Consider the following 43,697-nt stretch of genomic DNA (forward strand, 5'->3'; position numbering starts at 1 on the left):
TCCGCGGTCCGTGAGGGGAACCCTGAGGGAATCTGATTCCCGCAGGGTTCCCCTCACGGACTTTGGGCAGGGGAGGTGGGGCTCGCTCATTCCGCGCCTCCTGCCACGACCACGGCGCCCACCGGTTCCGACAGTGCCGCATTCGGATGCCAGCACGCCACCCGATGTTCCGGCGCGAGCACGGTCAGTTCCGGGTCCTCCTCGCGGCAGCGGTCGGTCGCCACCGGGCACCGGCTCGCGAACGCGCAGCCGGCCGGCATCTGGTCCGGTTCCGGCGGCCGGCCGGGGATCACCGCGAGCGGCGCGTCCGGGTCCGTCTCCAGGTCGAGCGTCGTGGCCAGCAGCGCCCGCGTGTACGGGTGCCGCGGCGTGATGTCCGGACCGGCCGAGGGCAGGTCCTCCACGATCCGTCCGGCGTACATGACCAGAATCCGTTCGCACGTCTGGGAAACCACTGCGATGTCGTGGCTGATCAGGATGATCGCGGTGTCCCGTTCGGCGCGCGTTTGGGCCAGCAGCCGCAACAACTGCCGTTGCACGGTCACGTCCAGCGCGGTCGTCGGTTCGTCCGCGATGATCAGCCGAGGGTCGCCCATCAGGCCCATGCCGATCATCGCGCGCTGCCGCATGCCGCCGGAAAACTCGTGCGGATACTGCTTCGCCCGCCGCTGCGCCGCCGGGATGCGTACCGCGCGCAGCCGGTCAACCGCCCGCGCGAACGCCTTCGCCCGGGAAAGACCGTGGTGCTGTTCGGAAACCTCGGCGAGCTGACGGCCGATCCGCCGGGTCGGGTTGAACGACGTCATCGGGTCCTGGAACACCATCGCCAGCGACGTCCCGAGCAGCGTCCGCAATTCGCGTTCCGGCGTGGTGAGCACCGGGGTCCCGGCGAAGTCCAGCCGGTCCGCGGTCACCGATCCGGGCGCTTCGATCAGCCGCGACACCGCGAGCCCGGTCAAGCTCTTGCCCGAACCGGATTCGCCGACGACCCCGATCGCCTCGCCCGCCCGCACGGTGAAGCTCACCCCGCGCACCGGCACCGTCCAGCCGGTCGGCCGGGGGAACGCGACTTCCAGATTCTCGACCACCAGCACGGCGTCGTCCGCAGCCGCCGGGTCCACTTTGGACTCTCGGCGCATCCGCGGAGCCAGCCGCGGCAACCGCGTCCGGACGCCGATCACCCCGGCGACGGTCTCGCCGAACAGGTTGAACGCGAGCCCCGCGAGGACCACCGCGACACCGGGCGCGAGCGCCGCGGCCGGGTTGACGTAAATGCCGTTGAGTCCTTCGTTGAGCAACCGTCCCCAGTCGTAATCCGGGGCCTGCACCCCGATCCCGAGGAAGGACAGCCCGGAAAACGCCAGCAGCGAACCACCGGCTCCGATGGTGGCGTTGACCGCCAGCGGTTCGCCGATGTTCGGCAGGATGTGCCGGAACAGCAACCGGAACCGGCCCACCCCGGCCACGCGCGCGGCGGACACGAAGTCCCGTCCGGCCACCGAAGCTGACAGGGTCTGGGTCAGCCGGGCGAACTGCGGGGTCAGCGCGAACCCGATCGCCATCACCGCGCCTTGCGTGCCCACCCCGAAAATCACCGCGAAGAACAACACCAGCAGCAGACCGGGGAACGCGACCGCGATGTTCACCGCCGCGGTCAGCAGCCTGCCGAGCGGACGCGGCAGCACCGCGGGCAGCATGCCGAGCACCAGGCCGGTCGCGACGCCGAGTGCCGCGGCGATCAGCGCCAGCACGACCGAAAGCCGGGTCGCCACGAGCACGCGGTAGAAAATGTCCCGGCCCAGTTCGTCGGTGCCTGCCCAATGCTCGCCCGACGGGCCCTGGCTGATCGCGTTCGTGTCGACCGTCGAAGCCGCGTCCTGCCACAGGATCGGGCCCAGCACCGCGACCGCGACCACCAGCACGAGCAGGACGGCGGCGAACGCGCCCAGCGGGGTGCGCGCGGCGGCCAACCACTGTTGTCCGCGCCGTTTCGCCATCTCAGTTCTCCCGGATCGTCGAACGCGGATCGAGGACCGCCAGCAGCAGGTCCACGATGAGGTTCACCAGCAGCACGCCGATGCCGTAGACGAGCACGATCCCCTGCACCAGCGGATAGTCCTTCTGCAGAATGGATTGCGAGATCGTCGAACCGAGGCCCGGCCAGGCGAACACGTTCTCCACCAGCACGGTGCCCGCGACGAGGCTGGTGAGCATCAGCCCGCCGAGCGTCAGGGTCGCGGTCAGCGCGTTCGGCAGCGCGTGCCGCAGGTAGACCAGCCGGGCGGGCAGCCGTTTCGCCCGCGCGGTGCGGACGAAATCGTTGCCGAGCACGGAAAGCGTCTCCACCCGGACGATCCGGGACAGCGTCGAGGCCGGGCCGAGCGCCAGCGCGATGATCGGCAGCACCAGCGAACCCGCGCCGTCGTGTCCGGCCACCGGGAACCAGCCGAGCTGCACCGCGAAGAACGCCACCAGCGCCACCGCGACCAGGAATTCCGGGATCGCGGCGAACAGCACGCTGGTCGAGGTGAACGCCAGCTCGGCCCCGCGCCGGCGGCCGCCGCGGGTCAGCACGGCGAACGTCAGGCCGAGCGGGATCGCGAGCCCGATGACCACCACGAACGCGGGCAACGCCAGCTGCAGCGTCGCGGGCAGCCGGTCGGAGATCACGTCGGAGACCGGCTGCCCGCTCAGCATCGACGTGCCGAAGTCGCCGCGGAACAGCCCGCCGAAATAGTCGAGATACTGCTGCCACAGCGGATGGTCCAGCCCGAGAGCGGCGCGCCGGGCGTTGACCAGCTCGATCGGCGCGGTCAGGCCGAGTGCCGAGCGCACGGGATCGCCCGGGATCAGCTGGATCATCAGGAACGCCATGGTCACCAGCACCCACAGCGACACCACGAACCGCCCGAGGCGGCGGGCGCCGAAGGTCAGCCAGGGGCTGACCTTCGGGCCCGCGACGGCGATCGCGCCGGTCATCAGGCGTACATCCGGATGGTGGTCGGCTTGAGGTAGCCGCTGACGATCTCGAACTTCGCGTTGCTGCCGAAGGTCGGGACCACCGAATTCGCGAACTGCACCGCGTCCTGCTTCTCGAACAACGCCGATTCCGCGGCCATCCAGTCCGCGCAGCCCGCTTCCCCGGCTTGCGCGGACGCCTTGGCGACCAGCGAGTCGTACTGGGGGTTCTTGATGTGCGCGAAGTTGGTGCCCTGCGGCGGCTCCCCGCCGGACATGAACGGCACCAGCTGGCTGGGCAGGGTCAGGCCGAGCGGGGCCATCGAGATGTCCCATTCGCCGGTGGCGAACAGCGCCTGGCTGAGACCGGGGCTGTCGACGCCCTTGAGCGTGACGTCGACGCCGATGGCCTTCCAGCCCTGCTGCATCAGCTCCGCGCCAGGTGCCATCGTCGGACCGGCCTGCGTGCCGTAGATCGCGGTCAGTGCGAGCCGCTTCCCGTTCTTCACGCGGATGCCGTCCGGTCCCGGTTTCCAGCCCGCCTGTTCGAGCGCCGCCTTGGCCGCGGCGACGTCGACCCCGGGGATCTTCCCGGTGACCGAATCGCCCTCGCACGGCCGGGGTTCGATGGTGACCATGCCCTTGACCGGCGCGCTGCCGTCCCTGGTCAGCACCTTCGCGACCTGCGGGAGGTCGAGCGCCTGCACCAGCGCGCGGCGCATCGCCTGGTCAGCGCCGAACCGGCCGGGTGCCTGGTTGAAGAACAGCTCGCCGTACGGGGAGACGAGGTCGGAGTGGTACAGCCGCTGCGCGCGCAGCCGCTGCTGGTCCTGCCCGGTGATCGCGGCGGCGTTGACCTCGCCGGACAGCAGCAGGTTCGACGACGTCGTCATGTTCGGGATGACCCGGACGTTGACCTTGTCCGGCAGGCCCTTCTGCTTCGGGTCGAACTGGCCCCGGGTGTAGTCCTTGCGCCGGGTCAGCGTGTAGTGGTCGTTCGGGACGATCTCGGACACGGTGAACATCCCGGTGCCGTTCTCGCCCTTGGCCAGTGTTTTCCGGTCGGCCAGCCCCTTCGCGCAGACGATCGGCAGCCCGGCCAGGTTGCGGAGCAGGAACGCGTCCGGCGCCCCGCTGGTGATCTTGACCGTGCCCGCCGCGTTGTCGCCGACCGCTTTCGTGCCGGGCTGCACCGTGACGCCGGCGAGCGGGGATTTGTTCGCGGGATCGCCGACGAAGTTGATGTTCGCCGCCACGTCGTTCGCGGTCAGCGGGCTTCCGTCGGAACAGGTGATGCCCTTGCGCAGGGTGAAGGACGCGGTGGTCGTGGTGGCGTCCCACTTCTCCGCGAGCGCGGCCTCCGGCTGGCCCTTCGAATCGAGATCGATCAGTGCGTCGTAGAGGAACTGGTCGAGATTGCGGGCGACGGACAGCACGGTGATCGCCGGGTCGAGCGTTCCCGGGTCGGTCGGGATGGCCCAGGTGAAAGTCTTGCCGTCGACCAGTTTCTGATTCGCGGTCCGGTCCGTCCCGGATTGCGCTGATCCCCCGCACGCGCTCACGGTCAAGGCCACCACGCCCGCCATCGCGGCGGTGAGCCGGGCAGTTTTCATGGGATTTCTCCTACGGGGTCGCGCTCTGGAGGTGGTCGAGCGCCAGCCGGGCGGCGGCGCCGATGGACGCGTCGACCGCCGGGAGGCGGTCTTCGAGAGAGTGCGCGCGAGTGAACACCGCGACCGCGAACCGGCGGCCGTCCCCCAAGGTCACCACGCCTGCTTCGTTGCGAATTCCGGGCAGCGTCCCGGTTTTCGCCGCGATCGCCACCCCGGACGGGAAGCCGGACGACAGCCGGTGCGGCCAGATCTGCTGCGCCATGATCGTGCGGACCCGTTGGCAGGCCTCGGGTTCGCCCGCCCGGTCGGTCCAGATCGCGTCCAGCAGCGCGGTGATCTCGCGCGGCGTCGACGACGTGGTGCGCTCCGGATCCCGGACCGACAGCTTGTCCAGCTGCTCCGGCGTGGCTCCGCCAAGCAGCGCTTCGAGATCGGATTCCGGGGTGCCGCCGAGATCGGAGACAACGGACGCGAACAGGTCCTCGCAGCAGCCGATCAGCCGGGTGCGGGCCAGGCCGAGATCGGCCAGCACCCGGTCTATCGCTTCCTGGCCGAGCCGGTGGCAGAGCACGTCGGTCGCGGCGTTGTCGCTCATCGTCAGCATGAAGTGCGCGAGGTCGCGCCAGCTCATCTCGACGTCGTCGGCGCAGCCCGCGGTGCCGATGCCGCCGATCCGGTACCGCGCGGTCACCTTGGTCCGTTCGGTGTCGTCCAGGCGTCCGGCGGCGACCTCGCGGGCGTAGGCGAGCGCCACCGGGATCTTGAACACGGACGCGAGGACCACCGGGTCGTCCCCGCCCACGGACACTTCGGGGCCCTGCCCGCCAATTTCTTTGGCGTGCAGGAACCCTTCCGCGCCAGCGTCGGCGAAGACGGCCTCGATCCGGGCGCGGATCCCGCTCACGGGGAGACCCGTCGGTCCGCGCGTCCAGTGTGGAGGAACTGCGCGCGCCCGTTCCCGTCGTCGCCGACGAAAGCGTGTGCCATGTAGACACCCGGCAGCTGCGCGGTTTTCGCGACGAATGTGTCGCCCTGGGACGGCAACAGTTCTTCCTTCCCCGAGGGCGCGCCGATCTCGGCGAAGATTCCCTTCGGGGTGCGGCTCATCCAGAGCTTGCCGTCCTCCTCGGTGACGACGGTGTCAGCGACCATCGACGAGTACTCGCCCACGTACCGCGACAGGTCGGCAGGAGCGGCGGCCGGATTCGGCTCGGGACGTGCCGGAACGGTGACGCCCGCGAGTTCGTCCAGCAGCTTCGTGAAGATCTCCTGGTAGGCGTGCATCGGCTGACCGCCGTTGGTCAGCAGCGCGACCGCCACGCCCTTCTCCGGAACCACGCGCAGGAAGGCCGACTGGCCGATGGTGCCGCCGTCGTGGCCGATCACCTTGCCGCCGTCCCAGTCGAAGAGCATCCAGCCGAGACCCCAGTGGTCGGCCATGCCGAGATGGGGCACGTCCACCTGCGGTTCGCGCATCGCGAGCAGCGATTCCGGCAGCAGCACCTGGGTGCCGTCGTCGGCCTTGCCGTCGTTCAGGTGCATCCGGACGAACGTCAGCAGGTCGCGCGGACGCATCGCGAGCGTCGAACCGGCAGGCGAGTTCGAGCGGGTGAGCGCCCAGATCGGCGCGGGCACCGGATCCTCGTCCGGCTTCGGGGTGACGTGGCCGATCGCGGCGCGGTAGCGGATCGCGTCGTACGGGCCGGACGCCGCGTGGGTCAGGCCGAGCGGAGCGAAGAGGTGGTCGCGCACGCAGTCGTCCCAGCATTTGCCGCGCAGCACCTCGATGAGGCGGCCGAGCACGCAGTAACCGGCGTTGTTGTAGGAGAACCGCTCGCCCGGCGGGAAAAGCTGCGGCACGTCCGACAGCGTCGCGACGAGCTTCTCCACGCAGTCGTCGCCGGGTCCGGTGTCGGTGAAGATGTCGCCCTCGAAGCCGGCGGTGTGACAGGTCAGCTGCCGGACGGTGATCTCCGCCGCGGCCTTGTCGTCGCCGAGGACGAACTCGGGCAGGTAGTCGCGCACCGGCCGGTCGAGGTCCAGCTTGCCCTCGTCGACCAGCTGCATGGCCAGCGTGGTCGTCCACACCTTGGTGATCGACCCGATCTGGAACACCGAGTCCACAGTGGACTCCACGCCGGTGCCCTTGTTCAGCACGCCCGCCGCGTGGTCGATCACCTCGCCGTCGGCGAGCACCGCGATCGCGGCTCCGGGGACCTGATGTTCGGCCAGCAGAGCGGCGAAATTCTCCTGGAGCCAGGTCTCGATTTCGGAAATTTTCGACATGGGAACCTTCTGTCCGGGTGAGGGTGGACCGGCGTTTCGGAAATGCTAGGTCGGTGGCGGACGTCACTTGTTCGTCCGGACCGAGGAGAGCGCGGGGAAAGTTCCTCCGCTCCGACGAATCAGGCCGCGCGCAGCGACTCCACCGCCGTCGCCGCGGCGAAACCGATGAACGCGTCGCGCTCGGGAACCCGGGAGCGGGAGTCCTCGGCGCGGGTGAACACGGCGACGGAGTACCGGCCGCCGTCCGGGTACTCGACCACGCCGACCTCGTTGCGCACGGCGGGCAGCGTGCCGGTTTTGCCGCTCGTGCGGATGCCGTCGTCCGGGAACCCGGAACGCAGGCGGTGCGGCCAGACCTGCAGTTCCATCCAGCGCCGGACGTCCGCGCACGCCTGCGGGGCGGCCGCTTCGTCGCGCCAGATCAATCCCAGCAAGCGGGTCGTTTCAGCGGCGGTGGTGCGGCAGGATTTTTCCGGTTGCAGCGCACGCAATCCGGACACCTGTTCGTAGGTGAGTTCGGCGAGCGCCCGTTCGTCGTCCTCGTAGGAGACTCCGAGGTCTTCGCCGATGGTGGCGAGCAGTTCGCCGCAGTCCTGCGGCACGACTGTCTGGGTGAATCCGAGACGCCGCAACGTGCCGTTGACCGCGTCTTTGCCGACCTCGGCGAGAATCAGGTCCGTGGCGACGTTGTCGCTGATCCCGATCATCAGAATCGCCAAATCGTGCCAGGACATCTGGACTTCGTGGCGGAAGGTGGCGAGACCGTACGGGCTCGGCGTCGGGTGCCCGGGTTTGACGGTGATGCGGGTGCCGAGATCGAGCGTGCCCTCGGCGGCCTGGCGGGCGAGTTCCAGCGCGATCGGGACCTTGAACACCGACGCGGGGACGACCGGGACGTCCTCGCCGATGCCGAGGCTGCGGGTGCCGTCGACCTCGGCGGCGTGCAGCCGGACCTCGACGCCGACCTCTTTGGCGCGGCGGACGATCGTTTCGGATGCGGTGGCCATGGCCCTCCTGTCTACTGTGGACTTGTCCGGCAGGAAGCGGTTGGCGGGAAAAGGGGAAGCGCCGTCTGCCGGGGTCTCAGTGTGGCGGAGGAGGGAGGGGCGGGGGTTGGTGCGGCGGAGGGAAGGTTGCGGGGGAATTTCCTGTCGGGGGAGGTCGTGAGTGTCTATCCCGGTTCTAACCGGGAGCAACACTCACGAGGCGGGAACCTCCGGCGGTTCGGGTCGAGAGGCGATAGTGCGCCCCAATGTGGCATTGGGTGCATGTGACGCACCGAACGCCACATTGGGTGCGTCCGACGCACCCAATGTGGCATTGGGGTGCTAACCGGGATGAACACTCACGACCCCTCCTCGGGCCGCTCCACCCTCGGCAGCAAATGCAGCTGCACCATCGCCGCGAACCGGTCCCCCGGATCGTCGAGATCGATCCCGCCGACCTCGGCTAGCCGGCGCAACCGGTACCGGAACGTGCTCGGATGCACGTACGCCGCCGCCGAAGCGGCGCTGATGTCGCCGAACGAATCGAGCCAGCACCGCAACGTGTGCACGAGCTGGGACTGATGTTTGGTGTCGTACTCCAGCAGCCGCGCGATCGGCCCGGTCGCGACGTCGCCGCGGGCCGCGGAAAGGTCGGCCAGTTCCAGCATCAACGCCTCGATGTGCGCGTCCTCGGCGGTGATCACCCGTTTCGAGCCGCCGTTGGTGAGCAGCACGCGCAACGCCCGGTCGGCGCCGTCGCGGGACGCGCGCAGCCCCGACCCGTCGAGCGCGAGCGGGCCGATGCCAATCGCCGCGGCTACCCGGCGTCCGGTGCGTTCGAGGAAAGTCGACGCGACGCGCGCCGAGCGTTCACGGCAATCGCCGTGGTTCCCGGGCATCGGGACGATGCCATACGCGACATCGCCGACCAGCGCTACCGCCGATCGGGGCTGCACGGCGCTGAGGTGCATGGCGAACGCGTCGGCGACCCGCTGGCGTTCCGCCACCAGCCGGAGGTCGTCGTCGGGTGTCTCCAGCAAGCCCATGGCGAGCACGATCGTGGGCTGCCCCAGCAACCCGAGGCGCGCGATCGCCTCCTGCGCGCCGGAGCCGCCTTCGAGCGCGGTGCTGACCAGATCGGCCCGCAGCCGGCGTTCGACGTCGGCCCCCGCGCGGAGCCGGAGCAGGTGCAGCGCAACGATTTTCGAGGCGTCGATCAGGGCCGCGGTACGTTCTTCGCTGAGCTCTTTGTCGACAGCGGCCCAAATCGACCCGAGGACCTCATCCCCGGCGCGGACCGCGAGCGCGGCCCGAGGCATGACGATTTCGCCGTCGTAGGCGTCGCCCGGATAGACGTAAACCGGGCCTTGGTCACGGTAGAGACGCTCGAAAACACCGTCCTTCTCCAGCTCGCGAGTGAACCGTTCCGGCACCTGACGACCGAGAATCGTCTCGACCCGCGAGGGATCGGCCTCCTCCTGGCGGCCGGAGAACGCGAGCACGCGCGAGTTGCGGTCCTCGATGGTGACCGGGGCGTCGAGCAGCGCGGCGATGGCGTTGGCGAGCGCGAAAAGATCGCCGGAGGGCATCCCGCCGAGCGTTTGCGGGGAGACGTCGCCGACGTCGCCCTCCGCGAGCAGCGTGCGGAGCATGGCGGCCAGCTGCGCCCAGGACGCGCCGCTGGCGAGCCCGAGCAGGGCGACCCCGGAGGAATTGGCCGCCCGCACCAGTTCCGTCGAGGCGGCGACCGGCGACCGCACGACCAGCGCGGCCGCCCCGCGATCCCGGACGGTGTGCAGGAGCTGCACGATCTCGCCGGATTCGCGCACGCCGACGCCGAGCACCACCGCTCGCGCCGGGAACTCCGCGTCGTCGTGCGGGTCGTGGATCACCACGCCGCCGAGGTGGCGTCGCGTGTCGCGGCCGACCGCGACCGGTTCGAGAAGCACGTCCCCGAGCGCTTCGAGGACGCGACCCAGACTCGTGTGCGGTTTGCTCGGCACCGGTGTCAGCACCCCCCGAAGGTAGATCCGGCCTCGCGCGGACCGGCTGGTCCGATCCGACCAAATCTACCTCCGGAATTCGTAGCGGGCTACGAACCGATCCACACCTTTGCCGTGGTCACCTCGTCCAGCAGCTCCGGAATCGGTGCCACGCCGAGGCCGGGTCCGGTCGGCACCGGCAGGTGCCCCTCGGACAGCACGAACGGTTCGGTGATGTCGGTCCGGTAGAACCGGTCGGACGCCGACGTGTCGCCGGGCAGGGTGAAGTTCGGCAGCGAGGCCAGCGCGACGTTCGCCGCCCGGCCGAGACCGGTCTCGATCATCCCGCCGCACCACACCGGGATGCCGTGCGCCGCGCACACGTCGTGCACCCGCCGCGCTTCCAGGTAACCGCCGACGCGGCCCGGTTTGATGTTCACGATCTGGACCGCACCCAGTTTGATCGCGTCCGCCGCCGCGCGCGCCGACACGATCGACTCGTCGAGGCAGATCGGCGTCTGGATCCGGCGGGCGAGTTCGGCGTGGCCGAGCACGTCCTCCTCTTCCAGCGGCTGCTCGATCAGCAGCAGGCCGAACGGGTCGAGCCGGGCCAGCTGCGGCGCGTCGCCGAGGGTGTAGGCGGTGTTCGCGTCCACCTGCAGCAGCACGTCGTCGCCGAACCGTTCGCGGACCGCGCGCACCGGCTCGACGTCCCAGCCCGGTTCGATCTTCAGCTTGATCCGCACGTAGCCCTCGTCGAGGTAGCCGCCCACGACGTCGAGCAGCTGCGGGATGGTGTCCATGATCCCGACCGAAACCCCGCACGGGACGGAATCGCGCACCGACCCCAGCTCGGCGGCGAACGACCGCTCGTTCGCGCGGAGTTCGGCGTCGAGCACCGCCATTTCCAGCGCGCCCTTGGCCATCCGGTGGCCCTTGAACTTCGCCAGCAGCGGCGTCACCTTCGCCGCGGTGAGGTCGTCCGCGGCGAGCAGCGCGGGGATCAGGTAGTGCCGCAGAACGTGTTCCGCACCGTCGTTGTACTCCGACGAGTACAGCGGCCCGGCCATCGTCACACATTCGCCCCAGCCCTCGCCGGACGGCGTGACCGCGCGCAGCAGCAAAAGCTCGCGGACGGACTGAGTGCCGAACGAAGTCCGGAACGGGGCGACGAGCGGCATCTGCACCCGGCGCAGTTCCACACCGCTGAGTTTCACTGCTCCTCCTTGGAGATCACGTAAAAGCCGGCTCGGTCGAAGCCGGTCACCCGGCCGCCGTCGGCCATCAACCCGCCGAGCGATTCGCGCAGCGCGGCCCGCCACGCGTTCGCCGCTGCGGGATCGTTGCTGCGCAAGCCTTCGATGTCGGCCGGGACCGCGACGAGCACCACCGGCGCGTCCGTCTCACCGGCGGCCGGACCGCCGTTCGCGGCCACTTCGAGGGCTACTTTCGCGCCTTGGTCAAGCAAAGCCTTCGCGTCAGTGCGAACCGGCTCGCCGAACGCGGCGGTCCGCACTGTCGGACTGGCCAGTTCCCAGGACACCATCAGCCGGTCGGTGTCGCCCGCACCGTTGATGCCGTCCGCCATCGGCCCGTAGAAATCCCGCAGATAACGCACCGGGAGCGCGCCGAGTTTGCCGAGGTTGAAATAAGCGTTGCGGCGCACCAGCGGATCGAACGTCCATTTGACCGCCGATACGTCCTGAGCCAGTGCCCAGCCGCGCTGATGCAGTTTCAGCGCGTATCCGATCCCGCGACCCGCGCCCGCCTTCGAAACCCCGGCGATGTGACTGTGCAGACTGCCTTTCCCGGGGTTGCCGAAAAAGCCGACGCACGCGCCGAGCAGTTCGCCTTCGGCAAACGCGCCGGCCACGTAATTCCCCGCCGACGACAGCGCGCGCAGCAGTTCCGTGGTCACCGGACGGGTGCCCGGCGCGGACCGCCAGATCGTCTCGAACAGCACCCCGACCGCGGTCATTTCCGCGATCTCGGTGATTTCCCGGACTTCGACCCCCGAGGCGGCGGCCGCCGCCCGCGCGGCCGCGACCGCCTCGTCGCACGTTTCCGCCGCGACGGGTCTTTCCGTGTTCATCGCAAGATTTGTCACGGGATGATCCTTTCCCGGCTTCCCTGCCGACGTCACCGTCGTGCTCGACCAGAATCGCCGTCCGGATTCGTCGGAACCGACGGACTCCCCTTGGTCAGCACGTTCTCCACCAAAGCGGCCAGCAACGCGGTACGCCGCGGCAATTCCTCGACCAGGACATGTTCGTGATCCGCGTGCGCCCCGCCGCCGACCGCGCCGAGGCCGTCGAGCGTCGGCACTCCCAGTCCCGCGGTGTAATTGCCGTCCGAAGCACCGCCGACGGCCGCCTCGGTCAATTCCGGCAAGCCCAGTTCCGCGGCCAATTCTTTTGCCAGCCCGAACAACGCGGCCGAGGAAACCGCGTCCAGCGGCGGACGGTTGATCCCGCCGTCGACTCGCAGTTGCGCGTCCGTCAGCACCGGCCGCAACGCACGGATCTCCCGGTCTACGCGAAGCTGTTCTTCCTCGTTCCACACCCGAACATCGACCTCGACCGCGGCGGCAGCAGGCACGGTGTTGACCGTGGTACCAGCGGAAAGCACCGTCGGAACTACACTCGTTCCGCGCTCGGGGTTGGCGAGCGCGGCGATCGCGAGCACTTGATGCGCGATCTCGATCCCGGCGTTGATCCCCTTCTCCGGTTCGAGTCCGGCGTGCGAGGCTCGTCCGGTCACCTCGACCCGGTAGTGGGAAACGCCTTTGCGCCGGGTCTTGATCGCGCCGCCGTCCGCCGAAGCCTCCAGCACGAACGCTGCCGCGCAGCCGCGTGCTTCTTCCTCGATCAGCCCACGGGACGACGGCGAGCCAAGCTCTTCGTCCCCGGTGACCAAAATGGACAGTCCACTTCGGTCAGCCAGCGAAGCCGCGACATGCAACGCCATCACGACGCCGGTCTTCATGTCGAAACACCCCGGCCCGCGCAAGACACCGTCCCGCACGGAGAACGGATGCGTCTCCAGCGAACCCATCGGCCAGACCGTGTCGTGGTGTCCGAGAAGCAGCACGCGTGCCGGGCCGTCGCCGAACCGCCAGCGCAGATGCGTCCGTCCCTCCAGGACGATCCGCTCCGGCTCCACGCCGAGCAATGCCTTGCCGACACCGGTCAGCACGTCGGCGCTGTGCGCGACCGCGTCGAGATCGGAAGACGGGGATTCGCAGCACACCAACGTTTCGATGTCGGCGAGCAACGCGTCCACAGCGAACTCGGTCATCGCGGTTCACCTCGCAGCGGCTGGCCGGGGAACGCGTCGGTGAGCAATTGCCCGTCGCGCACCACCGGAGTGCCCGCGACGAAGAGGTGCTGGACACCGACCGCAGGCCGGGTCGAATCGAAATACGTTGCGGTGTCAGTGATCGTGGCCGGATCGAGGACGACGATGTCCGCGTCCGCGCCGACGTTCAACCGGCCCTTGGTCCGCGCGCCGGGCGCGACCTCGTCGAGCACCCGCGCCGGGAGATAGGAGCAGCGCCGGAAGGCTTCCAGCCACGTCCAGACACCGGCCTCGCGCACCATCAGCCGCAGCGACTTGGAGAACGTCCCCGCCGTACGCGGATGCGTCGCACCGCCCGGAGGCAGCGGCCACTCGGTGGATTCGTTGGTGCCGTTTCGCCAGTACACCGGCATGGCGTCGCTCGCGACGATCGAGTCCGGGAAAGCGAGCGTCTGGTGCAGCAGGGTGCGGTCGACCGGGTCTTCCTCGTCGAGGAACTCCAGGATGCACGGCGCACCCGGCGTCTCGGCGCGGACCTGCAGCAGCCGTCCCTCGTCCGCGATCCGCTCGCCGGTCTCCAGCAGGATCACCCGCGACGGGTTGAGGCCCTTCATCTTCAGCCGCTCCGGCGAAATGAAGGCCGCGCCGACCGCGGTGCTTCCCGCGCCGTACGGATAGGCCTCCACCGTCACCCGCGACCCGGCGGAACGGCCCGACTCCAACGCGGCGAGCACGCGGTCGACGTGCCGTCCGGAGGTGCTGTTGACGTGGCAGTGGTGCATCGCCGCGCCGGTCTCGGCCGCGACGATCGCGATCTCCTCCGACCCGTCGGCCGGGGTGTCCGGATCGACCTCGACCAGCTCGCGGACGTGCGTGTACGTCGGGGCTTCAGCCTGTTTGGCCAGCTTCGCCAAGGCCAGGAACTCGGCCGGATCGCTGGCCGGCGCGTACCCGAGCAGCACGCCGACGCCGAGCGCGCCCGCCGCCAGCTCACCCTCCACAAGGGACAGCCACGCGGCGAGTTCGGTCTTCGACGAGGACCGCTGCCAGGCCGGATTGCCGAGTACGGAAAGCCCGGTGTTGATGTTCGCGTCCGGCTCGATGCCGGCGAGCACCTTCGCCCGCGCGGAACCCCACGAGGCCGAGAACCCGTAGTGCAGCGGACGGCCCGCCGCGGCGGCCTCGGCGTAGGCCCGTTCGACCGGCATCAGCCCGGCCTCCAGGTCGAGCGCCGTCGTGACGCCGTCCATCGCCTGCAGCCGCTGACCCGCGATCGTGTGCACGTGGCTGTGCAGATCGATGAACCCCGGCCCGACGACGTACCCGGCGACGTCGATCTCGACCTGGTCGTCCGCACTCGGCAACCCCGGTCCGACCGCGATCACCTCGCCGTCGGATATCAGCACGTCAGCTGTGCCGTCGAACCCCGTAGCCGGGTCGATGACGCGACCGCCACGCAGCAGTGTCCGCATGCTTGCCTCCTCGCCTCGCTGCTGGCGACCCTAGGAGGTTTCCCGGACAGTCCGTTCGTACGCGCGGACGAATCCGGGGCGGCAGATCTATCCGCGCGCACAAATCGGAATTCGGTGGGCTGGGCTGTCCCTCGGACCTAAACTCGCACCCATGGCCTGCCGGATCACCGAACTCGTCCTCGACTGCGCCGACCCGCAACGGATGGGTGATTTCTGGTGCGAGGTCCTCGGCTACGTCGAACTCGGCTGGGACGGCGAAGACCTGGAGATCGGCCCGCCCGGAGCCGGTTTCGGCGGCCCGCAGCCGACGCTGATCCTCAGCCGAAGCACCGACCCGAAACCGGCGAAACTGCCGCTGCACCTGGACGTGAACCCCACCGACCGGGACCAGGACGCGGAGCTGGAACGCCTGCTCGCGGCCGGGGCGCGGCCCGCCGACGTCGGCCAGACCGGCGAGGAGTCGTGGCACGTGCTCGCCGACCCGGAGGGGAACGTGTTCTGCCTGCTCCGCCGCCGGGTCGACCCGGTGCCCGGCTAACCGGTTCCGCGGTCCGTGAGGGGCCCCTTCACAGCCCCAGATTCCAATGCCTGGGACTTAAGGTGGTGCTGCGGGTGGGTTGGGAGCGCGTCGGCCCAGGTCGAGGAGGCCGAGCGGACTGACTGCGGACGGGCCGGTCGGGCGGGAGCGCGGTGTGCGGTCCGTGAAGGGCCCCTTGAGGGAATCAGATTCCCTCAAGGGGCCCTTCACGGACCCACAGAACCGGTCAGGAAGGCATCAACCGGGGCATTTCGGCGGGGTTGGCGTCCCGTGTGGACAGTCGGCAGGCCGAGGTCGCCCGGCTTAAGTCCCTGGCATGGGAATCAGATTCCCCTAGGGTTCCCCTCACGGACTTTGGCCAGGGGCGCTAGCGGTAGCGGAACTGCCCGGTCCGGACCAGATCGGCGGCGAACTCGAAGACGTACCCGGACGAACCACGCCGTACCCGGCCAGCCGAGGGTGCCGGGAAATGCGTCGGGAGCAGGACCGAACCGTCCGCCACCTCCAGCAGGCGGCTCCGCACCGTCGCCGCTTCCCCCGGATCGACGCAGTACCGGGTGCTCAGCTCCGGATGCCGGACCTGCACCCCGTGGTGCATCGTGTCCCCGGCGAGCAGGACGGTCCCGGCGCTGCCGCGGACCCGCACGCACACCTGTCCCGGCGTATGCCCAGCCGCGGGAACGAGTTCGGCGTGCTTGCCCACCACCGCGTCCGGTGCGGCAAAGCGGAGCTGTCCGGCCCGCTCAATCGGCAGGACGCTGTCGGCGAAGTAGCCACCAGTCCGGCGCATGGCTTCCCCACCGGCTTTACTCGACCAGTAGCGGAACTCCTCCTCGACGACGAAGTGCGGGGCGTGCGGGAAAACCGGTTCCCGCTGGAAGGTGGCGGCACCGACGTGATCGGTGTGCAGGTGCGTGAACACCACCGCGTCGACCTCCTCCGCCCGCACGCCGGTCGCGAGGAACTGCCGCATCCACCGGTCCGGCAGTCGATGGAACTCCGCCCGGCGGCGGTCCTTCCCCGCCCCGACGCACGCGTCGACCACCAGCACCTCGTCCTCGGAGCAGACGAGGAACGACTGGATGACGAAGACCAGCTTCCCCGCCGCGCGGTCGAACCACGGCTCCTGGGCGTACCAGTCGGCCAGATCCGGTTCGAGTCCAGGGAAGAACTCGCCGGGGTCGATCAGCAGCCGCTCGTCCTCGATCAGCGGAACTACCGCGACGTCACCGAGATCGAACCAGTGCGCCATCTCGCTGCCTCCTCGCCTTCGGCCGCACCCGGCTCAACCCCACCGCGCACGCGATCGCCACAAGCACAGGGACGGCGGTCATCAGGACGATCGTCTGGGCCGACAACGCCAGCGCGAGCAGCGCACCCGCGACTCCCGGCCCCACGATCGACCCGATCCGCCCGAGCGCCGCTGCCCAGCCGACGCCGGTGGTGCGAGTGTCGGCAGGATAGATCGAGACCGCGAGGGTCAGCTGGCCGATCTGCCCGGCCGTGACACCGAAACCGGCACCGGCCAGCAGCACGAACAGCAGAGTCTCGCCGACCGGCACCGTCGCGACCACGACCATGCACACCGCCCCGAAGGCGGGCATCAGGATCAGCGCACGCGCGATCCCGATCCGCGCGGCGAGCGGAATGAGCACCAGACCGCCCGCGATCCCGCCGAGAGTGAGGAACGCGAGTCCCAGCGGCGCCTTCCCCGCGGCGAAGCCGTAGCCGGTGAGAAGAGTCGGCACCCAGGAAATCAACACGTAAGCGGTAATGAAGATGAGGAACGAGAACGCCCAGATGAGCGACGTCGGCAGGCGCAGCCCCGGGCCGAACAGCCTGCTCACCTTGGCGTCCTGCTTCGCACCGCTCGCGACCGCGGGTTCTCGAGCAGGCAGCACCAGGGCCATCACCGCGGCCAGCAGCAACGGAGCCAGCCCAGCGACGTAGAAAACCCCGGCGGACCCGACGCTGTGCAGCAGTTTGCCACCGAAAAACCCGCCGAGGCTGCTCCCGGAAGCGAGACCGAGCGTCACCGCGACCGAGACCAGCTCCCGGCGGCCCTCCGCGCTGTGCTTCGTCGCGAGCGACACCCCAGCCGGCAGGACCAGCCCCAGGCCGAGCCCGGTCACCAGCCTGGTCGCGGCGAAGACCGGCATGGATTTCAGGTGCAGGATCACCGCGGTCAGCACCGTCGCACCCGCGAAGATCAGGACGCCGGTGAGCACCACCGACCGTGCCTTCATCCGGGCTCCGACGTACCCCGCGGCCAGGTATCCCGCGACGACCCCGATGTTGGTCAGCACCAACGGCAGGGTGAAGGCAGCGGGCGCGGCACCCCATTCGTGCGACAGCGTCGGGATCGTGAACGACAGTGCCGCAGTGTCGAAGCCGTCCAGGAGGACAGCGAGGAAGCAGAGAAGGACGACTGGCCAGTGGATGCCGGGCTTGCTCATGGCGTGTTCTCCAGTGCGTGAGAAGGATTCCCGATCCGGCAGCTCGTGCCGTCCCAGCCCGGCGAGCCCGAACGGGCGAATTCGGTCCACCACAAGCGCATCTGCGCCCCGAGCCGTTCGACGTCGGCCCAGTTCGTTTCGCCCAGCATCGGGCTTCCGCGCCAAGATTCCCGCGTGCCTAGCAAAAACGGCAGTTCGAGGCAGTGGATCGCCCCGTAGCCGCCGTGTTCGGGAGCCCAGTCGAACTCGTAGGAGTACGCGCCGTTCTGCTGTGCCAGCTCACGCGCCGGGCGGCCGAAAAGCGGCTCGGTCTGGTCCGCGATCGCTTGCCGGATCGCGTCGTCCTGGACTCCGATCGCGAATGCCTCGCATTCCTGCGTGGTGTATCCGATCATCAAGTCCGGCAACGGATCGGACAGTCGCACATCCAGATCGACGATGCCGAACGGCGGCCGGGTCGACGTCGGGTCCTTCGCGGCGTTCCACCGGAGAGTGCGCAACTGCGCGGCCAGCAACTGGTCCACCGAAGCGGTGACCGGGTCTCCGCCGATCGCGTCGACGAAATACCGGCCGATCTCAAGCGCTTTCGCGCGTTCCTGGATGATCCCGGGATCCGGGCAACTCTGGACGATCGCCCGCCGGATGAGCGGACGGCTGTTCGGCAGGGACACCAAGGCGACCGTCGAAAGCGCGCCCGCGGACTGTCCGAAGACGGTGACATTGCCCGGGTCGCCGCCGAACGCCGCGATGTTGTCCCGCACCCATTCCAGCGCGAGCACCTGGTCCGCCAGGCCGAGGTTTCCGTCGCTGACGCCTTCAGCGACCAGGTAGCCGAACGCACCCAGCCGGTAGTTGACCGACACCACGACCACGTCGCCGTCCGCGGCGAGCCGACCGCCGTCGTACCAGGGAAGCGTGCCGCCGCCGCTCAGGAAGCCGCCGCCGTGCAGCCACACGAGCACCGGACGCGCCCCGGTCAGCGCGGGGGTCGCGACGGCTAGGTTGAGACAGTCCTCAGACTGGGGCGGCTCGTCCCCCGGCGGCCCCATCGCGGCCTCCAAACGCGAGCCGAGCTGCGGGCAGATCGGCCCGGGCAGCACGGCATCGGAACGGGGCTCGGCCGGTCGCGGCGGCTGGAACCGCTCGGCGGTGCCGTACCGCACGCCGCGGAAACGCACCACGTCGTCGTCCCCTCGGACGCCGATGACCGGGCCGGACGGGAGCTGGGCTGTGACGGGCTGGCGTTCGGTCATCTCGGCTCTCCTTTGAGCGAGGGTCCGACGCCAGCCTGGAGACCGCCGTCGACCCGCAGTCAGGCTAAGAAAGTCCGGAATGCCTGACCAATGCTCTTTGCCGCCCGAGACATGCTTCCCCGGCTATACCTCACCGCGCAATGCGGCTCCCTGCCTCGGCCGGTTCCGCACGCACCACCCGATACGCGGGCCCGGCTTGCTTGCCGCCGCCGGAGAAGATATCCGCCAACTTCCCGATCAGCATTCCCAGCAGGGGAAGCCAGATGGGACACAGCATCAATACCAGCAACGGCCCCATGATCTTGAAAATTTCCAGGAATCCGTGCATATCAGCGTCACACCTTCTCGGTTTCGGCCAGCAGCGTCGCGAGCGTGCGCACCGCACGATGCTGCAGCGCCCGGATGCTGTTGGGGTTCTTGTTCATCGTTTCGGCGACCTCGGCGACGGACAGTCCGGCGAAAAACCGCAACCGCAGGCACTCGCGCTGCGGTTCGCTGAGGCCGGCGAGGCACCGCCGCAGCGCGGCCGCTTCGATGCGGGCCAGCGCGAGCCGGTCGGCTCCGCCGCGGAGGTCCGGTCCGTCGTGGTCTTTCCCGTCGAGGAGTTCGCGCCGGTAGCGGGCCGATTTGCGGTGGTCGCGCAGCAGGTTGTCGGCGATCGTGTACAGCCAGCCGGTGAACGAGCCGACGTCCGGGCGGAAGTCCGGCAGTTTTCGCCACGCCCGCAGGAAAGCCTCGCTCGTCAAGTCCTCGGCGACCGTCGCCGTCGGCACCCGCATCCGCAGGTAGCGGAAGACCGGCGGCGCGTGTTCCTGGTAGATGACGGCGAACGCGGCCTGGTCGCCAGACCGCGCTCGGCCCAGCAATTCCGTCTCCACCGAGCCTCAATCCTGAAGCCGCAGCGCGGCGACCGGGCACGCGCGCACCGCCGCGTCGACGAACTGCCGGTCCGCCTCGGGCGGGGTTTCGTCGAGAACCTGTACGACGCCGTCCTCGCCGACCTCGAAGAACTGGTCGGCCATCGCCTCGCACATGCCGAGACCTTCGCATTTTCCTTGGTCCGCAACGATTTTCAGCACGCCGCCTCCCGCGCCACCGGCACGAAGTCGACCTTGTCCCGGACGCCGCAGTCCGGGCAGGTCCAGTCGTCCGGGATCTCCGACCACGCGGTCCCGGCGGCGAAACCCTCCAGTTCATTGCCCTCGGCGACGCGGTAGGTGTAGCCGCAACCGGGACACCGCGCGGCGTCCACATCGTCGGCCAGCTGCGACCGAGCGTCCACAGTGGATCCCGCTGCCGCGGCAGCGGTGACCGGATACTTCTTCAGCAGCGACGGCAATTTGCCCGGCTGCACGTTCGCCTGCCGGAGGTCGCCGTCGTAATGCCGGCAGACGCGCGGGTCCATCACTTTGCGAAACCATGCCGGGACTAGCGCGACGACCATCATTCCGGTGTAGCCGGTCGGCAGGACGGGGCTTTCCTTGAAGTCGCGCAAGGTCTGGAACCGGCGAGTCGGGTTCGCGTGGTGATCGCTGTGCCGCTGCAAGTGGTACAGCAGCACATTCGTCGCGATGTTGTTGGAATTCCAGGAATGCGCCGGAGTGACCCGTTCGTACCGGGTCTTGGCACCGTGCGTGACTTGCTTGCGCAGCATCCCGTAGTGCTCCATGTAGTTCACGATCTCCAGCAGCGAGAACCCGAACACGGCCTGCACCACCAGATACGGCAGGATCCCGACGCCCAGCCACGCGATCAGCCCGCCCCACAGCACCACGCTCATCAGCCACGCGTTGAGCACATCATTGCCGAGGTGGAACGGGTGGCTTCCCTTGCGGGCGTAGCGTTTCCGCTCAACACCCCAGGCACTGCGCAGCGAACCGAAAACTGTGCGCGGCCAGAAACGGTAGAAGCTCTCGCCCAGCCGGCTCGACGCCGGATCCTCCGGAGTGGCGACGCGGACGTGGTGCCCGCGATTGTGCTCGATGTAGAAATGCCCGTAGAAACACTGCGCCAACGCGATTTTCGCGGCCCAGCGCTCGGTGCTTTCCCGTTTGTGGCCGAGTTCGTGCGCGGTGTTGATCGCGATGCCGGCGACCGTGCCCAGCGTGATCGCGAGGCCGATCTTGCCGCCGACGGAAAGCTCGCCGCGCGCGAGCATCCACGCACCGGCGACGAAACCGGCGTATTGCAGCGGCAGGAACAGGTAGGTGATCCAGCGGTAGTAGCGGTCCTCCTCCAGCGCCTCCATCACCTCGTCCGGCGGATTGGTGTGGTCGTATCCGGCGACGAGGTCGATCAGCGGCACGAGGACCAGCACGACGAGCGGCCCGAGCCACAGCACGGCGTCGGATCCGGTCGCGGCGTGCAGTCCGATCGCGCCGAACGGCAGCAGCGGCACCACCAGCCCGAGGAGCCACAGGTGCCGCTTCCGGTCGTGCCAGGCGGTTTCGCCGTTCGCTCCGGCGAGGCGGTACTTCTTCATGGCGGCCTCCACGCGGTCTGTCGTTTTCCCGAAGGTAGGAATCCGCGAGCGGGCGAACACTGTGCGCGAAACCGAAACGCCCGGCTGCGTTGGGTCCGGAGCACGAACCGGGCGTACGGTGCTGCCTGTGACGTCGACGGCTGCCGCCACGCTGGCCAAGGTCGCGGACTCGGTGCTGGCCGAGCTCGCGCCGCTCTGCGCGCGGATCGTGGAGGAGATCGCCGCGGCGGTGCCGGTGCTCGCACCGGACGCACAGGCCTTGGAGCTGCTGGAAAGCTCGGTCCGGGAAAACCTCGTCGCCGCGCTGGGCGTGCTGAGCGGCGCGACCCAGCCCGCGGACGTCGGCGCTCCGCCCGCCGCGCTGGAGTTCGCGCGGCGGCTGGCGCAGCGCCGGGTGCCGATCACCGCGATGCTGCGCGCGTACCGGCTCGGCCAGGCGTCCTTCCAGCAGGAAATGATCGCCCTGATCGCGGCCGAGCCGGTCCAGACCGCTGAGATCTCAGCCGCCGCCACTGACCTGTCACAGGTCGCCTTCACCTATATCGACAAGATCTCTGAAGAGGTGGTCGAGGCCTACCAGGCGGAACGCGACACTTGGCTGCGCCACCGCAACGCGGCCCGGCTGGCGAAGGTGCAGGCCGCACTGTCCGGCAAGCCGGTCGACACCGCGGACGTCGAAAAGACCCTCGGCTACGCGCTGTCGGACCGGCACGTCGGCGCGGTGCTGTGGTGCGGCCCCGAGCTGGACGAAAGCGCCCGCTTAGCCACCCTCGAACGGCACGCGGCCCTGCTCGCGAACGCCCTCGGCACCACGCCGCTGGTCGTGGCCCCGGACGCCTCGACCGTATGGGCCTGGTTCTCGACCGCGACGCTCGACCTCGACGCGGTGTCCGCCGCGCTCGCCAGCTCACCCGATCCGGTCCGCGTCGCGCTGGGCGACCCGGCGAGCGGACTGACCGGGTTCCGCACCACCCACCAGCAGGCCCGGCAGGCCGAAGCCGTCGCGCAGATGACCGAGCGGACCCAGCCGCGACAGGTCACCGCGGCGGCGCAGCTCGGGCCGCTGGCGCTGGTCGCGGCCGATCCGGCGGCGGTCGCGGGCTGGGTCCAGTCGGTGCTCGGCGCGCTGGCCGACGACGACGAGGGGCACCGCCGGATGCGCGAGACGGTGTGGGCGTACCTGTCCAGCGGAAGCAGCTTGATGGTCGCCGCGCAGGAGCTGCACCTGCACAAGAACACCATCCAGTACCGGCTCCGCAAGGCCGAGCAGGAACGCGGCCGTCCGCTGTCCGAGGGGCGGATCGACGTCGAGGTGGCGCTGCTGGCGTGCCGGCTGCTGGGTCCTGCCGTGCTCCGGCCGGTGGACTGACGTTTTGTGCCGCGGGACCAATCCGGCCCCGCTGTCCCGGTCCGCGGACCGATGCCCGCGCCCGGCCTGGCGAGAAGACTCCGGGAAACGTCGCCGGACGGTGCCCATCCTCTCCGTCCGGCGGCGTCCCCAGACCCCGCCCGCACGCCCCGGCCGGAGCAGCGCTGACGCTTGCGAGGACAACGATGGACCACCCCCGCGAAGAGACCGACGTCCTCGTGATCGGCTCCGGCTTCGGCGGCTCGGTGAGCGCACTGCGGCTGTCCGAAAAGGACTACCGCGTCACCGTGCTGGAAGCCGGTCCGCGCCGCACCGAAGAAACCCTGCCCAAAACCTCGTGGGACGTCCGGAATTTCCTGTGGGCTCCCCGGCTCGGCTGCTACGGCATCCAGCGCATCCACCTGCTCCGCGACGTCGTCATCCTCGGCGGCGCGGGCGTGGGCGGCGGTTCCCTCAACTACGCCAACACTCTCTACGAACCGCCCGCGCCGTTTTTCGCCGACCCGCAATGGGCGCACGTCACCGACTGGCAAGCCGAACTGAAACCGCACTACGACCAGGCCCGCCGGATGCTCGGCGTCACCCAGAACCCCACCGTCACCGCCGCGGACCAGGTGCTCCGTGAGGTCGCCGACGACCTCGGCGTCGGATCGTCCTTCCGGCTCACCCCGGTCGGCGTGTTCTTCGGCGACCAGGACACTCCCGCCGGGACCGTCGTGCCGGACCCGTTCTTCGGCGGTGCCGGGCCAGCGCGCCGAACCTGCACCGAATGCGGATCCTGCATGACCGGTTGCCGGGTCGGCGCGAAAAACACGTTGGACCGCAACTACCTCTATCTGGCCGAGCAACGCGGCGCGAACGTCGTCCCCCTGACCACAGTGCTCGATGTGCGGCCGGCCGACGGCGGCTACGTGGTCACCGCGGTCCGCACCGGATCCTCGCCCCGCCGCCGCAAAAACGTGCGCACCTTCTTCGCGCGCGACGTCATCTTCAGCGCAGGCACCTACAACACCCAGAAGCTGCTCCACCGCGCCCGCGAAACCGGTGCCCTGCCAGGGCTTTCCGCCAGCCTTGGCCGGCTGACCCGGACCAACTCGGAAGCCATCCTCGGCGCGAAATCGAAACGCCGGGACGTCGACTTCACCCACGGCGTCGCGATCACCTCGTCCATCCATCCGGACGCGCACACGCACATCGAACCCTGCCGCTACGGCAAGGGAAGCAACGCGATGTCGCTGCTGCAAACCGCGCTCACCGACGGCGGCAAGTCCCTCCCGCGCTGGCTGACCTGGCTCGCCGCCTTCGCCAGGAACCCGCGCAACTTCACCTGGTTCTCGCCGCGCCGCTGGTCCGAACGCACCATCATCCTGCTGGTCATGCAAACCCTCGACAATTCCATCACCGTCTCCGGAAAACGCACCCGGACCGGAGCGCACAAACTGACTTCCGCACCCGGGCACGGCGAACCGAACCCCACCTGGATCCCCGCCGGAAACGACGCCGCCCGCCGCGTCGCGGAGAAAATCGACGGCATCGCCGGCGGCACCACCGGCGAGATCCTGAACATCCCGATGACCGCGCATTTCATCGGCGGCTGCGCCATTTCCGACAATCCGGCCAACGGCGTACTGGACCCCTACCACCGCGTATACGGCCACCCCGGCCTGCACGTCGTCGACGGCTCCGCGATCTCCGCCAACCTCGGCGTCAACCCTTCCCTGACGATCACCGCGCAAGCCGAACGCGCGATGTCCTTCTGGCCCAATCACGGCGAGAAGGACCAGCGGCCCCCGCTCGGCGCGCCGTACGAACGCATCGACCCGGTGCCCCCTCGGCGTCCCGCGGTTCCGGCCGGCGCTCCGGGCGCTCTCATTCCCTGAGTGCACGGCGCGGCCCGCCGCCCTCCCCTTTTCGGAATTCAGTACGCGAGCAGAAGCATTTCCCCGAAACCGGCCAAGGCAGCCGGGATGCACTGTTTCGAATATTTTCCTGAAGAATCGAAAACGGACACCGCTGTCGGCCCAACTGATTCGACTGAACGCCCGAGTGTCAGCTTCCGGGGATCCTGCTAGCGTGTTCTGCGCGGAGCACTTCGCGCATCCGGAAAGTTCATCAGCGATCGCTATCGAACCGATAATGAATTATTCCCGAAAGAGCACACCGAGGAGGACTGGTTTCTGTGAAGACCCTTCCCGAGCGTTATCAGGCCCCTGAAGCATCCTCTGCCGGCTGCTTCGCGACCGACACCCGGCGGCTGCGCCGCGGCGCGCGCGATCACCGCCGCCACGGCCGTCGTCGCCGCTGAGCAGGCGATTCACCCGCGGGTAGCGTCCGTTGCCCGCTGAGCTGAGCTGACGTGGCTGGAGGTCGACCCAATCGGTCTTCAGCCACGTTCGTCCTCCCGTCGTTCACTCCGATCCCGACCGGTGGTCCGATGAACGCCTTGTCGAGCAGTCTTGTCGTCCTTCCGGACTCGCCGGGCGGCGCCGCGCTGCTGCCACGAGTCCCTTACCAGCGCCCGAGTGTCCTGTTCCATTCCTCCGGACGGCCGTGGCTGGCCGGTCGCTGGGAGCCGGGGGAAATCCAGGTGGCCATCGCGGGCCGGGCCCGCGTCGCCGTCTTCGGGTCCTGCCCGATTCCAGTCGAGCGGCTGACCGCCCATGCCGCCCGTTTGCGCACCGCGGCCGACGCGGACGCGCTCGCCCGCGTGCTGCCCGGCAGCGCGCACCTCATCGTGTCAGTGAACGGGCAAGTCCGGCTGCAAGGCACTCTGGCGAACCTGCGCCGGGCCTTCCACACCCGGATCGGCACCACCGCGGTCGCGAGCACCCGCGCCGACGTGCTGGCCGAGATGACCGGCGCGGACCTGGACGAAGACCTTCTCGCCGCGCATCTGACGCAAATGCAGCTGCTTCCCCCGCTGATCGAGAAAAGCTGGTGGCTCACCGTGCAGCCGGTGCCGCCGGATTCCTACGTCGCGCTGGCCGACGACGGCACCGCCCGCACGGTGCGCTGGTGGCATCCGCCGGACCCCGTTCTGCCCATCCGCAAAGGCGCTCCCGCGGTCCGCGCCGCGCTGCGGGAAGCGGTCGCGAACCGGCGACCCGCCAAGGGCAGGCTGTCGCTGGATCTTTCCGGCGGAATGGACTCGACGACGCTGTGTTTCCTCGCCGCCGAGCACACCCCCGACCTGCTCACGTTCCGGTGGACCGAAGGAAGCGTCGCCAACGACGATCCGGCCTTCGCCGCCGAAGCGGCCCGGCTGCTCCCGCGCGCCGAGCATCTGGACCTGTCCGGAGCCAGTTCGCCCGCGCTGTTCGCCCCGCCCTACACGACGACCGACCTAGAAGCGCCGTGGACGATGACCAGAGGACTGAACAGTTCCTCGCACGGCGTGCGCATCCTCGCCGAGCACGGCTCAGGACTGCACCTGGCCGGGCACGGCGGAGACGAGGTTTTCAGCGCTTCGCCCAGCTACCTGCACACCCTGGTCCGCCGCCGCCCGCTCACCGGTCTGCGCCAGCTCCGGGTCTACCGCAGCCTCGGCCGGTGGTCGTGGCCGCAAACCCTGGCCGGCCTGGCCAGCAGGCAAAGCTGGGGCGACTGGTGGCGAGACTCGGCGGACCACCTCACCGACCCGCTGCCGCCGCGCGGGACACCCGAGCTGAGCTGGGCGGATCCCGTCCGCGCCGCGCCATGGGTCACCGGCGACGCACTCGCGACCACACGGCGGGTGCTGTACGAAATCGCCGGCGAGGCCACGCCGCTGGCCGCCGACCGCGGTCAGCACGAAGCGCTGACCAGCCTGCGCGCCGCGGGACCGTTGTGCCAGCAGATCCAGCGCGAGTACGCCGCCGAGGGCGTCCCGCTCGACCTCCCGTACCTGGACGACCGGGTCGTCGAGGCCGCGCTCGCGGTCCGGACGTCCGACCGGTTCACGCCCTGGCGGTACAAACCGCTGCTCGCCGACGCGATGCGCGGCCTCGTCCCGGACGTCATCCTCGACCGCACCACCAAGGGCGACTACCAGGACGACGATGACGCCGAGGCGCACCGGCACGTCCCCGATCTGCTCGAGTACTTCGCCGATTCGGCACTGGCCGCGTGCGGTCTGCTCGACCTCGGCGCGTTGCGGGCCTGCCTGCTCGAGCCGAGGCTGGACGACGAGGTGGAAGCGCACCTGGAAACCGCGCTCGGCTGCGAAATGTGGCTGCGGGCGATCGCCGAGGCCCGGCCAGCGACCGACCGGAGGACCCATGCACCTGCACCCTGACGCCGCGCTCACCGACACCCCGGACGGTTCGGTCCTGCTCAACAAACGCACCGGAACCTATTGGCAGGTCAACCGAACCGGCGCGCACACCCTCGACCGCCTGCTCGCCGGCGAGACCGCCGACCGGATCGCCGCCGATCTCGCCGCCAGATACGACATCGACGCCGCCCGGGTGCTGTCCGACATCGCCGCGATGACCGAAAGCCTGCTCGCCGCCGGATTGGTCGAACCGTCGTGAGCCAGCCGTCCGTGGTACCCCACCGAATTCGCCTGCCGCTGCACCGAAAACTGCTGCCGCTGCTCATGGTCGCGCTCGCCACCCTGCTGACCGCGTTGTCCCCCAAGCATCTCTGCGCGATCCTGACGTTCGCCCGGCGGGGTGCCCGGCCCGCCACCTTCGAACAAGCCCGCACCGCGCGTCAGTCGGTGATCGCGGTCAGCCTGCGCTGCGCCGGCGACGGCTGCTTGCTCCGCTCCGTCGCCGCGGCTTTGCTGTGCCGGACGCACGGCGTTTGGCCGACCTGGCGCACCGGCGTACGCACACAACCATTCAGCGCCCACGCGTGGATCGAAGTCGACGGCCAAGTTGTCGACGAAATCCATCCCGCGGGTTATTTCGCTCCGCTGCTGACCGTCGCCCCTTTAGCCGTCGAGGATCGCCCGAATGACCGTCACCGCCCCTGAGACCAGTCCGTCGGCCACCGAGGAGCCCGTCCGGTCCCGGGTCGGTCTGCGCCACCTGTTCGCCGCCACCCGCGGACACCGCAGAAACATCGCTGTCGCACTGCTTTTCACCCTCGTCGGTGCCGGACTTGGCCTGCTGCAGCCAATGCTGGCCATGCAGACCATCGACGCCGTCGGCACCGGCGGCGCCATCGGCTGGCTGCTCGTCGCCCTCGTCGCCGTGTTCGTCGCCGAAGCCGTCGCGGACACCGTCGGCCGCTACTGGCTGGAACGCTCCGGCGAAGGCGTCGTGCTCGGACTGCGAGTGCGGCTGGTCAGCCACCTCTTGCGGCTGCCGATGCGGCTGTACGACCAGCACCGGATCGGCGACCTGCTGTCCCGGACCACCGCCGACACGACCCTGCTGCGCGACACCCTCGCCTACGACCTGGTCGAAATGCTGACCGGCGGTTTCGTGGTCGTCGGCGGCACCGTCGCCATGCTCTGGCTGAGCCCGCTGCTGTTCGGCATCGTGGCCGTCATCGTCGGCGGCGTCGGGGGCGTCACGCTGTTTGTGTTGGCGCGCATCCGGAACGCGACCGAAAACGCGCAGGACAATCTGGGCCTGATGGCCGCGGAACTGGAACGCGCGCTCAGCGCTATCCGCACCATCCGAGCCACCCGCGCGGAAGACCGGGAAACCGACCGCATCGGCCATTACGCGCGGACCACCTATCAGGACAACATCCGCGCCGCCCGCCTCAACTCCATCGCCGGCCCCGCCGTGACCCTCTCCGCGCACGGCGCCCTCATCGCGGTCTTGGTCACCGGCGGAATCCAAGTAGCCAACGGAAATCTCACCCTCGCCGAACTGGTGGCTTTCCTGCTCTACGTCAGCTACATCGCCGTCCCGAGCGCCGGATTGTTCGAACTGGCCGCCACTGTCCAAAGAGGACTGGCGGCGTTCCAGCGGGTCCACGACATGACCCAGCTCCCCACGGAAACCGACCACGCCCCCGAGCCGGGTGTTTCCCCGGCTTCCGCCCCAGTCCTGGAACTGCGAGACGTCTGGTTCAGCTACCACCCCGACCGCCCGGTGCTGCGCGGCGTCTCCTTCGTGGTGCCGCGCCAAGGCCACGTCGCACTGGTCGGCCCGTCCGGAGCCGGGAAGTCCACCATTCTCGCGCTGATCGAGCGTTTCTACGAACCCGACCGCGGCACCATTCTGTTCAACGGGCACCAGCCGTCCATCGCCGAATGCCGCCAGCGAATCGGCCTGGTGGAACAAACGACCCCCATCCTGCACGGCACCCTGCGCGACAATCTCACCTACGCCGCCCCCGACGCGACCGACGACCAAATCCGCGACGTACTGGCGAAAACCAACTTGACAGAATTCGTCGACCGTCTCCCCGCCGGTCTGGAAACCCCAGCGGGCGAACACGGCGGCATGCTGTCCGGCGGCCAGCGCCAGCGGCTGGCCATTGCCCGCGCACTGCTGGCCCGGCCAGAGCTGCTGCTCCTGGACGAACCGACGTCCCAGCTCGACGCGGCGAACGAAGCCGCCTTCGCGCGGACGCTGGATCAGGTGGCCGGGGAGTGCGCGTTGCTGGTCATCGCGCATCGGCCCGCAACGGTGCGCCGGGCGAAGACGGTGATCGCGTTGGAGCACGGGCGGATCAGCACTGACTTGGGTCTTGTTCCTTAGCCGTGCGGAGAGGACCATTCCGGGTTTTCGCCCTGACACGGTCACCGGGACACCAACCGCTCCGATTACCCTGATCGGCTGCTTGTCGCCGTGTTCGGCCACCGGCAGACTTGACCATGGGTGGTACGGACCATTACCCATGCGCCACCCAGATTCCTGCATTTCTTCGGGGGAAATCCGGACATTGTCCGGTCACGCAGCACGGGGGCTGCGGTTTCTGTCGCGCGGCGGCCCGGCCCACACCACTGGTTCCGTCCTGCCCCGCGACCGGCCGCGATCCCGGCGTGCGTGCTGGACGGAGGGGAAGAAACGGGATGAGTTTCCTTCACAGACACAGATTCCGCGCCGCGGTCTCAGTGCTGACCGCGGCACTGCTCGGCACCGGCGTCGCAGTGACGCCCGCCGCCGCGGATCCAGCCCCGGCGCAGAACGAACGGGCGCAGGCCGTCCAGCTGCTCAGCTCCGGCGGCCCGGCGGTGGCCGCCGCCGCGGAAACCGCGCTGACCGGCAGCGACGCGGACGTGCACGCGTTCCTGACCGCGGCGCTGGCGCAATGCCAGGTCACCGACGACCGGATCAGCGCGCAGCGGATGCTTTCCGCCGGCGGGCCCGCGACCCGGTTCGCGGCGAACCAGGCGCTGTCGAACACCCCGGAGGCGGTGAAGACGTTCCTGGACACCGGCTGGACCCAGCCGTGGAAGGACGACCAGCGCATCAAGGCCTCTCAGCTGTTGCAGGCGGCGACCGGGCCGACCGTCAAAGCGGCCGCCAACGCGGCGCTGAACGGGACCATCGAAGACCTGGAAAAGTTCCTCGGCCCCGGCGTACGCCAGGCGCAGAACGACGACGACCGGATCGCCGCGCAGCGACTGCTGAACGAGGGCGGCCCGGAGGTGCGCAAGGCCGCCAACCAGGCCTTGAACGGCACTCCGGACGACGTCCGCTACTTCCTCGAAACCGGCTGGCAGGTCGCGGCTCAACGGGATCAGGAAACGCTGAGCATCGCGCAACTGGCCGATCTCGCGCACGCCGCCGCCCAGCGCGCGGCCACCCAGACCCAGAACGCCAAAGAAGCGGCGGACCGGGCCGCAGCCGCCGCGAAGGTCGCCAAGGACGCGGCACAACGCGCGGCGCAAGAAGCTCAGGCCGCCCAAGATTCCGCTGGTCAAGCCGCCAATGCCGCGGACAGGGCAGCGGACGCGGCCAACCGCGCCGCCGACACCGCCCGGACCGCGATCGAGGCCGCCGAGGCAGCCACGTCGGCCGCGCGGACGGCGTCGGCCGCTGCGCAGCAGGCTGCGTGGGCAGCTTCGATGGCCGGTCAAGCCGCAGCCAGGGCCCGCAACGCCGCAGCCGCAGCACATCTGGACGCCGCCAACACCGCGTCCATCCGGGACGCAGCCCGCGCCGCCGCGGCGAACGCCCGTGACGCCGCGAACGGCGCCCGCTCGGCGGTAGCCGCGATCGGCGACGCACTCAACGCACTCGGCCTGGCGATCCAGGCCGCTATCGGTGCCGCCGCCACCGCGAACGACGCCGCAGCAGCAGCAGGCGCGGCCGCCGAAGCCGGCGGCTGGGCGCAAAAAGCCGGAGCCAGCGCCGCAGCCGCACAGCGCGCCGCCAACAAGGCTCGCGCCTACGCCGGTGAAGCGACCCGGGCCGCAGCCGCCGCCCAGTCCATCGCCAACGAAGCCCAAGCCAACGCGAACCAGGCCCGAGACGCCGCCAACGCAGCAGCCGCGCACGCCGACGCAGCAGCTCAAGCCGCCCAGGAGGCGGCGAACGCGGCCTACGACGCCGAGCGCGCCGCAGCACAGGCCCAAGCCGCCGCGGACGCCGCCAAGGCCGAAGCCGCCGCCGCGCAGACCGCCTCCGACCAGGCCAAGTCCACCGCGGAAACCGCACGCAAGGCCGATGCGGAACGGCTCACCGCTCAGCAGAACCAGGGCGTACGCGATGCTGAAGCAGCGAAGCAGGCCGAACAGGACAAGCAGGCGAGCGTCGACTGGAAAGCCGGAGAAGCCGCGAAACTCGACGCCGAGGCTCAGCGACTGCTCACCGAAGCCCAGTCGCCGACGACGCCCGCCGAAACAGTCGTAGCCGACGGCCGCAAGGTCGCCGCCCGCCTGTGGCACACCGGCGGCCCCTGGGTGAAAACCGCCGCCCGGGACACCCTCGCCGGATCGACCGCCGACGTCGTCTCGTTCGTCCACAGTGGATTCGCCAGCGCCACCGAACAGGACGACCGCGCGAGCGTCGCCGCGATCGCCGACACCACCACGATCGCGGCCCAGCGCACCGCGGCCAACACCGCACTGGCCGGAACCTACGACCAGGTCAAGGAATTCCTGCGCACCCGCTACTACCCCGGCAAGAACGACGACGACCGGGTCGCGGTACAGCGAATCCTGAACAACGGCGGCCCGGCCACGAAGGCCGCCGCGAACAAGGCGTTGTCCGGCACCGTCGAAGACATCCGGGAATTCCTCGCCACCGGCCAGTACCGCGCAGCCGAGGACGACGACCGCGTTGCCGCGCAACAGGTCCTTAACACGGGCGGCCCCGAAGTCCGCGCCGCCGCCAACGCCGCGCTGTCCGGCCCGTGGTCCTTCGTGAAGCAGTTCCTGCACGTGGATCAGTACAAGGCCGCGGTACGAGACGCCGACACGGCGATGCACAACGCCCAGATCGACGGATATCTGGCCGACGCAGCCAAGTCCGCAGCGCAAGCCCGCACCGACGCCGCGAACGCCGCTCTGTACGCCGCCAACGCACGCAACGACGCCGCCGCAGCCTCGGCGGCCGCAGCCGCGGCCAAGCAGTCGGCCGCCGACGCCTCGAAAGCCGCGGCCGACGCGAAGAAATCCGCCGACGACGCACAGAATTCCGCCGACCAGGCCGCACGCTCCGCCCAACAGGCGCGGGACGCAGCCAAGACCGCCCAAAACGCGGCCAACGACGCAGCCCGCTCCGCAGCCGCCGCCCGCGATTCGGCGTCCCGCGCCGCCGGTTACGCCGCAGCCGCCCGAGCCTCCGCGGAACAGGCCCGCGCAGACGCGATCGCAGCCCACAAGTCGGCCGAGGAGGCGGCACAAGCGGCCGCGGAGGCTTGGCAGTCCGCAGTCATTGCCCTGCAGAACGAGGAAAACGCCCGCCGCAACGCGGGCCCGGTCACCGGCGCGGACGGCGGGTTCGACTGCCCGCCCAAGTGTGTCCCGCCGGAGCAGCGTGTCCAGGACAACCCAGCTTGGCGGGAAGCGCTGTCCTTGATGACCAGCGAAATGGTCAACAACCCGAAAGGCGACATCGCCGCGGGGATCAGGTACCTGCTCACCGGACTCGCCGGCCCGCTCAGCGTCGACGAGGCCTTCGTGAGGTTCGGCTGGCAAGTCAGGACCGGCGGGCCGTGGGACCACAAGGGACCGCTGTACGACATCCTGAAAGCCAACGGTCGCGAGAAAACCTACTCCTTCCCGGTGCCCGGCACGAACGAGAACCTCAACTACGACTTCTGGTCGAACCTTCACTACGGGTATGTCGGCGCGTCCTGCGGTTTCACCGAAGGCGAACTCGTCCTCGGAGCCAAGGCGTTCCAGATAGTGTCCCCCACGAACCATTGGGGTCCCAGCAAGGAGGCCACGATCCGCGCCGGAGCCCGGCTCTTCCAGGCACATCCCAATTCCGACGATCTGCGGGATCCGAACATCATCCTCCAGGTGATCCGGGACAATAGAAACGTGTACCGGCAGAGCGCGCCGGGAGAACCCGCGTATCTCGAGCCGCACCGGTAAACGGCTGACCTCTCCGAAAGGCACGTCTAGATGACCCACTCGACCCAGGGCCGCCGACGCATCGCGCCGGCGGCCCTGGCTCTCGCCGTTCTGGTCCCGCTGGCGACCGGCTGCGCCAGCCGGTTCACTGATCTCCACCAGTCAGGCACCGGTCCGGTGACCGAACAGGCAGCGTCCCTCGCCAAGAAACACCGGCTCGGCCCGACCGGCTTCGGCAAACTCACCCTCGGCATGCCCCTAGCCAAGGCGATCGCCACCGGGCAGATCCGCGAGAACCGCGACTCAGGAACGGTCGGCTGCGCCATGGGCCACGAGACCGGAACAACCCACGACGTCGTCTGGATCTCCGACACCATCGGAGTCGCCAAGATCGAGGCCTACGAAGGAGTGCTGACCCCCGAGGGCATCGGACTCGGCGCGAGCCTGGACGAGGTCAAGAACGCCTACCCCGGCGTCAAGGTCGAAACCGAAGCCGACATGGGCAGCGGCCAAATCAAAATGGACGACCACTACCGCGCCCCAGTCACGGGCAACCCCGACGCGGCCTACCGGATCTTCGTCGACCGCGACGACCGGGTGGACTCCCTGCTGCTCGTCACCACCAAACCGAAACCGGAGTGCGAGATCGGCTACTCCAACTGACGAAACGAGGCCCAATCGACCTTGGCCCGCGAAAACGGTGCCCCGACGGGGTTCGAACCCGCACTGGGTCGATTTCGGACGGCGGTGGGCGATGTTGGCCGTCCACTGCCGTCCTTAGCTTTCACCTGCGGTATTCGCATAAGCGGACGAGATCTTGCCGCCCCGGATTGACGCGGCGTGATAGCCCTTCAAGAGGTCGCCGGGAGGACGACAGGTCACTCACGGACGCAACGTGCGCGCACGGTCCCGGCCATCTCGGAGACTTGCCCCTCCGGCAAGGACATCCTTCTAGGTGTCAGTGCCGGACGCTAGCTCCACGCAGTCTGGGCAACGATTCTCACGTGAGACGAACGTTGGAGGCCACGGGACGCCATAGCTCCCGACGACCCGCTTGCCGCATAGCGTCTCGATCGGGCTTCCGTCGGTGAACCGCTGATAGGCCTCATCCGTGATGGCGTGCTGCTCGTCGCCAGGCTGCAGCATGTCCGTGCGATTCGGCGCGCGGCGGTGAGGTCGCCGCGCTTCGCCGTGCTCGGTCCACGCGCTGCATAGGCTCATGCTGAGCTGTCGCATGCGGCACCGTTCTGGTTACAGCTCATGCCGGAGGCGGCCCCGCGTGCCCGGCCCGATCGCGCGCGGCCCCGCAGGGGCCACCTTGATCCTGACTCCGGGAATTCCGGGGGTAAACCGGGGTTGATCTTGAACCAGGCTCAAAAGAACCGTCCTGACCCGCGAAACCAGTGCCCCCGACGGGGTTCGAACCCGCACTGGGTCGATTTTAAGTCGACTGCCTCTGCCAATTGGGCTACGGGGGCACCCCCACCCTAGCGAACCCGCCCCCACCCACGACAAAGCCGGGCCGCCCCCAAGCGACCCGGCTTCACCACAAGCCATCGGCCAAGCACCCCAGAGAAACTCAGCCCTTGCTAGCCCGGTTGAACTCTTCCTTCGGGTTGTTGATCTGCCCCAGCGAAATAACCTCCCGCCGGAACAACCCGCCGAGCATCCAGTCGAACAGGATCCGGATCTTGCGGTTCCACGTAGGCATCGCCTTCAGGTGGTAAGCCCGGTGGAACAGCCACGCCGGGAAGCCCTTGATCTTCAGGTTCAGCGCGTCCGCCACGCCCTTGTGCAGCCCGAGGCTCGCGACCGCACCGAGGTTCTTGTGGTAGTAGTCCTTCGGCTGTCCGCCGCGGATCACCTTGATGATGTTCTTCGCCAGCAGGCGGGCCTGGCGGACCGCGTGCTGGGCGTTCGGCGGGCACGTCGCCGTCGGGTCCTGCTCGGTGCGCGACAGGTCCGGGATGGCCGCGTTGTCGCCCGCGGTCCAGACGTCCGGGTGGCCGACGACCTGCATCGCGGCGGTGGCCTCGACGCGGCCGCGCTTGTCGAGCGGCAGGTCCGAGCCGGCGAGGACCGGGTTGGCCTTCACACCCGCGGTCCAGATGATCGTGTCGGTGTCGAACTCGGTGCCGTCCGACAGCACGACGTGGCCGTTTTCGAACGACTTCGCCGCGGTCGACAGGTACACCTCGATGCCGCGCTTCTCCAGCTGCTGCACCGTGTACACACCCAGCGTCTCGCGCACCTCGGGCAGGATCCGCCCGGCCGCCTCGACCATCACCCAGCGGATGTCCGCCGGCTTGATGTTCGGGTAGTAGTTCTCGACCGCGAAGCGGGTCATGTCCTCGAGTTCGGCCAGCGCCTCGATGCCCGCGAAGCCGCCGCCGACCACGGTGAACGTGAGCAGGCGCTTGCGCAGCTCGGGGTCGAGCGTGCTGGCGGCCTCGTCCAGCTTGGTCATGATGTGGTTGCGCAGGTAGATCGCTTCGCCGATGGTCTTGAAGGCGATGCCCTCCTCGGCGAGGCCGGGGATCGGCAGGATCCGCGCGACGGCGCCGAGCGCGACCACGAGCACGTCGTAGTTCAGCGTCTCGATGTGGCCGTCGGCGGCCTCGACCGTGACGGACTTGCGCTCGTTCTCGATCTTCGTGACCCGCGCGGTCAGCACGTGGCAGCGCTTCAGCACGCGGCGCAGCGGCACGACCACGTGCCGCGGCTCGATCGCGCCGGCCGCCGCCTCGGGCAGGAACGGGGCATAGGTCATGTGCGGCTGCGGGTCAACGACGGTCACGGAGGCCTCGTTGGCGCGCAGCATCTTCTGAAGCCCGTACGCGGTGTACAGGCCGACGTATCCACCACCGAGGACGAGGATCCGAGTCGGTTCCGACTTCGCAGCAGCCATGTACCTATAGTCGCACTTCCGAAGCGGCTCCGCTCGGGTACCCCACCCCGCTGTGACCAGCGTCGCCACGCTGGTTGTCACGATTCAGATGAGCCCGGCGGCCGAGGCCGCGGCGGTGAACGCGGTCACCACCATGGGCTGTGTCACACGACCGGTCTGGACATTGCGCGGTGACACGTGGTAACAGCCGAACACCGCCAGGTCACCGAGCTGGAGCCGGGCCCCGTGGGCGAAGGACGGCCGCGGTTTCGGCACCGGCCAGCCCGCGGCGGAAAGCACTGGCAGCAGCGCCTGCCAGCCGAACGCGCCGAGCACGACGATCGCGCGCAGGGTGGGCCGCAGCAGGTCCAGTTCGTCGGCCAGCCAGTGCCGGCAGGTGTCCCGCTCAGCGGGGGTCGGCCGGTTCTCCGGCGGCGCGCAGCGGACCGGCGACATGAGCCGGGTGCCGCGCAGCGTGAGGCCGTCGCCGATCGCGGCGGACACCGGCTGGGAGGCGAGACCGACCTCGTACAGCACCCGGAAGAGGAAGTCGCCGGACGGATCGCCGGTGAACATCCGGCCGGTGCGGTTGGCCCCGTGCGCGGACGGCGCGAGCCCGACCACGGCCAAGGCAGCGTCCTCCGCGCCGAAACCGGGCACTGGCCGCGCCCAATAACGTTCACCGGCGAACGCGGCCTTCGTACCGGCCACGCCTTCGCGCCATTCGACCAGCCGCGGGCATGCCCGGCATTGCACCAGTTCCGCGTCGAGGCCGGCGAAAGTGCGCATCGATCTCCTCCGCATTGGTGTGCTGCCACGGTAACGCGGGATAGGTTGGGGCCATGGCCGACACCACCGCGGACGAGACCGCCGAGAAGACCAAGGACGAGGAGACGAAGACAGCCGAGCCCGTCGACGACCTCGTGACGACGCAGCACACGCTCACCGTCAAGCGGCGCAAGCTCGCCTACACCGCCCAGACCGGCCGGATCGTGCTCCGCCAGGAGGTCAAAAAGGACGGCAAATCCGAGGGCCACCAGCCCAAGGCCGAGGTTTTCCTCACCGCCTACACCCTCGACGACGCCGACCCCGGCACGCGACCGGTCACCTTCGCCTTCAACGGCGGCCCTGGTTCCTCCAGCATCTGGCTGCACATGGGCCTGCTCGGGCCGCGCCGCGTGCTGTCCGGCGACGTCGACGACCCGGTTCCGCCGCCGTACGGCCTCGAGGACAACCCGGAAAGCCTGCTCGCGCACAGCGACCTGGTGTTCATCGACCCGGTCCAGACCGGCTACTCCCGGGTGACCGAGGGCGGCGAATCCCAGCCCTACACCGGGTTCCAGGGCGACGTCGAATCGATCGCGGAGATCATCCGGCTGTGGGTTTCGCGCAACGAGCGCTGGCTGTCGCCGAAGTTCCTCGCCGGCGAGTCCTACGGCACGCTGCGCGCGGCCGCGCTGGCCGGGCACCTGCAGGAGCGCTACGGCCTGTACCTCAACGGCTTGATGCTCATCTCGTCCGTTTTGGACCTCGGCACGCTGCGGTTCCACGAGGGCAACGATCTGCCGTACTCGCTGTATCTGCCCACGTACGCGGCGATCGCGCACTACCACGGCCGCCACGGCGACCGTCCGCTCGACGACGTGCTCGCCGACGCCGAGGACTTCGCCTCGAAGGAGCTGCCGTGGGCGCTTTCCCGCGGCGCTCGGCTGTCCACTCAGGACCGTACTGAGGCGGTGCAGACGCTCGCGTCGCTCACCGGGCTCAGCGAGTCCTATGTGGATCGAGTGAACCTGCGGATCGAGCACATCCGGTTCTTCACCGAACTGCTGCGCGACCAGGGGAAGACCGTCGGCCGGATGGACGGCCGGTTCACCACCTGGGAGCCGGACGGCGGCGTCGAGCACATGAGCGACGACCCCTCGGTGTCGAGGATCATCGGCGCCTACTCGGCCGGGTTCAACCACTACGTGCGCGCCGAACTCGGCTACGAGAACGACCTGCCGTACGAGATCCTGTCCACCGAGGTGTTCAAGGCCTGGTCCTACAAGGAGTTCGAGGGCCGTTCGGTGTCCGTTGTGGACACCTTGAGCGCGGCGATGCGGGCGAACCCGCACCTTCAGGTCCACGTCGCCTTCGGGCATTACGACGGCGCGACGGCGTACTACGCGTCCGAGTACGTGCTGTCGCAGCTGAAGATTCCCGAGGAGCTGCGGGAGAACATCGACACGGCTTACTACCCGGCCGGGCACATGATGTACGTGCACGAACCGTCGCGGGTGCAGCAGTCGAAGGACCTGGGCAAGTTCGTGAAGAAGGCGTCCAACCGCTGACCTTGTGAGTGCCTATCGCGGTTCTAACCGCGATAGGCACTCACAACCAGTCGTGCTCCCGGGCGTACCGCGCCGCCTCGTGCCGCGTCCGCGTCTGCGTCTTCTGCATCGCATTCGACAGATAGTTCCGCACAGTCCCCTCCGCCAGATGCAACTGCGCCGCGATATCCGCCACCGAATACCCCTCCCGCGTCGCCCGCAGCACGTCGATTTCCCGCACGGTCAACGGACAATCGTCCACCACCGCGAGCGCCGAGACGTCCGGGTCGATCCAGCGTTTGCCCTCGTCCAGCGTCTGGATCACCGACGCGATGTGCGCCGGTTCCGCCGATTTGCTGACAAAGCCCTGCACGCCGAGCTTCAGCGCCTTGCGCAGCACGCCCGGCCGCGCGTGCCGGGTCAGCATCAGGATCACCTGTTCCGGCCGCTCCCGCCGGATCCGCGCGACCGCGCCCAATCCGTCCACATTGGGCATCTCCAGGTCGATCACCAGCACGTCCGGCCGATGCTGCAGGGTGGCCTGCACCGCCGCCTCGCCGTCCTCCGCCTCGGCGAGCACGGTGATCTCGCCCTCCATCGGCAGCAGCGCGGCCATCGCCTTGCGGAGCAGGGCTTCGTCGTCGGCGAGCACCACTGTCGTCATCGCGACACCTTCTCCGGGAAGACCGCGGCCGTCACGAACCGGCCGTCCTTCTGTTCCACCGCCAGCTCTCCGCCCTGATCCGCCAATCGCGCGCCCAACGCGGACAGTCCGCTCAGCTCCGGAGTACCGTCCGGGGCCCCGTCGTTGACGATGCTGATCCCGGTTTCGTCCAGGGTGATCCGCACCTGCCGGGCTTGTGCGTGCCGGAGGATGTTCGTGGTGGTCTCGCGCAGAACCTGGCCGAGCAGTTCGTCCACTCCGGAACCGGCCTCCGCGAGCCGCTCGACCCGGACATGAATCCCCGCCGCCTCGAAGAGGTTCTTCGCGTTCTCCAGTTCGGCCGACAGATTGAGCCGCCGCTGGGCGTAGGCGAGTTCCTTGGTCTGCACGATGGTTTCGCCGACCAGGGTGTGCACCTCGCGCAATTCCTCCTGCGCCCGTTCGAGATCACGGTGCAGCAGCTTCTCCGCGAGCGCGACTTTCAGCTTCACCACGTGCAGCGTGTGCCCCTGGATGTCGTGCAGCTCGCTGGCGAACCGGACCCGCTCCCGGACCACCGCCAGCTCCGCCTCCTTCTCCCGCGACTCTTCCAGCTCCGCGACAAGGTCGTAGAGCCGCTGGCTGGCGAACATCAGCAGCGTCGACAGCGCCGAGCCGACCGCCGGGGTCACGACGTAGACGAACACCCGCGCGCCGAGATGGTCGTGGTGCAGCAGCACGTTGGCCGCGCCGATCGCGCCGGTCAGCACGGCGAAGCCGACCAGCGCGGCGAACCGGCGCCGTGGCAGCGGCGGGATGAGGAACGACCCGACCATGCTCAGCCCGTAGAACGCCATGGTGATGTCGCTCAGCGCACCGGCGAGCCAGACGACCGCGGTGAGCACCAGGCACGGGCGCGCGACGCGGATGAAGTCGCCCGCGGTCCAGCGTTCGGCGGTGGCGGCCGCGGCGAGCAGCCCGATCACCTGAATGACCACGTGCCACCAGGTCCGGCTGCTGAGCACGATCAGCAGCACGCCGACGACCAGCAGCGGCGGCATCACCGTGATGAGGTTGAGCCGCCGCAGCCGGTCCTGGACCGCGTCGCCGGACCAGGACATCCGGCGGGGCCGCGGACGGGTCTCGGTCATGGTGCTCCAGTTTCGGCCGGACGGTTCGGTCCCAGCATGCCGGAGCCGCCGAAGGGCCACCAGTGACGCAGTGTCATGTCTCCGGCTGACGTGACCGCACTAGCCGTGACCAGCGGATCCGGCTGGAATCGGAGCATGTCCACGACCCCAGTCATCGACGTCGGCCACCTGAACCTCACCTACGGCGACTTCCAGGCCGTGCGCGACCTGTCGTTCCAGGTCGGCCGCGGCGAACTGTACGCGCTGCTCGGCACGAACGGCGCCGGGAAGACCTCGACGCTGGAGACCGTCGAGGGCCACCGGGCACCCAGTTCCGGCACCGTGCGGGTATTCGGAAAGGATCCGCGCGACCGCGCTGCCGTGCGTCCCCGGATGGGGATCATGCTGCAGGAAAGCGGCTTCTCGCCGGACCTGACCGTGCGCGAATCGATCCGGCTGATCGGCAGCCTGACCCAGCGAAACGACAACGTCGAACGGCTGCTCGGCATCACCGATCTCACCCGTAAAGCCACGACGAAGGTTTCGCAGCTCTCCGGCGGCGAAAAGCGCCGGCTGGACTTCGCGACCGCCGTGTACGGGACGCCGGACCTGGTCTTTCTCGACGAGCCGACCACTGGTCTTGACATCCAGTCGCGCGACGCGCTGTGGGACGCGGTCGACCGGCTCCGCGAGGACGGCACCACCATCGTCCTCACCACGCATTATCTGGAGGAAGCGCAGCAGCGCGCCGATCGCATCGGGCTGATGCACCAGGGCACGCTCAACCGCGAAGGCACCGTCTCGGAACTGACCCGGACGCTGCCCGCGACCATCCGCTTCGGGCTGCCGCCGCACGCACCGATGCCGCCGCTGCAAGCGACTCGCGAAGAGGACGGCCGCTTCCTCATCGAGACCTTCGGCCTGCAGAAAGACCTGCACGTCCTGCTCGGCTGGGCGCAAGACCACGCCGTCGAACTGGCCGAATTGGAAGCCGGGCCGACCCGGCTCGACGACGTCTTCCGCGCTATCGGCAACGCGTAACTTTATTACCGAAAGGCTTTCCCATGCTCTCGATCGCCCGCGGCGAACTGATCCAACTGTTCCGAAATCGCTTAGTATTGGTTACATCGCTAATACTGCCCGTCGCTTTCAGCGCGTTCTTCATCGCGCGCCACGAAACCTTCGCTCAACTCGGCAGCCTCGGCTATATCGCGGCGCTGACACTTTTCTTCATTACCGCGATCGGCCTGTACACCACTACCGTCACCACCCTCGCCGCGCGACGGCAAAACCTCTTCCTCAAGCGCCTGCGCTCCACCGCCGCCAGCGACTCCGGCATTCTCGTCGGCCTGCTCCTGCCGATCACCGCGATCGCCACGATCCAGGTCGGCGTCATCCTCAGCGTGCTCGGCGCGGTGACCGGACTGCCGAAGAACCCGCTGCTGCTGGCGGTCGCGGTCGTCGCCACCATCGGCATGATGCTCGCCTTCGGCCTGGCCACCGCCGGGCTCACGAACTCACCGGAACACGCCCAGGTCACCACGCTGCCGATCACCGTCGCGGTCCTCGCGATCGCGAGCTGGATCGGAATCACCGGGACCGAGCAGCTTTCCCTCCTGAAACGCCTTTTGCCCGGCGGCGCGGCCACTGAACTCGTGCTGAATTCCTGGAATGGCGGAGCTTCGGTTACCGACTCACTCGTGCTGCTCGGACCGATCGCGGCCTGGCTGATTCTCAGCATCACTCTGGCGACCCGACTATTCCGCTGGGAACCGCGGCGCTGAAACCCCTTCCGGCACCGAGGGGACTGGAGTAACGTCGACGATGCTCTCGATCGTCGACGTGACCAGCAGTCGACTTGACCGGCAGCCGGACAACGGCGTCCGCGAGCACAGCTTCGTTTCGTGCACTTTCCTTTCAGCTTCCTGCGTTCGATTGATCTCGGCAAAGGACGGAAAACCGTGCGAAAACAATTGCTCGTCGTACTGGCGGCCGCCGCGCTGACGGCGACCGCTGTTCCGGCGTACGCAACCCCTTCGAAGTCCTCGGTGAACTGGGGAGCCTGCCCGGCCGACGTCGCTTCCCCGCTGCTGCGGTGCGCGTCGCTGGAAGTTCCGCTGGATTACCGGCACCCGGACGGGAAGAAGATCAGCATCGCGATCTCCCGGCTGCCCAGCGGCAACGCGGCCAAACGGCGCGGCGTGCTGCTGTTCAACCCGGGCGGCCCCGGCGGACCCGGACTCGCCTTCCCGCTGATCTGGGCGCAGCTCGGGGCGCCGGCGAGCCTGCTCGCCGAGTACGACCTGATCGGCTTCGACCCGCGCGGGGTCGAGCACAGCAACCCGGTCAGCTGCGAGCTGAAGCCTGAGCAGCTCTCGTTCACCCCGAAGTACGCGCACAACCGCGAAGAAGTCGTCCGGGCTTCGGAAGCCGCGAAGCAGGTCGCGGCGCAATGCGCTTCCTCGGCTTCGGCGTCGATCCTGCCGTACGTGACGACCGCGAACACCGCGCGCGACATGGACCGGATCCGGGCCGCGCTCGGCGAGCAGAAGATCTCCTACTTCGGCCTGTCGTATGGCACTTACCTCGGTGGGGTGTACGCCTCGCTGTTCCCGGACCGCACCGACCGAGTCGTGCTCGACAGCGTCGTCGGACCGACCGGGGTCGACATCACCACGGCGCGCCGCTTCGCCGAGGGAATGCAGGACCGCTTCCCGGACTTCGCGAAGTGGGCGGCGGCGCGCAATTCGATCTACGCTCTCGGCACCACTCCGGCTGAAGTCACCGCGAATTTCTTCCAGCTCGCGGACAAGCTCGACCAGCATCCTGCCGGGAGAATCGACGGCTCAGCCTTCCGGATGGTCACGCACAGCCTGACCTACCAGACGCTGACCTTCCCGAGACTGGCCCAGGCGTGGCAAGCACTGCTCAGCAATCCGGCTCCGGCGGCCGAGTCGCTGCGGCCGCTCCTCGCCGATCCGGTGCAGAGCCAGCGATCCACCATGCTTTCGGTGATCTGCGGGGACAACGCGTGGCCCCGGCAGATTTCGACCTACCAGCGCAACGTCGCGGAAGACCGGGTCACGTACCCGATGATCGGTGGTGCGACAGCGAACGTCTGGCCGTGCGCGCGCTGGTCGTATCAGCCGGTCGAACCGCCAGTGCAATTCAGCGACCAGGGACCGTCGAACCTGCTGCTGGTCCAGAACACGCGCGACCCGGCGACCCCGCTATCCGGCGCGTTGGAAACCCGTGAGGCGTTCGGCGACCGGGCCCGCCTCGTCACGGTCGAGCAGGGCGGGCACGGTGTGGGAATCCCGTTCCTGAACGGCTGCGGTTTCGCCGCCGTCACTGATTTCCTCGTGCACGGAATCCGGCCGGAAACCGACAAATACTGCGGTGCCGAAGCGAACGTCACGCGATCGCTTACCCCGCAGCAGCAACAGGCCGCCGACAAGCTGACGGATCGGCTGCGGCAGTACTGAACCGACGATGGGTGGGACGATGAGCGGCGGGGGGGGGGGGGGCCCCCCCCCACCGAGGGAGTACGGGGCGCATTGGGTTAACCCCCATACCACGCATACACCCTGAAGTAAAAAATTTGGAAAAAAATGAAAAA

The 43,697-nt window shown here is 68.9% G+C and carries 35 protein-coding genes and 1 tRNA gene; 13 read left to right on the forward strand and 23 right to left on the reverse strand.

Translation table 11 applies throughout. The features are described from left to right. Positions 1 to 86: 86 nt before the first annotated feature. From ACWGIC_RS16580 to ACWGIC_RS16630, 11 genes are all read right to left on the reverse strand, one after another. Positions 87 to 1,997: a dipeptide/oligopeptide/nickel ABC transporter permease/ATP-binding protein gene (locus ACWGIC_RS16580; protein WP_452076796.1), complete on the reverse strand. Its 1,911-nt coding sequence runs from the start codon at positions 1,995 to 1,997 to the stop codon at positions 87 to 89. 1 nt (position 1,998) lies between these two features. Continuing rightward, positions 1,999 to 2,979, reverse strand: a complete 981-nt coding sequence (locus tag ACWGIC_RS16585) for an ABC transporter permease (RefSeq protein ID WP_452076797.1) — start codon at positions 2,977 to 2,979, stop codon at positions 1,999 to 2,001. Beyond that, positions 2,979 to 4,571, reverse strand: a complete 1,593-nt coding sequence (locus ACWGIC_RS16590; RefSeq protein WP_452076798.1) for an ABC transporter substrate-binding protein — start codon at positions 4,569 to 4,571, stop codon at positions 2,979 to 2,981. The genes ACWGIC_RS16585 and ACWGIC_RS16590 overlap by 1 nt, the downstream gene beginning before the upstream one ends. A 10-nt stretch (positions 4,572 to 4,581) precedes the next feature. Then, complete coding sequence (locus ACWGIC_RS16595) at positions 4,582 to 5,475, reverse strand: serine hydrolase (protein WP_452076799.1); 894 nt, start codon at positions 5,473 to 5,475, stop codon at positions 4,582 to 4,584. Beyond that, a complete protein-coding gene (locus tag ACWGIC_RS16600) occupies positions 5,472 to 6,857 on the reverse strand; it encodes a serine hydrolase (RefSeq protein ID WP_452076800.1) in 1,386 nt (461 codons plus the stop codon). Before ACWGIC_RS16600 ends, ACWGIC_RS16595 begins: the two co-directional genes overlap by 4 nt. 119 nt (positions 6,858 to 6,976) lie before the next feature. Beyond that, positions 6,977 to 7,864, reverse strand: coding sequence for a serine hydrolase (locus ACWGIC_RS16605; protein WP_452076801.1), 888 nt, complete (start codon positions 7,862 to 7,864; stop codon positions 6,977 to 6,979). Positions 7,865 to 8,202: 338 nt separating this feature from the next. Then, complete coding sequence (locus ACWGIC_RS16610) at positions 8,203 to 9,858, reverse strand: PucR family transcriptional regulator (protein ID WP_452076802.1); 1,656 nt, start codon at positions 9,856 to 9,858, stop codon at positions 8,203 to 8,205. 77 nt (positions 9,859 to 9,935) lie between these two features. Continuing rightward, entirely contained in the window at positions 9,936 to 11,042 is a 1,107-nt protein-coding gene (menC, locus tag ACWGIC_RS16615; RefSeq protein ID WP_452076803.1) for an o-succinylbenzoate synthase, read from the reverse strand. Beyond that, a complete protein-coding gene (locus ACWGIC_RS16620; RefSeq protein WP_452076804.1) occupies positions 11,039 to 11,917 on the reverse strand; it encodes a GNAT family N-acetyltransferase in 879 nt (292 codons plus the stop codon). Before ACWGIC_RS16620 ends, menC begins: the two co-directional genes overlap by 4 nt. A gap of 47 nt (positions 11,918 to 11,964) precedes the next feature. Continuing rightward, a complete protein-coding gene (locus ACWGIC_RS16625) occupies positions 11,965 to 13,122 on the reverse strand; it encodes a M20 family metallopeptidase (protein ID WP_452076805.1) in 1,158 nt (385 codons plus the stop codon). Beyond that, positions 13,119 to 14,594 carry an amidohydrolase family protein gene (locus tag ACWGIC_RS16630; RefSeq protein ID WP_452076806.1) on the reverse strand — a complete coding sequence of 492 codons (1,476 nt, stop codon included), beginning with the start codon at positions 14,592 to 14,594 and terminating at the stop codon, positions 13,119 to 13,121. The genes ACWGIC_RS16625 and ACWGIC_RS16630 overlap by 4 nt, the downstream gene beginning before the upstream one ends. Before the next feature lie 151 nt (positions 14,595 to 14,745). Between ACWGIC_RS16630 and ACWGIC_RS16635 the strand changes: the two genes are divergently transcribed. Beyond that, entirely contained in the window at positions 14,746 to 15,132 is a 387-nt protein-coding gene (locus tag ACWGIC_RS16635; RefSeq protein WP_452076807.1) for a VOC family protein, read from the forward strand. Between the two features lie 367 nt (positions 15,133 to 15,499). Here the strand turns inward: ACWGIC_RS16635 and ACWGIC_RS16640 are convergent, their stop codons facing one another. From ACWGIC_RS16640 to ACWGIC_RS16670, 7 genes are all read right to left on the reverse strand, one after another. Continuing rightward, positions 15,500 to 16,384, reverse strand: a complete 885-nt coding sequence (locus ACWGIC_RS16640; RefSeq protein ID WP_452076808.1) for an MBL fold metallo-hydrolase — start codon at positions 16,382 to 16,384, stop codon at positions 15,500 to 15,502. After that, the gene (locus ACWGIC_RS16645; protein WP_452076809.1) at positions 16,359 to 17,588 is read right to left on the reverse strand and encodes an MFS transporter; all 1,230 of its coding nucleotides are present in this window, start codon (positions 17,586 to 17,588) and stop codon (positions 16,359 to 16,361) included. Before ACWGIC_RS16645 ends, ACWGIC_RS16640 begins: the two co-directional genes overlap by 26 nt. Then, positions 17,585 to 18,841, reverse strand: a complete 1,257-nt coding sequence (locus ACWGIC_RS16650; protein WP_452076810.1) for a carboxylesterase family protein — start codon at positions 18,839 to 18,841, stop codon at positions 17,585 to 17,587. Before ACWGIC_RS16650 ends, ACWGIC_RS16645 begins: the two co-directional genes overlap by 4 nt. 130 nt (positions 18,842 to 18,971) lie before the next feature. Further along, positions 18,972 to 19,169, reverse strand: a complete 198-nt coding sequence (locus tag ACWGIC_RS16655) for a hypothetical protein (RefSeq protein ID WP_452076811.1) — start codon at positions 19,167 to 19,169, stop codon at positions 18,972 to 18,974. A 7-nt stretch (positions 19,170 to 19,176) separates the two neighbouring features. Then, entirely contained in the window at positions 19,177 to 19,719 is a 543-nt protein-coding gene (locus ACWGIC_RS16660; RefSeq protein WP_452076812.1) for an RNA polymerase sigma factor, read from the reverse strand. Positions 19,720 to 19,725: 6 nt separating this feature from the next. Next, the gene (locus ACWGIC_RS16665) at positions 19,726 to 19,920 is read right to left on the reverse strand and encodes a ferredoxin (RefSeq protein ID WP_452076813.1); all 195 of its coding nucleotides are present in this window, start codon (positions 19,918 to 19,920) and stop codon (positions 19,726 to 19,728) included. Next, positions 19,914 to 21,323 carry a fatty acid desaturase gene (locus ACWGIC_RS16670; protein ID WP_452076814.1) on the reverse strand — a complete coding sequence of 470 codons (1,410 nt, stop codon included), beginning with the start codon at positions 21,321 to 21,323 and terminating at the stop codon, positions 19,914 to 19,916. Before ACWGIC_RS16670 ends, ACWGIC_RS16665 begins: the two co-directional genes overlap by 7 nt. Positions 21,324 to 21,450: 127 nt before the next feature. Between ACWGIC_RS16670 and ACWGIC_RS16675 the strand changes: the two genes are divergently transcribed. The 8 genes from ACWGIC_RS16675 (at position 21,451) to ACWGIC_RS16710 (ending at position 33,769) form a co-directional block, all read left to right on the forward strand. Then, positions 21,451 to 22,692, forward strand: a complete 1,242-nt coding sequence (locus ACWGIC_RS16675; protein ID WP_452076815.1) for a PucR family transcriptional regulator — start codon at positions 21,451 to 21,453, stop codon at positions 22,690 to 22,692. Between the two features lie 185 nt (positions 22,693 to 22,877). Continuing rightward, positions 22,878 to 24,572: a GMC oxidoreductase gene (locus tag ACWGIC_RS16680; protein WP_452076816.1), complete on the forward strand. Its 1,695-nt coding sequence runs from the start codon at positions 22,878 to 22,880 to the stop codon at positions 24,570 to 24,572. 554 nt (positions 24,573 to 25,126) lie between these two features. After that, a complete protein-coding gene (locus tag ACWGIC_RS16685) occupies positions 25,127 to 26,965 on the forward strand; it encodes an asparagine synthase-related protein (protein ID WP_452076817.1) in 1,839 nt (612 codons plus the stop codon). Further along, the gene (locus tag ACWGIC_RS16690; RefSeq protein WP_452076818.1) at positions 26,949 to 27,203 is read left to right on the forward strand and encodes a lasso peptide biosynthesis PqqD family chaperone; all 255 of its coding nucleotides are present in this window, start codon (positions 26,949 to 26,951) and stop codon (positions 27,201 to 27,203) included. Before ACWGIC_RS16685 ends, ACWGIC_RS16690 begins: the two co-directional genes overlap by 17 nt. 11 nt (positions 27,204 to 27,214) lie before the next feature. After that, complete coding sequence (locus tag ACWGIC_RS16695; protein ID WP_452076880.1) at positions 27,215 to 27,649, forward strand: lasso peptide biosynthesis B2 protein; 435 nt, start codon at positions 27,215 to 27,217, stop codon at positions 27,647 to 27,649. Continuing rightward, complete coding sequence (locus ACWGIC_RS16700) at positions 27,630 to 29,336, forward strand: ABC transporter ATP-binding protein (protein ID WP_452076819.1); 1,707 nt, start codon at positions 27,630 to 27,632, stop codon at positions 29,334 to 29,336. Before ACWGIC_RS16695 ends, ACWGIC_RS16700 begins: the two co-directional genes overlap by 20 nt. A gap of 314 nt (positions 29,337 to 29,650) precedes the next feature. Next, complete coding sequence (locus ACWGIC_RS16705) at positions 29,651 to 33,127, forward strand: polymorphic toxin type 44 domain-containing protein (RefSeq protein WP_452076820.1); 3,477 nt, start codon at positions 29,651 to 29,653, stop codon at positions 33,125 to 33,127. Positions 33,128 to 33,157: 30 nt separating this feature from the next. Continuing rightward, the gene (locus ACWGIC_RS16710; protein ID WP_452076821.1) at positions 33,158 to 33,769 is read left to right on the forward strand and encodes a hypothetical protein; all 612 of its coding nucleotides are present in this window, start codon (positions 33,158 to 33,160) and stop codon (positions 33,767 to 33,769) included. Positions 33,770 to 34,510: 741 nt separating this feature from the next. On the opposite strand, the gene ACWGIC_RS16715 is transcribed toward ACWGIC_RS16710, so the two are convergent. From ACWGIC_RS16715 to ACWGIC_RS16725, 3 genes are all read right to left on the reverse strand, one after another. Further along, a tRNA-Leu gene (locus ACWGIC_RS16715) sits at positions 34,511 to 34,584 on the reverse strand. 101 nt (positions 34,585 to 34,685) lie between these two features. Beyond that, positions 34,686 to 36,014, reverse strand: a complete 1,329-nt coding sequence (locus tag ACWGIC_RS16720; RefSeq protein ID WP_452076822.1) for an NAD(P)/FAD-dependent oxidoreductase — start codon at positions 36,012 to 36,014, stop codon at positions 34,686 to 34,688. Positions 36,015 to 36,098: 84 nt separating this feature from the next. Beyond that, positions 36,099 to 36,782 carry a uracil-DNA glycosylase gene (locus tag ACWGIC_RS16725; protein ID WP_452076823.1) on the reverse strand — a complete coding sequence of 228 codons (684 nt, stop codon included), beginning with the start codon at positions 36,780 to 36,782 and terminating at the stop codon, positions 36,099 to 36,101. Positions 36,783 to 36,835: 53 nt separating this feature from the next. On the opposite strand from ACWGIC_RS16725, the gene ACWGIC_RS16730 reads away from it, so the two are divergent. Continuing rightward, positions 36,836 to 38,326 (forward strand): S10 family peptidase, encoded by a 1,491-nt coding sequence (locus tag ACWGIC_RS16730; RefSeq protein WP_452076824.1) that lies wholly within the window; start codon positions 36,836 to 36,838, stop codon positions 38,324 to 38,326. Positions 38,327 to 38,366: 40 nt separating this feature from the next. Here the strand turns inward: ACWGIC_RS16730 and ACWGIC_RS16735 are convergent, their stop codons facing one another. Then, positions 38,367 to 38,969, reverse strand: a complete 603-nt coding sequence (locus ACWGIC_RS16735; RefSeq protein ID WP_452076825.1) for a response regulator transcription factor — start codon at positions 38,967 to 38,969, stop codon at positions 38,367 to 38,369. Next, positions 38,966 to 40,099, reverse strand: a complete 1,134-nt coding sequence (locus ACWGIC_RS16740; RefSeq protein ID WP_452076826.1) for a sensor histidine kinase — start codon at positions 40,097 to 40,099, stop codon at positions 38,966 to 38,968. The genes ACWGIC_RS16735 and ACWGIC_RS16740 overlap by 4 nt, the downstream gene beginning before the upstream one ends. A 135-nt stretch (positions 40,100 to 40,234) precedes the next feature. Between ACWGIC_RS16740 and ACWGIC_RS16745 the strand changes: the two genes are divergently transcribed. From ACWGIC_RS16745 to ACWGIC_RS16755, 3 genes are all read left to right on the forward strand, one after another. Then, positions 40,235 to 41,119: an ABC transporter ATP-binding protein gene (locus tag ACWGIC_RS16745; protein ID WP_452076827.1), complete on the forward strand. Its 885-nt coding sequence runs from the start codon at positions 40,235 to 40,237 to the stop codon at positions 41,117 to 41,119. A 23-nt stretch (positions 41,120 to 41,142) separates the two neighbouring features. Beyond that, positions 41,143 to 41,862 carry an ABC transporter permease gene (locus tag ACWGIC_RS16750; RefSeq protein ID WP_452076828.1) on the forward strand — a complete coding sequence of 240 codons (720 nt, stop codon included), beginning with the start codon at positions 41,143 to 41,145 and terminating at the stop codon, positions 41,860 to 41,862. A 177-nt stretch (positions 41,863 to 42,039) separates the two neighbouring features. Beyond that, entirely contained in the window at positions 42,040 to 43,563 is a 1,524-nt protein-coding gene (locus ACWGIC_RS16755; RefSeq protein WP_452076829.1) for an alpha/beta hydrolase, read from the forward strand. Positions 43,564 to 43,697 lie beyond the last annotated feature (134 nt).

The organism is Amycolatopsis sp. NPDC054798 (genome assembly GCF_053611505.1).

Excerpts from the sequence above, each read along its gene's own strand:
- ACWGIC_RS16690 (WP_452076818.1), top strand. The coding sequence starts at position 26,949 with ATGCACCTGCACCCTGACGCCGCGCTCACCGACACCCCGGACGGTTCG.
- ACWGIC_RS16580 (WP_452076796.1), bottom strand. The coding sequence starts at position 1,997 with ATGGCGAAACGGCGCGGACAACAGTGGTTGGCCGCCGCGCGCACCCCG.
- ACWGIC_RS16685 (WP_452076817.1), top strand. The coding sequence starts at position 25,127 with ATGAACGCCTTGTCGAGCAGTCTTGTCGTCCTTCCGGACTCGCCGGGC.
- ACWGIC_RS16635 (WP_452076807.1), top strand. The coding sequence starts at position 14,746 with ATGGCCTGCCGGATCACCGAACTCGTCCTCGACTGCGCCGACCCGCAA.
- ACWGIC_RS16740 (WP_452076826.1), bottom strand. The coding sequence starts at position 40,099 with ATGACCGAGACCCGTCCGCGGCCCCGCCGGATGTCCTGGTCCGGCGAC.
- ACWGIC_RS16680 (WP_452076816.1), top strand. The coding sequence starts at position 22,878 with ATGGACCACCCCCGCGAAGAGACCGACGTCCTCGTGATCGGCTCCGGC.
- ACWGIC_RS16670 (WP_452076814.1), bottom strand. The coding sequence starts at position 21,323 with ATGAAGAAGTACCGCCTCGCCGGAGCGAACGGCGAAACCGCCTGGCAC.
- ACWGIC_RS16630 (WP_452076806.1), bottom strand. The coding sequence starts at position 14,594 with ATGCGGACACTGCTGCGTGGCGGTCGCGTCATCGACCCGGCTACGGGG.
- ACWGIC_RS16750 (WP_452076828.1), top strand. The coding sequence starts at position 41,143 with ATGCTCTCGATCGCCCGCGGCGAACTGATCCAACTGTTCCGAAATCGC.
- ACWGIC_RS16585 (WP_452076797.1), bottom strand. The coding sequence starts at position 2,979 with ATGACCGGCGCGATCGCCGTCGCGGGCCCGAAGGTCAGCCCCTGGCTG.
- ACWGIC_RS16730 (WP_452076824.1), top strand. The coding sequence starts at position 36,836 with ATGGCCGACACCACCGCGGACGAGACCGCCGAGAAGACCAAGGACGAG.
- ACWGIC_RS16650 (WP_452076810.1), bottom strand. The coding sequence starts at position 18,841 with ATGACCGAACGCCAGCCCGTCACAGCCCAGCTCCCGTCCGGCCCGGTC.
- ACWGIC_RS16645 (WP_452076809.1), bottom strand. The coding sequence starts at position 17,588 with ATGAGCAAGCCCGGCATCCACTGGCCAGTCGTCCTTCTCTGCTTCCTC.
- ACWGIC_RS16725 (WP_452076823.1), bottom strand. The coding sequence starts at position 36,782 with ATGCGCACTTTCGCCGGCCTCGACGCGGAACTGGTGCAATGCCGGGCA.
- ACWGIC_RS16720 (WP_452076822.1), bottom strand. The coding sequence starts at position 36,014 with ATGGCTGCTGCGAAGTCGGAACCGACTCGGATCCTCGTCCTCGGTGGT.
- ACWGIC_RS16600 (WP_452076800.1), bottom strand. The coding sequence starts at position 6,857 with ATGTCGAAAATTTCCGAAATCGAGACCTGGCTCCAGGAGAATTTCGCC.
- ACWGIC_RS16700 (WP_452076819.1), top strand. The coding sequence starts at position 27,630 with ATGACCGTCACCGCCCCTGAGACCAGTCCGTCGGCCACCGAGGAGCCC.
- ACWGIC_RS16745 (WP_452076827.1), top strand. The coding sequence starts at position 40,235 with ATGTCCACGACCCCAGTCATCGACGTCGGCCACCTGAACCTCACCTAC.
- ACWGIC_RS16625 (WP_452076805.1), bottom strand. The coding sequence starts at position 13,122 with ATGACCGAGTTCGCTGTGGACGCGTTGCTCGCCGACATCGAAACGTTG.
- ACWGIC_RS16620 (WP_452076804.1), bottom strand. The coding sequence starts at position 11,917 with ATGAACACGGAAAGACCCGTCGCGGCGGAAACGTGCGACGAGGCGGTC.
- ACWGIC_RS16655 (WP_452076811.1), bottom strand. The coding sequence starts at position 19,169 with ATGCACGGATTCCTGGAAATTTTCAAGATCATGGGGCCGTTGCTGGTA.
- ACWGIC_RS16705 (WP_452076820.1), top strand. The coding sequence starts at position 29,651 with ATGAGTTTCCTTCACAGACACAGATTCCGCGCCGCGGTCTCAGTGCTG.
- ACWGIC_RS16735 (WP_452076825.1), bottom strand. The coding sequence starts at position 38,969 with ATGACGACAGTGGTGCTCGCCGACGACGAAGCCCTGCTCCGCAAGGCG.
- ACWGIC_RS16605 (WP_452076801.1), bottom strand. The coding sequence starts at position 7,864 with ATGGCCACCGCATCCGAAACGATCGTCCGCCGCGCCAAAGAGGTCGGC.
- ACWGIC_RS16710 (WP_452076821.1), top strand. The coding sequence starts at position 33,158 with ATGACCCACTCGACCCAGGGCCGCCGACGCATCGCGCCGGCGGCCCTG.
- ACWGIC_RS16590 (WP_452076798.1), bottom strand. The coding sequence starts at position 4,571 with ATGAAAACTGCCCGGCTCACCGCCGCGATGGCGGGCGTGGTGGCCTTG.
- ACWGIC_RS16640 (WP_452076808.1), bottom strand. The coding sequence starts at position 16,384 with ATGGCGCACTGGTTCGATCTCGGTGACGTCGCGGTAGTTCCGCTGATC.